The sequence below is a fragment of the Halomonas sp. SpR1 genome, from assembly GCF_031010175.1.
Lineage (GTDB): Bacteria > Pseudomonadota > Gammaproteobacteria > Pseudomonadales > Halomonadaceae > Vreelandella.
This window is the reverse complement of sequence record NZ_JAUAMB010000041.1, coordinates 1-41,854: the sequence shown is the minus strand read 5'-3', so window position 1 is coordinate 41,854 and position 41,854 is coordinate 1. Positions and strand designations below refer to the sequence as shown.

Genomic DNA, 41,854 nt, shown 5'->3' with positions numbered 1-41,854 from the left:
GTCGGCTAGCACTTCCCCTTGCCGGGCGTGCAGGGGACTTTCACCCCCAAGTCATCCTGAGGCACCACCCCCAGGAACAGCGCCTGTCAAGGCGCTGCGCGCCATGCCTGGCGCACGACACAAAAAACCCCGCGTTTGGCGGGGTTTTCTGGTCAATCAACGCTAAGCGGTGATTGCTAACATATTAGTAAAAAGAATTAACTTTCTACTTTGATGTTAGAAGCCTGAAGGCCTTTTTTACCCTGAGTGACGTCGAAGGAAACCTTCTGGCCGTCTTGCAGAGATTTGAAGCCTTCTGCCTGAATTTCAGAGAAATGCGCGAACAGATCGTCGCCATTGTCGTCAGGAGAAATAAAACCAAAACCTTTAGTGTCGTTAAACCACTTAACGGTACCAGTTGCCATAATCAAAATCCTCGATGTTGCTCATTAAACCGGGAAATACCCGAATTGCAGTGGGTATAACAAGAGACTTTCACCAGATTTAACGCTAGAGGCGCTTCTACACTGCTGACAACGTTCGACTTGCTAACCAACTGCTGACATTGTGCGCTTAACCCCCGCCCACGTCAACACCCCCTATAAAACGCTGATTAATAGCGCTTGTCGTTAAGTGCTGTCAGCAACTTCGCCATGCTCGAGTATCCAGCCGGCTGCCTTCTCCGCAATCATCAGCGTGGGTGAGTTGGTGTTACCACTGGTGATGGTCGGCATAACGCTCGCATCGGCCACTCTCAAGCCGCTAATGCCGCGCACCCGCAGCCGTGCATCGACCACCGCCATAGCGTCATCTTCGCGGCCCATTCGCGCAGTGCCCACGGGGTGGAAAATAGTCGTGCCAATATCCCCGGCCAGCCGGGCTAGCTCATCATCGGTTTGGTACTCGACGCCAGGCTTGACCTCTTCCGGCGAGTATTTGGCAAACGCTGGCTGCTCAGCGATGCGACGGGTCACCCGCAGTGAGTCTGCCGCCACCTTGCGATCCTCTGGGGTGCTCAGGTAGTTAGGCGAAATCGCCGGGGCCTGGCGTGGGTCGCGGCTTTTAAGCCGCACAGTGCCCCGGCTGGTAGGGTTCAAATTACACACGCTGGCGGTAATCGCTGGGTAGGGGTGTAACGGCTGTCCAAAGGCTTCCAGACTTAGCGGCTGCACGTGGTACTGAATATTGGGATGCGGCTGATCTTGGGTACTGCGGGTAAAAGCACCCAGCTGCGAAGGCGCCATACTCATCGGCCCCGAGCGTTTAAGCAGGTACTCAAGGCCAATCCCCGCTTTACCCCACAGCGTGCTAGCCATGGCGTTTAGCGTTTTGCCATTGGTGATGCGATATATCGAGCGAATCTGCAGGTGATCCTGCAGGTTCTCACCGACGCCTCGAAGCTCATGGACTACCTCGACGCCGTGTTCGCGCAGCAGCTCGGCTGGCCCTACACCAGAAAGCTGCAGAAGATGCGGCGTGCCGATGGCGCCCGCGCAGAGCACTACTTCCCTGCTCGCCGCAACACGAAGGGCGCTGCCCTCACGCTCTACCTCCACGCCTGTGCATTGCAGCGTGTCTGCGCGGTTTGCAAACAACAGGCGATTTACTTGAGTGGAGTGCCATAGCGTCAGGTTGTCGCGTTTGAGCGCGGGGCGCAAAAATGCCTTGGCGGTATTCCAGCGCCAGCCCGAGCGCTGATTAACCTCAAAGTAAGCCACGCCCTCATTAGCGCCGCGGTTAAAATCGTCGGTGCGGGGTATGCCCGCTTGCACGGCAGCTTCGGCAAAGTCATCCAGCACCTGCCACTTGAGGCGCTGCTTTTCGATTCGCCATTCACCGCCGTGACCATGAAAATCCCGGTGTTTGGCATCGGCATCGCCGCCCTCATCCAGGCGGTAATGGTCTTCATGTTTGATAAAGTCGGATAGGCAGCTCTCCCAGCGCCAGGCATCATCGCCGGTGACTTCCGCCCAGTGGTCGTAGTCCCGTGCCTGGCCGCGCATATAGATCATGCCATTAATGCTTGAGCAGCCGCCCAGGGTTTTGCCCCGCGGGTAGATCAAAGAACGACCGTTCAGCCCTTTGTCTGGCTCGGTGCGAAACAGCCAATCGGTACGCGGGTTATTGATGCAATAGAGATAGCCCACCGGGATATGGATCCAGTGGTAGTTATCGCGACCGCCCGCTTCGATCAATAGCACCTTGTTATTAGGGTTGGCGCTTAATCGATTAGCCAGCAGGCACCCGGCGGTGCCTGCTCCTATCACGATATAGTCGAAGTTCTTGGTATCGTCGACACTGTTATTAATTGGCGCTGGCATGCGTTGGCTCCCATAACGTGTAGGTGTTACTTCGCCGTAGGCATCACAAACTCAGCACCTGCGTCGATGGAGTCTGACCAGCGCTGCATGATGGATTTCTGCTTGGTGTAGAAGCGCACGCCCTCTTCGCCATAAGCGTGGGTGTCGCCAAACAGCGAGCGCTTCCAGCCACCAAAGCCATGCCACGCCATGGGTACCGGAATAGGCACATTGATGCCCACCATGCCGACCTGAATGCGGCGACCAAACTCCCGCGCCACCGTGCCGCTTTCGGTAAAGCAGCTAACGCCGTTGCCAAACTCGTGATCATTAATCAACTGGATCGCGGTAGCAATATCCGACACCCGCACGCAGACCAGTACCGGGCCAAAAATTTCTTCTTTGTAGATCGTCATATCAGGGGTGACGTTGTCGAACAGCGTGCCGCCCATCCAGAAGCCTTCAGCGCAGTCTTCCCCTGCCGATGCAGCATCAAAACCGCGGCCATCGACCACCAGTTCGGCGCCTTCCGTCACGCCTTTTTCGATATAGCCGGTAATCCGTTGATGAGCCTCACGGGTCACAATGGGACCCATTTCCGCATCCAGCTGCATACCATCTTTTACTTTCAGCGCCTTGGCACGTTCAGCCAGGGCAGGCACGACTTTATCCGCCACTTCGCCGACCAATACCGCCACGCTAATCGCCATGCAGCGCTCACCGGCAGAGCCGTAAGCGGCGCCAATCAAGGCATCGACAGCTTTATCCAAGTGCGCATCCGGCATCACCACCATATGGTTTTTAGCCCCACCGAGGGCTTGAATGCGCTTGCCATTGCGGGCACCGCGCTCGTAGATCAAGTTGGCAATCGGCGTAGACCCTACAAACGACAGCGCCTTAACGTGTGGGTGATCGATAAGGGCTTCCACCGAGTCTTTGTCACCCTGCACAACGTTAAACACGCCATCGGGCAGGCCCGCCTGCTTCAGCAGGTCGGCCATCAGCAGCGAAGCGCTGGGGTCGAGCGGGCTGGGTTTCAAAATAAACGTATTACCCGCGGCAATCGCCAGCGGGAACATCCACATCGGCACCATGGCCGGGAAATTAAACGGCGTTATACCAGCGACGACGCCTAACGGCTGGCGCGTCGTCCAGTTATCGATCCCGGTGCTCACTTGTTCGGTGTAATCGCCCTTTAACAACTGCGGAATACCGCAGGCAAATTCAACAATATCGATACCGCGGGCCACTTCACCCTGGGCATCGGTGAATACTTTGCCGTGCTCTTTGGTGATCGCTTCGGCTAGTTCATCTTTATGGGCGTTCAGCAATTCCAAAAACTTGAACATTACCCGGGCGCGGCGAATGGGCGGCGTATCTGCCCAGGCTGGGAAAGCCGCTTGGGCGGCCTCTACCGCGGTATTAACATCCACCGGGGAAGCCAATGATACGCGGCCAGTAACGCGGCCAGTGGCGGGGTTGAATACATCCTGGGTTTGAGACGAGTCACCAGCGGTAACCTGGCCATTAATAAAGTGCTGAATCGCTGTTGTTGTCATGGGAGTACCTGTTTTAAGAACGCATGTTGGGGGCTTGTGCAGAATGCTTACTTTCAGCCTAGCCTACTGGGCCCAGCGAACGGATCAATTGAGTTATTCAAAAGCCAGTTATAAGCTCTGTTAATATCAGCGTTCTATTTGAGGCCTATCATGCAGGACTACGCCACACTGCGCGCCTTCGTGGCCGTTGCACGAACGGGCAGCGTGTCACGCGCCGCTGAGCAGCTACACCTGACGCAACCCGCCATTAGCCTAAAGTTGAAGCAGCTACAGGCGAACTTGGGCCTCACGCTGTTCAGCCGCCGCCCCCAGGGGCTTGCCTTGACGACCGATGGCCACGCGCTGTTACCCGCCGCTGAAAAAGCCCTGGCCAGCGCCCAGGCGTTTGAGCAAACCGCCGGAACACTGCACAGCACGCTGCGCGGCAAGCTCTCAATCGGCACCATTGTCGACCCGGAATTCCTCCGTCTGGGGGCCTTTTTAAGCCGCCTAATGGCCCGTGCGCCGCAGTTGGAAACCGAGCTTCAGCATGGCATGAGCGGGAGCGTGCTTAACCGCGTGGAACAGGGTGATTTAGATGTCGGCTTTTACCTGGCGCCGCCCGGCGACGGCCCTGGCCTAGCCTCTGGCAAAGGGCATGCGGCGCTGGCCTGGCGTGAGCTAACGCATTTTCACTACCATGTGATTGCCCCTGCAGGCTGGGAAAACCGGCTTATGGATACCCGTTGGGAGCACCTGGCGACGCTGCCGTGGATTGTCACCCCCCAAAATTCCGCCCACCATCGGCTGTTAAAACAGGCGCTTGGGCCAAGCGGCGCAGTGCCCAATCGGGTGGCCCAGGTTGATCAAGAGGCCTGCATGCTTGACCTGGTTCGCGCAGGCGTTGGCCTAAGCCTGGCCCGGGACGCCCTGGCGATGACCGAGCGCCAGGAGAGTGGTCTAGCCGTAGCCGACAACATTCGCCTACCCTGCGCATTGAGCTTTATCTGGCGCCACGACAGCGCCAACGAGCCGCCGGTGAAAGCTGCGCTAAGCACACTGGATGAGGTATGGCCACACCGTCCCGGCTAGCTTGTAAGAGAACAACTGTAAGAGAATGGCTGTAGAGCCATGGCTGTAAGGAAATCGCGTCTCAAGCTACTAATCTACTCAATAACAAGCAATGACTCGCCACCACCACTGGAGTACCAACATGACCCGACTTCCGCTCTTGCGCCCTTTAACACTGTGGATCATGGCAGTTGTAGGCTTCGCCAGTGCACCACTTTACGCCCAATCGTCTCAAGACCAATCATCTCAAGACCAACCCTCTCAAGATCAGGCATCTCAAGAGCATGCCAATGCAGAGGCGACGTTTGCCGGTGGCTGCTTCTGGTGCATGGAACCCCCTTACGACAACCAACCCGGCGTCAGTGCCACCATTTCCGGCTATATCGGCGGCGAGCTTGAAAACCCCAGCTATGAAGATATCTCCCGAGGTGGCACGGGCCACGCTGAGGTGGTGCAAATCGAGTACGACTCTGAACAGATCAGCTACGCGCAGCTACTGGAAATCTTCTGGCGCAATATCGACCCCTTTGCCGTTGACCGCCAGTTCTGCGACGTGGGCGATCAGTACCGTTCGGCGATCTTCTATCACAATGACGAGCAGCGCGAACTGGCCGAAGCGTCCAAAGCAGAAATGGAGGCGCGTTTTGACCGGGACATTGCCACACAGATTGTTCCGGCCACAACCTTCTGGCCTGCCGAGGAGTACCACCAGGATTATTATCAAAAGAACCCCGTACGCTATAAATTTTACCGTTACAGCTGTGGTCGTGATGGTCGCCTGGAAGAAGTCTGGGGTGAAGAAGCCGGTGGGCCTACGTTTGAATAGCGGGTGAACAATATGCTCTAACGCCAGCGCCGCTGCTTTTTCACTAACGTCGACTGATCGATTCCCAGCACAGCGGCTGCCGCGCGTGTCGTGCCATGCTTGGCAAGCGCTTGTTGAATGAGTTGCTGCTCAAATCGTTTAACCTGCTGTCGAAGATCACCACTCACGGGCTCTAAACTAAGGGGCTGAGCGGGAAATATCTCACTCGGCAGCGTAGTGGTAGTGATCTCGTCCTCTACAGCCGTGACGGCTAAGCGCTCGGTTAAATTGATCAGCTCGCGGATATTACCAGGCCATGAGTAGTTCGAAAGTAATTCCAACGCCTCGGGGTTCCAGCGCCTTTTAACATCGTGCAACTGATTAAAGTGATCTAGGTAATAATTCAGTAATGGGATTACCTCATCGCGACGTTGCCGCAAAGGGGGTAACCATAGCGGCACCACGCTTATGCGATAAAAGAGATCCTCACGGAAGCACCCTTTCTTAACCTGTTCGTTTAAATCCTGATGGGTCGCGGTAATCAGGCGCACATTAGTCTTACGAAAAACTGTCCCGCCTACTGGCAAATAGCGGTTTTCTTCCACCACCTTGAGTAGCTTCACCTGCAACGCGAGAGGAAGGTCGCCGATTTCATCAAGAAAAAGCGTGCCACCATGGGCCACATCCAATAGCCCCTGCTTACCTCTTGGCGTAGCCCCGGTAAACGCCCCGGGGGCATAACCAAACAGTTCCGCTTCCAGCAACCCTTCCGGAAATGCCGCACAGTTAAGCTCCAAAAACGGCCCTTCCGCACGGTCACTCTGCTGATGGATATAGCGCGCTAACAGCGTTTTACCAGTCCCCGTTTCCCCTTGAATCAGGATCTTCGCGGTTGATTTCGCCACTCGCTTAGCAAGCGCAAAGCAGGGTTCCGTTTGCTGGCTGGTGATCACCCCAGGCGCACTCAGTGACGTTATCTCAGGTACTTTATACGCCTCGCGAATGCGCTGGATTTGCTCCAACTGCTCCTGGGCGTGTTTCGCCAGCAGCAGTTCGGTAATATCACGCACACTGGTAATCACGTAGGCAATCGAGCCATCAGCACTGAACATGGGCGTACCGGTCACAACGATCTTGCGACTGCCATGAATTGTCTGCACCAGCGTAATCGGGCGGCGTTCCCGGATAACTTCCAATGAGGCTGACTTAGAAATAAACCCCGCCTTCACCAAGTCAGCCATATGAAAGCCCACTACCTCCGCTCGAGAAATACCCGTGATACGTTCGTAAGCTTTATTGATCGTCACCGTAATACCATTGGCGTCGGTGATATAAACACCATCATGCAATGCATCCAGAAATGAACGTAATGGCTCTTGGTCAAAGCCAGACGCATCAACGCTCTCAGCCTCCGCCGAGGGTTTAATGCCTGTTACGCGATAACGCATACACTTACCCACCAGCTGGCCTAATGCCGCATTGCGCTGCGCCTCTTCAATATCAGTGCGGGTTAATACCCCTATCACCTGGCCCTGGGTATCAAATACCTCCACCGCATCCGTACCGTGCAAATCAAATAGTGGTAGCGCGGCTTCCAACGAAAGGCACTCTTCGATACGTTGCATAACAGCTCCCCTGATAGACCGCGCCTACCGCTTTCACGGTAGACGCTGGTTCTCAATCCAATAGCGTTTAAGCACTATAAAGGCAGAGTCTGTTATTTGCGCAAAGGCACCTCTGGTTCAGGATCAGTCTGTGGTAGCGATGCCTCATCCCAATCCTTCACGAAAGTTTTATCCACCTCGCCTGAGAAGAAGCGTTTGCCGTAAATTAACGCGCAGAGCAAGATACCTACCGCAAAAGCCCAGGTAGCCCCTTTAATGACGAGCATGGCAGCAATAATGCCCGCGATACCCAAGTCACGCTGGCTGCGTGCCTCCATAATGCCAATACGCACACTAACGTAACCCTGAATCAACAGCGTCAGCGCCAGCGCAATCCCCAGGATGGGCTCCACCAAGCTCACAATCGGTAACAGCAACAAACCGGTATTCGTCCCCCAGCGGAATGAACCCGAGCCGCCGAAGATAGAGTTCATCGCCGCTTTGCCCTGCTTGTAACGCTCCACCGTTACCACATGCATTGCAGCCCACAGCGGGCCACACATCACCACATCAGGGCCTAAAATACTCATCCCGAAATTACGCCCACCAAAAATCATGTGCGCCCGGTTGGGGCTATAGTCAATTTTTTCGTCTTGGCGCTTTTCGTCAGCTTCTTCCAGCAACGCCTTGCTTTGCAGCACATCGCCAAACAGCACAATGTAAGCGGCGATAACCGTAGGTAGCGCAGTCAAAAACATCGTCAGGGGCGGTAAGCCAACGCCGAACACCGTGTATTCGCTAAACATCAGCGCGAAATCAGGCTGGCTAAATCCCCACTCCACATCAGGCCACGGCGCTTCACCAAACAGTGGAGCCACAATGATTGCCAGTACAATAATGGGGAAAATACCCAACTTACCGATCGCGCCCCAAAGTCCGCCCTGCGCTTTCAACTGATTAAAGTGCCGAGAAAAAATCAGATAAAACGCAACGCCTACGGCAATCGCAATGGTAAACGGGTACTGCTCAAAACGGCCACCCTCATCAAACACCACGACAATGGCCGCTAGCCCAGCGCCCATAATAACCCCTGCTTTAATAGCAGACGGAATCAGCCGCACCACTTTACTCGCCATGCCCGTTACCCCAAGCCCAAGGGCAAGAATCCCCAGCAGCATCTGGAAGGCAATCAGCGCATGAACTCTGTCTACCCCCTCTGGAAAGGTTGAGACATAAGCCATCAACAAAGGAATAGCAGGGGTAATCCACCCAGGAATGACCGGGTCGCCCAGCAGGTGATGCATCAAATAGAGCAGACCATTTAAAATCACAATAGCCAGAGCCGCCTCAAATGGTATACCTAATAGCTGCATCATTAATGGAATGGCAGCAAGATCCACCGCACACATCAATAGCCCTTGCAGGTAATCAGGCAGTTCAAAACGGTAATGGTAAAATGGCAGGCGTAGCTTAAATGGCCCTAACGGGGTGTACGGGCTCTCTTCACCGTCGACGCGATGTTTCCAAGCGCTCATGGCATGGACTCCTGTTTTAAAGTTGTTAGTGTTTTTAATAGGTGTGCTTATATAAGCGATTGTCTTTATTAGACTTTAATAAGCAGCACGATAAATCGCTTCAATATCCGCCTGGGTTAACACACGCGGGTTATTGCGCAGCAGGCGTTCAACGTTAATCGCCTCGGCGGCCAGTTCAGGAATGGCAGATTCAGGTATATCAAACGAACGCAAGCCGGAAGGGATGGCCACATCGGCGCATAGTTTATGCATGCGCTTAATGACGGCATCTGCTACTGCATCATCAGAAAGTTCAACGACGGGTTCGTCAAAGGCCACCGCAATGCCGCGAAAGCGCTCCACGCACGCCAGCTTGTTCCACTCCATAACGAAGGGCAGCAAGAGCGCATTGGTCACCCCATGAGCCAATTGGTAACGCCCACCTAGCGGGTACGCCAACGCATGCACCGCCCCTACACCAGCATTACCAAATGCCAGCCCCGCCAGCAGACTACCGGTGGCCATATCCTCGCGGGCTTGCAAATGGTTTGGGTTGGCAAACGCCTTTGGCAGCGCATGCACAATCAGATTCATGGCCTTTACTGCCAATGCATCGGTGATGGGTGTAGCAAAGTTTGAAAGGTAGGCTTCCACCGCGTGCACCAGCGCATCTACCCCACTAGCCGCCGTGACAGAACGCGGGCAGCTCAACGTCAGCTCAGGCGCCACAATAGCGACATCAGGCAGTAAGCAATCACTTACGACACCTTTCTTCATTTGCTGGGCTTTATCCGACAAAATCGCAATATTAGTCACTTCAGAGCCTGTGCCCGCCGTGGTGGGCATGGCTATTAAAGGTATTTTGCGTTGGGCAACTTTATTCTCACCAAATAACTCTTCAAGCGGGCCCTCGTACTGCGCATATACCGCTACGCATTTAGCGATATCCATCGCACTGCCACCGCCTACGGCGATTACGCTATCGTGCTGGCCAGCAATAAAAGCCCGGGTGCAGAGTTCAACAATTTCCACTTCCGGCTCGGGCGTTACCTGATCAAACACCTCGTAGGGCACATTGAGCGCCATAAGCTGTTCAGTGACGATCTCCAGCGTGCCTGAAGCCACCACACCGCTGTCGGTAACAAGCAATGGGCACTTCATTCCCAGCGATTGAACGTATGGCTGCAACTGCTGTGCAGCCCCATGGCCGGTAATCAACTTACCGGCACTTTTAAAGCTGCTCACTTGATTAGGGTTACTTAACTGCATTTGCCGTTTCCTATCAGCGTTTTATTGGTTGTTTTACCAGCGCCGTCATCACTCAAGTGATAACACTGGACACCTCTTGCTTAGCAAACGTCATGCCAATCACCAAAAACCCATAAGCAACTGATTAAAAACAAGAAATAACTTGAACAAAAAAAAGGGAAGAGCAATGAAAGCAAAAATTCATCGAAATCAGCCGCCTTGATGACAATATGCATCAACATCAGTGGATATCAGCTCAACCATTTGGCTTGGCGCTGGACAACTCGCGTGTTCACGACTACTAACTGCCTGAGCGTTAAAGGCTCACATTAACTCCATGAACAAGACTTGGAACTGATCGCTCTTACTGCTGCCGGATAGGTAACAGCAATGTTATGCATGGTCGTTCTTTTTGTACTACAGTGACCATGCACTAGTAATAGACCGGTCGATTAGGCGCCCTGGAGATGGACGCTTTGACCTAACGTTGATCTATAGATAGGAGATCTTATGAGCAACAGTATCAAGACGATTAACCCCACCAATGGTGAAACCCTCGAAACCTACGCGTTGATGAGCAGCGCAGAAGCCAAGCAGGTAGTAGACGACTGCTACGAGGCGTTTCTCGATTGGCGCCTGGAGTCTCTGGAAAGCCGCGCCAAAACGGTCAAAGCCATTGGCCAAGCGCTGCAAAAGCATAAAGACGAGCTTGCCGACCTGATGGTCAAAGAGATGGGCAAACTGCCTTCTGAGGCCCGCCAGGAAGTGGACTTGTGTACCGGCATCTGTGACTACACCGCAGAACATGGCCCCAAAAAGCTAGCCGACGAAGAGCGCCAACCTGGCAACGGCGAGCGTGGCTTTGTGACCTACTCACCCATGGGTGTGATCTACGGCATTCAGCCCTGGAATTTCCCGGCGTATCAGGTGATCCGTTACTCCATCGCCAATATTATGGCGGGTAATGGCGTGCTGCTAAAACACGCTGAAAACGTGACCGGTAGCGGTCTGCTGCTGGAAAAAATCTACCGCGAAGCGGGTCTTCCGGAAAACGTCTTCCGTACGCTGGTGATCTCTCACGATGTTTCTGATGAGGTGATTGCTCATTCTGCGGTACGTGGCGTAACGCTCACAGGTAGCGATGGCGCAGGCCGTAAAGTCGGCGCTAAAGCCGCTGAGAACCTGAAAAAGACCGTGCTTGAGCTGGGTTCTAACGACGCTTATCTGGTACTCGATGACGCCGATATGGATGTGGCCATCGACACCTGCGTACAGGGGCGCGTCTACAACGGTGGGCAAACCTGCGTCGCGGCCAAGCGTTTTGTGGTCACTGACAAGAACTACGAGACGTTTAAAAAGCGCTATGTAGAACGCATGCAGTCGCTTAAAGCGGGTGACCCGACCCAAGAAGATAGCGACTTGGGCCCGATGGCTCGCGTTGATCTACGCGACGATCTTCATGAACAGGTTGAAGAGAGTGTGCGCAAAGGCGCTAAGATTCTCTGCGGTGGTGAAAAACCATCCGGTAAGGGCGCGTTTTACCCAGTCACCGTGCTGGATAACGTTACCCCCGGTCAGCCCGCCTATGACGATGAGCTGTTTGGCCCCGTCGCTGCGCTGATTCGTGCCAAGGATGACGAAGACGCCATGCGCATTGCCAACGACAGCCGTTACGGTCTGGGTGGCGGCATCATCTCTAAAGATGTGAAACGCGCCACCGAGCTTGCCAGTAAGTACTTTGACACCGGCATGGTGTTTATCAATGGCTTTGGCGTTGCTACGCCGGAAATGCCCTTTGGCGGCGTTAAAAACTCCGGCTACGGCCGCGAACATGGTGGCTTCGGCATGCACGAGTTCGTCAACGCCAAGTCGGTGATTGTCGTTCAAGAGTAATGCGTTAATCACTCACAACCGTAAGTAGTCGTCAAAATAGAGCGCCGCTAGCTTTACATTAGGTTAGCGGCGCTTTTTTCTTCCCACTCTTTTAAGTGCGATGAGTTTAAGCGCGATGAGACGCCCAGTGCCGCCAAAGTTTTAACACGAGCGCCATCACCAGCCAGGTCGCCAGCGCAGCAATCACATCGTCTAACACGATGCCAAAACCGCCATGAACATACTCTGCCAGATGAATCGGCGGCGGCTTCAATCCATCGAAAAATCGGTAAACACCAAACGCTAATGCCATTACCAGCGGATTGCGTGCTGCTTGCAGCCCGATAACCGCCAGCGGGAACGCCACATACTCATCGGCGACGATGCTGCCATGGTCTACAACCGCAAACTGTTGCGAGGCGAAGTGGCACACGGGAACAGCGAGCGCTATTAGAGCCGCTATGATAGCGCCCTGCTGCCCAAGCGGGCGTCCAAATAACCACCACGCCAGCGGTATGCCCAATAATGAACCAAACGTGCCTGGCGCAATGGGCGCAAGCCCTAAACCAAATCCAATCGCTACCCAGAAATTAACCGTTTCCAGCATTAACCAGCCTGCTGCGCTTGGCGCTCAAGTTCCGCGGTCATCTCTTTGGGTAAATTGAGGGCACTGCCCAATTGATCTAGCCAGGCGCGCTCCATGGGGTTCTGCTCGTCGGTCACGGCAACGCTGATCAGGTACATTTCGCGGGCCGCCTGGGGGGAGTCCGCTTCACGAGCCAGCGCCTGGGCGTCCAGCGGCGCTTTTAGCTGCTGCTCCACCCAGTTATGCATCTCCTGGTCAGCCCCTAAAGCGTCGATCTGTTCGGTAATCAGCGCCTGCTCCTGTTCATCAATATGGCCATCGGCCCGGGCGGCCATAATCATCGCCTGGAGTAGCTCAAGGCTTCTCCGCTCCTGATACTCGCCGCTAAGTACTTCTACCCGCTCGCCTTCCGATGCGTTTTGGGTAGCACTCTGTTGAGTATTGCCATTTTTTGCCGCCTGGGAGCTCTGCCACGCTTTCCACGCCAGCACGCCTACCCCAGCAATGGCACCATACTTCAGCGCTTTACCCCCCATGCTGCGGCCGCGCTTGGAGCCGACCAACATGCCCATGGCGCCGCCGCCAAGCAGGCTTTTCATATCAAAACCGCTGGAGGAGCCGCCACCTTGACTGCTGCCACCGCCCAACTGCTTTGAAAGCCCGCTCAGCATACCTTTAACATCGACCCCGCTGCTGCTACCGCCCTTCTGGCTACCGCCAGCTTGCTGCATCAACTGCTGTAAAATCTTGCTTGCGTTCATCCTTGTACTCCTAGGTAGATAATATCTTTAGGGCCCGTTTGCCAGACAACTTAGCTTATAAAACATTCTATATGAACGCAGCATGAACTAGCGCCACGCCAGTCCTTACAAAAGTGCGCCCTTTACCTCCACCGAGCTACCGTGGCGGCTGGCACGCACCTCTATACGGACTGGCATTTGCTCTTTGAGTTCGCTGACGTGGGAGATCACCCCGATCATGCGGCCGCCCATTTGCAACTCGCTGAGCATGGCGATGGCTTGATCCAAGGCATCTTGATCCAGACTACCAAAGCCCTCATCGATAAATAGCGTATCCAGTTGAATGCCGCCAGCATACGCCTGCACCACATCCGACAGCCCCAGGGCCAGCGAGAGCGCTGCCATAAACGACTCCCCGCCGGAGAGCGTCGCTACCGAGCGGTTTTTGCCTGTATAGGTATCGGCTACATCAAGCTCCAGGCCTGACGCTTTATTGCCTTTTGAGGGATCTTCCCGGCGCACCAACTGATAGCGTCCGCGGCTCATGCGCACCAAACGCTCGGAGGCTTGAATCAGCACATCATCCAGCAGTACGCCCAACACAAAGCGTTGCAGGCTAATACGGTGCCCAGTGCGGCCATTGGCCACTTCGCTGAGCGTGCCCCATAGCTGGTACTGGGCTTCCAGTTCGGCCTGGGCAGCATGGGCCGCAGCAAGTTTTTGGTGAATGCCTTTGAGCATGGTTAGCCTGCCGTCAAGCGTTCGCCACGCCTCTAGCTGGGTGTTCTCTTCCGCTTGGGCAGCCTCGGTTAGCCGGGTCAACGCAGCGAGATCTGGCGGCGTTTTACCCGCCAGTTGGGTTTGGTAATTCTGCAGCGCGCCCTCCAGTTCAGCCAGGCGCTGTTGATACGTTTCGACTTGACGCGTCAGCTCTTGCTGCTGGGGGTCGTCCAACTGCGACGCCTGAAACGCCGCGTCATCTTCGAAGGGGCTGGCCTGCAGCGCTGCTTGCCACTCGGTTTGCGCCTGCTCTTGCTCCTGTTGGTGACGCTCGACGCGTTCGCTAGCACCACGTAACTGCTCTTCCGCCCGCGCCAGTTGGGTTTGGCTGGTCGAAAGGGCCTGCTGAGCGCTCTCCCAGGCTTTTTCGAGCTGGACGATTTGCTGCTCCAGCTCAGCCAGGGTTTGGCGCATCGCCGCTGGGTCGCGGGCATCTACCGGTAGCGACTGAGTCAGTTGATCACGCTGACTCTCTAGGCGCAAAGCGTTCTCTTTAGCCCTTTCAACTTCGGGTTCCTGGGCTTTAAGCTGTTTATCCAGAGTGCCCCACTCCCGGCGCAGCGCATCCCGGGCAGCGGTCTGCTGGCTAATCTCACCCTCAACCTTTTCCTGGCGCTGCACTTGGTGGTGTAAGCCTTCACAGGCTTTTTGCAGCGTTATCAGCGGCTGGTTAGCCCACTCGCCCAACTGTTGGGTCAACCGCTGGGCTTGCTCTCTGTTGTAGTTAATCTGCTGGGTTAGCTGATGGTGGTGGCGTTCGGCGCTCTGGCGTGCCTGGCGTGCCTGCTCTTGGGCCGCTCTGGCTTCTTCAACCTGCGCCTGGGTGACCAACTCGGCGCTGTTAACCGCTGGGGCTGGATGCTCCAGGCTGCCGCACACCGGACAAGGCGCATCCTGCTCCAGAGTCAGCGCTAATAGCGCGGCCTGCCCTTGGTGCCAGCGCATCTCCTGCTCAGTGGCATGGCGCTCAGCGCGTTCGGTTTCGCTTTGCTGATGGTTGAGTGCCTCCTTTGCCTGCTGTTGTTGAGCGGTTAACTCCTGCCCCTGCCGGCTGAGCTCATCCAACTCTTGGCGTTGGGCCAACAGGTGGTTATGACGGCTTAGTTCAGCGGGGGCGCTGGCCAGTTGCTGAAACTCTGTCTGTAAACGCTCCAGATTAACGCTTGTGGCTTCACCCTGCTGGCGAATGCTGTCTAGCTGCTTTTCATCACGCTTGAGCGCCCCATCCATTTGTTGCCAGACGGCCTGCGCCGTTTGAAAATGCATCTGCAACTCACTGAGCTGCTGGCCCTTCTGGATAAATTCACCCACTTGGTGGTGCCGCTCGCGTAGCGCGGGGTGTTCTGCCTGACGTTGACGTGCGGTTTCCAACGCCTGCTGCGCCTGTTCGACGTTAGTGCGCTGGGTGGCTAACGCAGCTTGCGCCTGGCGCTGCTCGGCTTGGGCGGAGGTCAACGCCTGCTGCGCTTGGTCTAGGGCAGCCCTCTGGGGGCGCAGCGCCTGGGCGTGGGTGCTTTGCGCTAAACGCTCCTTACTGCTTTCTATTTCAGCGTGTTGCTCAAGATGGCGGGCTTTATCCGCCGCTAGCGACTCCCGGGCCTCAAATTGGCGCTGCAGCGCCTGGGCTTCGTCGCGCTGCCGTTCGGCGCTACGACGCTGCTGCTGGGCGGCCTCAAAGCGTTGCCGTGCCTGTTCAACCTGGGGTGTCAGCGCCTCTTGCTCTTGCGCTAATGCGGCTTCGCTTTCCAGCTCGCCACCGGCGAGAATGCCGCTAATATGCTGGCGATGGTCATTCACCGCCCGTTCGATTTGATTGGCCTGGGTACGCAAACGCTCTTCAATACGCTGAAAAATTTGCGTTTGGAACAACTGGGAGAGAATCACCTCACGCTCTTTGGAGCCTGCCAACAGCAGTTCGCGGAATTTGCCCTGGGGCAGCACCATGACCTGACGGAATTGGTTAGCATCCAGGCCGATCAGGGTTTGCAGCTCCGTAGTGGCATCGTTGACCTTGCGCGCGACCAGGCAGGTTTCCTGCTCACCCTCCGCGCTCAAGCGCCACAGCTGAGCTTCAGCGTTATGGGTGGTGGTGCCTTCGCCGCGCGCTTTGGGGCGCTCCTGCTGGGGCACGCGCCGAACCCGGTAATCGACTCCACGCAGGCGAAAATCCAGCGTTACTTCGGTCAGCAGCGTGGCATCAGCCTGGTCACAGCGCATCTGTACAGGGTCGCGCTCATTGCCGGTGGTCTGGCCGTAAAGCGCAAAACAGAGCGCATCAAGAATCGAGCTTTTGCCGGCGCCGGTGGGGCCATTAATGAGAAACAGTGGGCTTCTGCCCAACGCGGTGAAGTCGATGGTCTCACTACCCGCAAAGGGCCCAAATGCCTGCATGGTAAGGGTTAGCGGTGTCATCCCTGAGCCTCTTCATCACGGCTAAGCTCGCCTATCAGTCTGCTTATCGCCTCGGTTTGTTGGTCGGTCATGGGCTCGCCGCTGGTCTGGGCGAAGAAGTCGCTGAACATATCCAGGGTGCTGAATTTCAGCCGCTCACGATCAAGCTGCTGACTGCCGCGGGCGTCCAGCATACCGGGCTTTTCCAAATGCAGGACGTTGGGATACACCTCGCGCAGCTTGCCCATGGGGTCGAGTATCGCGTGGCGATCGGTAAGCCGCACCAGCAGGTAGTCATCCGCGTGCGGGTCTGTTCGCCCCTGGGCGATCAAGGCATCAATCTCGCCCTCCAGTACGCGCACTTCACGGTGGGGTATCAGCGGGATCTGTTCGATCCGGCTGACGCCGGACGCGTCGATATCCACCAGCGTGACGCCTTTGCGCTGGCTGGCTTCGGAAAAGCTGTATTTGAGCAGCGAGCCGCTGTAGCGGATATGCTCACCGCCGCGATATTGCGGGCCGTGGAGATGGCCAAGCGCCACGTAATCAAAGCCTTGCATCGGCTTCCAAGCGACGCTTTCGGCACCGCCCAGGGTCAGCGGGCGCTCGGAATCAGAAGCACTGCCACCATCCACAAAGCAGTGGCTCATCAACACACAGGGGCGTGTAGGGTGGCGCTGCTCGCTAATGCACTCAACCAGATAGCGGTGAGCGGCGTCAAAATCGCGCGTATTGACATCAAACTGGCTGCGCACATGTTCGGGGTCGGCGTAAGGAATGCCGAACACATCCACCTCAACGCCCTTAATCGTTAGCGTGACGGGGGTAGCGAAATCGGCGAGATCAGAAAGAATATGCAGCCCGGCCTGGCGCAGGTGGCGGGCACCGAAGCGTAACCGTTCGGCCCCGTCGTGGTTGCCTGAGATCATGATTACCGGCAGCTTGCGCTCCTCGCAGAGCGCGTGGAGCACGTCATCCAGCAGCGTTACCGCCGCCGCGGGTGGCACCGAGCGGTCGTAGATATCGCCCGCAATCAGCACCGCATCGACATTCTCCCGGTCGATGATCTCAATGAGTTGATCGAGCACATGGCGCTGATCATCCAGCAACGAAAGGTTGTGGAACAGCCGCCCCAGGTGCCAATCGGCGGTGTGAAGTAGACGCATAACAAGCTCAACTGCAAATAGTGTAGCGGCATCATAACAACCTAATAGGGCTGCGTTTAGCGCTTGCGTTGAGCTTGTATAAAATGGGGCTACGGTGTTTTAGGTAGCTGGCGTTTATGATCGGTGCGTTGATAGGTGCGGGTAATGGTCGTGTAAGCCTGCTCGCTGACTTCCTGACCGCTAAGAAACGCATCAATTTCAGCGTAGGTGACCCCTAGTGCCTCTTCATCAGCCAATTGGGGGTTAAGGGATTCTAGATCAGCAGTGGGTAGTTTCTCGACCAGGGAGGCGGGCGCCCCCAAGGCGGCGCCGATTTCTCTTACCTGAGCTTTGGTAAGACCGGTAAGTGGCGCCAAGTCGCAAGCACCGTCGCCATATTTGGTGAAAAAACCCATCAATGCTTCCGCCGCTTGATCAGTTCCCACTACTAAACCAGATTTAGCACCCGCAACTGCATATTGGGCGACCATGCGTTGTCGCGCCTTGATATTGCCCAATACAAAGTCCCGCTGGGCAGCATCTTTAAAACTCAACCCCCCTTCTTCCAGAGAAGTTAGCATCGCATCGCTAGCAGGCTTTACATTTACATCTAACACTTCATCAGGGTCGATAAAGGTGAGTGCCTGCTGGGCATCGTCTTCATCTTTCTGCTCTCCGTAAGGCAAGCGCATAGCGTAGAACCAAGCGTCAATACCTTTATCGCGGGCTTTTTCGGCGGCTAACTGGGCTAAGCGCCCCGCGACGGTAGAATCCACACCCCCACTGATACCCAATACTAGCCCGTGCTGGCCTGTCTCTATCATTTGGCTGCAAAGGAAATCGACCCGGGCATTGATTTCATCAAGCGGCGCTATAGATGCCTTCGCTTGTAACGCTGACTGAATAAGCTGTTGCTGATCTGCTTGGTTAGTCATTGCTCGTTCTGCCTCCATGCAATGTATAGGAAATCGTTGTTACGACTCATCAACACGCGGCGCGTTACCTGCTAGCACATCACCATGTTGCTGCGGAACCATTTCCAGCGCGTAGTGGGCGGCGGCGAGACGAACCTGATTCCGGTCACCTGAGAAACGCCGCGTCTCGGTGGTTAGGAATATCTTTTGGTTATGCCGAAAGGCCCAGGCAAAGCATACCGTACCGACGGGGATTCCATCGTGCGGCTCAGGCCCTGCAATCCCCGTATTGGCCAGCGCCACATTGGCATCATTATTATTTAATGCACCCAATGCCATTTCACGCGCTGTTGCTTCACTAGTTAACCCATGGTTATCGATGGTTTCAAAACTGACGGCTAAGTAGCGATTTTTGGCCTCGGGTGAGTAAACCGCTAATCCGCAGTCTATCGATTGACCGCTGCCTGGTACTCTGGCGAGTTCGGAAACAATCAACCCCGCAGTACAAGACTCCGCTGTGGCCATTTTAAGTTCATGATTTTTCAAATACTCGCTAACTTTTTCAAGCAGCTCCATTGCTCATCTCCTTATCACACCATGAACCCCAACCTTCTTGGCGCCATTTCGGCACCATCACTTAGGCACTATCATTTAGGCAATATAGTTAAGAGCTTTGTTTTGTCTAACCTCTATGGTGAATATTAATATTGTTTATGCTCACAGGGTGACTTAACCGCTGCTAATAAAAGCCCCGCACGATGGCGGGGCAATTAATCACTAAATAGCGTTACTAACGACGGAAGGCGTCAGGGTAATTGGTGAGATCAACCCCCCACATTACCGGCAGTAGGAAGTACACCGCTGCCACAATCAGCAACATGGCAATAATGTTGATCCAGAAACCGGTGCGCACCATTTCAATGATTTTGATCTTGCCGGTGGCAAAAATAATCGCGTTGGGTGGGGTGCCTACCGGCAGCATAAAGGCGCAGTTGGCCGCCATGGCAGCGGGCACCATGAGCACAAAGGGGTGAACATCCAGCGCCAGCGCTAGCGACGCCAGCACCGGTAGGATCATGGTGGCTGTGGCGGTATTCGAGGTGATTTCGGTCAAGAACAGCACCATGCCGGTCGCCAGCAGAATGACCAGTAGGAAGTTGACGCCTTCCAGCACGCTCATCTGCCCGCCGATCCACTCCGCCAGACCGGATGAGCCAAAGCCTGCAGCAATCGCTAAACCACCACCGAACAGTAGCAAAATACCCCAAGGTACATCTTTGGCGATATCCCAACCCAGCAGACAGCCACCTTTATTCTTGGAAGGGATCAAGAACAGCAGCAGCGCCGCGACAATAGCGATCATGGTGTCGTTAATGCCGGGGATATTAATGATCTGCCCCTGCCACAAAAACGACCGGGTAATCCACATAAAGGCAGCGAATAAAAACACCGCCAGCACCGCTTTCTCTTCGAAACTGGTATTGCCCAAGGCCGCTTTTTCTTTGTTGATAAGCTCTCGACCACCCGGCAAATGGCTAAATTCAATACGGAAAAACACCCGCGTCAGCAGTAGCCACGTGGTAAATAGCAAAACCACCACAACAGGAAAGGCGAACATCAGCCAGCCAGCGAAAGAAATCTCGATGCCAAACAGCTCGTTCACAATCGCGGCAAGAATAATATTCGGCGGAGTACCAATCAGCGTACCTAAACCACCAATGGTACCGCCGTAGCCGATACCAAAAATCAGCGCTTTGCTGAACTTATCGATTTCGGCACTGTGGTCACCATCAGTTTTCGCCAGCTCCTGGCTTACCTGATACACGATAGCGGTACCAATAGGCAGCATCATCATCACCGACGCGGTGTTGGAGACCCACATCGACAAAAAGCCGGTCGCGGCCATAAAGCCGAATACGATGCTGTTAATACTGGTACCCAGCACGGCGATAATCGACAGCGCGATACGCTTATGTAAATCCCACTTCTCCATCGCCAGGGCAATCATAAAACCGCCCAAAAACAGGAAAATAATCGGGTTGCCATAAGCGGCCGTCACCGTACTGCCCTCCAGTGCGCCGGTAATCGGCAACAGTACGATAGGCAACAGAGAGGTGGCGGGAATAGGAATGGCTTCGGTGATCCACCACACCGCTACCCATAAGGTAGTGGCCAGCACCATGCGACCTTCAAAGCTTAAGTCTTCAGGATGAAAAAAAAGCGCAACCAAGGCGAACAGCAGCGGGCCAAGCACTAAGCCAACCTTCTGAGGCGTGGTGTAGGCGGGCGGCTTGGGTTGAGGGGAAGGGTTACGCTTGGCACTGGCGGCCGCGGCATTGGCGGCCCCACCTGTTGGCAGCGCGCACATCAATAGGTTTTTGGCTTGGTAGTGGGAGTGCCATAGCTGATCCCATACCGTCATCAGGGCAGTTTTATGCATACAATTTTCGCCACTTACGGTCAGAGTGAAAAGAACAAATCGAGGGTAGGCATCCAAACAAATAGCCACCCGAGGGCAACGCGGAACCTCCTTTGGCGCCCTTTATTGACTGCAATAGGCAATTAGTCCAGTTATTTACCCATAATTACAACCAAAGTCTAACAACTTTAGTTTAATCATTAGCAGGGTGGAATATTAATGTAAGCGTATTAACTACATAAATTAGCATTACTATTAACTAAAGCTTCCAATAATCAAGGCTAGCCCAAAGGTGCCACAACCGTGTTGCCGCTGGTGATTTTTTACCTGCTTTCAGAATACTTTCCAATCTTGGCTATACTTTTTGCTACTACCTGCCTTATCACTACAGTAACGCGACTGCGAGGAGGCTACCGAACACTTCACAGGCGCGAAGCAGGCTAGATTGCCGGCGGTTTTACCGCTTTATAATCTTTATCAAAGTAGCTTGTGTGTCCTGCCCAGCGCAGTGAATAAGTGCTATGTGTGCTAGCGAACGGACGCCCCCCTTTGCACGGCCATTGTTCTGGTAAGGAAGCATCGGTTGTGCGCGAAAGTGCACTCTCATCAGGATGGAATCTGTGAAACATCTTCTCCGTTTTGTGCGTCCGCACCCTACGTTTGCAGCGCCGTGGAACGCTACTGCCCCAGTCAGAGAAGAGCTCTTTAGCGCAGAGCGGCTTGAACAGCACGCAGGCAGCTTGGCGCTTAAACAAGCAGTGACCAGCACGCCACCCAACGTAGTACCGTTAACACGACGGCTCAACGATAACGCTAACACCCTGCTGGCTGTTTACCGCGCCAGTGCCACAGCGCTGGCGAGTGGTCGCGAAATTGTGCCTGCCGCCGCCTGGCTGCTCGACAATTACCACCTGATTGAAGCTCAAATTCGTGAGATCCGCAGCGATCTTCCCCCCGGTTATTATCGCCAGTTACCGAAGTTAGCCAACGGGCCTTTTGCGGGATACCCACGGGTATTCGGCATTGCCTGGGCCTTTGTGGCGCATACCGACAGCCACATCGACCTGGAAAATTTGCAGAACTTTATCACCGCTTATCAGCGCACTCAGCCACTGACTATTGGCGAACTCTGGGCGGTAGCAATCACGTTGCGTATTGTGCTGATTGAGAACTTGCGCCGACTTGCCGACCAAATTAGCAGCGAACAAACAGCGAGAGACGAAGCCGATGCTTTGGCGGCAAAGTGGCTTACGTCCACCGACCAGCAAACCTCACCGGCACGCCATGCTTTTCACCTTGAAACCAGTACCCTTAATTTTTACACAGGACCGCTAGCAGAACCTTTCACCGCACAATTAGCCAAGCGACTGCGTGGCTTAGACCCGCGTAGCAGCCCCCTGGCAGGCTGGCTTGATGAGCAGCTAAGCCACCAGGGTGAAACCATCGACGAGATGGTTCAACACGCTCAGCAGCGCCAAGGTGCCGCCAACGTCACCGTACGCAATATCATTACCAGCATGCGCTTTGTTTCTAGCATCGACTGGGCCGAGCTGTTTGAGAGCGTTAGCTTGGTGGATAAGCGGCTACGCCAGCAGAGCCATTTTGATCAGCTCGACTTCCCCACCCGCAATCAGTATCGCAGTGCGGTAGAACAGCTCGCCCGAGGCTCTCAATACAGCGAGCTCGAGGTAGTCGACGTGGCGCTCTCATTTGCTCACCAGGCAGTGGCCAGTAATGGCGACCCAATCGAAGCGGCCCGCCTGGGAGACCCTGGCTATTTTTTGGTTGGATCAGGTCGACTATCCCTGGAGCACCAGATACGGTTTACTCCCTCCCCTCGTCAGTGGCTGCGCCGGACACTCATTCACCATGGCATTCGTAGCTATATCGTGATGATGGCTGCCGTAACGCTGACACTAATGGTGCTGTCGGGTGGGCTACTGCTTTCATTACCCATTACGATAGGAGACGTGCCGTTACTTTGGCTCATGCTCTTGGGAGCGTTCGGCTTTCTGCCCATTATGGAAGTAGCAACGCTGATCGTTAACCGCCTGATTATCTACTCTATCGACGCTCAGCCCCTGCCGGGCCTGGATCTGTCCAAAGGTGTGCCAACCCAGCTACGAACACTCATAGTGGTACCTACGCTGCTGACCAGCGAAGAAGACCTGCGCGAACAGATTGAGCGTCTTGAAGTGCACCATTTATCTAGCGGTGACGGGGCGCTCAGCTATGCGCTACTACTTGATGGGGTCGATGCCTCACAGGCGGAACTGCCCGCTGAAGCCGCGCTTTTATCGGCCGCCTATGCAGCGGTTGAGCAATTAAATGCGCGTTATTGTCCACACGCTCTAGGCAGCTCACAAGCCCCAGGCGGCCCACACACTCTGGGCACTTCACATGCCCCTGGTGGTTTACGAACAACCGGCAGCGACAAACGCTTTTTTCTGCTGCACCGGCGGCGGGTGTTTAACGCAAGTGAAAATATCTGGATGGGGTGGGAGCGTAAGCGTGGCAAGCTGCATGAGCTAAATCGCTTGCTACGTGGCGCAGCGGATACCACCTTTATCGACCCGCCGCCACTGCCCAGAGATGTACGCTACGTCATCACTTTGGACGCTGACACCCGCCTGCCCCGAGGCGCCGCAAGCCGACTGATCGGTAAAATGGCACATCCGCTAAACCAGCCACGTATGGATCTAAAGCTACGCCGGGTCGTGGAGGGGTACGCGATATTGCAGCCTCGCGTCACGCCATCGCTGCCCACGGGGGGCGAGGGCTCCATCTATCAGCGGTTATTTTCTGCACCCGGGGGTATCGATCCTTACGCCGCCGCCATCTCAGATCTCTATCAGGATCTGGTCGGCGAAGGCTCGTTCGCCGGTAAAGGTATTTACGACGTTGACGCTTTTGAAACATCGCTGGTTGGCCGGGTGCCCGATAATAGCCTGCTCAGTCACGATTTGTTTGAAGGGGTGTTTGCCCGTGCGGGGCTTGCCTCCGATATCGAAGTGATTGAAGACTTCCCGGCTCGTTATGACGTGGCCGCCAAGCGCCAACACCGCTGGACACGCGGCGACTGGCAACTGCTCCCCTGGCTAATCGCCTCGGCACTGCCGCTCACCGGGCGACTGAAAATGCTTGGCAACCTGCGCCGCTCAGTGTTACCACCATTCGTCCTGGCAAGCCTTGCCATCAGTTGGCAATTACCGCTTAGCATGGCCGTCGTCAGTACGCTGCTATTACTGGCGGTTGTCGGCGCACCGATACTGCTCTCTTTGACCGCCTCATTTGTTCCCTTCCGGGCGTGGGCAAAGCTGCGCCACCACTACCACCTTTGGTTTGACGAACTAAAACTGGGTAGCGTGCAAATTCTGCTATTGATCATTTTTTTGCCTGACCAGGCGTGGCACATGCTGGACGCCATTGCCAAAACCTTAGTTCGTGTGCTGATCACCCACCGACGTCTGCTTGAATGGACATCTGCCGCGCAGTCGATGAAAAGCCCACCGCTGACGGTGCTGGGATTCTACCAACGCATGGCGCCCGGCACCGTACTGGGGATAGCGGTGGCTATCAGTGCACTCTGGACAGCCAGCCACACATGGCCAATCACACTCCCCATGGCGCTACTCTGGTTGGCTGCTCCGGCAGTGGCATCTTGGCTGAGCAGCAGCACAAGCGTTGTAGTTCAACCCAGCATTTCGGCAGAAGAAGCCCTTGAACTACGAGCAATTGCACGGCGAACCTGGCGCTATTTCGAAACCTTTGTGACCACCACAGATAACCGCTTACCGCCGGATAACTTTCAAGAGGATCCCCAGCCCGCCCTCGCTCAGCGCACCTCGCCAACCAATATGGGGCTCTATCTACTCTCCACCCTGGCTGCGCGGGACTTCGGCTGGATTGGCACCCATGAGACGCTTGAGCGATTAGAAGCAACGCTAGCCGTAATGCAGGGACTCCCCCGCTACAGGGGTCACTTTTACAACTGGTACGCCACCCACGACCTGCGCCCGCTTAACCCCCGCTATGTATCAACGGTGGATAGCGGCAATCTCGCCGGGCATCTCATCGTTATCGCCAATGCCTGCGAAAGCTGGCAGGCGACAGGCTATCTAGCGGATCCACGTGTGGGTATTGCCGACACGCTCCACCTTGCCCGACAGGCACTCAAACAGGTTCCAACGTTGCAGGAAAAATTAGCGGTTCAATTGAGTGTGCAGTTCGAAGCCATTGACGCCCAGCTGAATGGCGAAGTGATGTCATTGGAATGCTTGGCAAATATCGCCGCACTGATGGATAGCACGTTAAATTTGGCGCGAACGCCCCTTAGTTCGCATAGCGACGCGTATAGCGAAGATCTGCAGTTTTGGCTGGAAGCCTTACAGGCCTCAGCCGCTCAACACAGCCATGACCGGGATACCTCGCCCAGCCTGACCGAGGGGGCAATCGCCTCGCGCCTTCAACAGCTTGCGGATTCAGCGCGCCGCTTGGCACTGGGCATGGATTTCGCGTTCCTGTTCAATCGCGAGCGCCAACTGTTGTCGATTGGTTATTCACTCGACGACAACTGCCTGGATACCAGCTGCTACGACCTGCTGGCTTCCGAGGCACGGCTGGCCAGCCTGTTTGCCATTGCCAAAGACGATATTCCCACCCGCCACTGGTTCAGGTTAGGACGTGCCGCCACGCCCGTTACCTTTGGCTCAGCGCTGATCTCCTGGTCAGGGTCGATGTTTGAATACCTGATGCCATCGCTGGTGATGCGCGCTCCGGGCGGCAGCCTGCTTGAGCAAACCAGCCGGCTGGTGGTGAAGCGTCAAGAGACCTACGCCGCCCAGCTCTCCGCGCCCTGGGGTATTTCTGAATCCGCCTATAACGCCCGGGATATGGAGTTTACCTATCAATATTCTAATTTTGGGGTGCCGGGTTTGGGTCTCAAACGGGGGTTGTCTGCCGACCTGGTTATTGCGCCCTATGCCACCGGGTTAGCCGCCATGGTTGACCCTAGCGCCGCCTGTCGCAACTTCAAACGCTTAACGGAGATGGGAGCGCTGGGCCGCTACGGCTTCTACGAAGCGCTCGATTTCACCCGTTCGCGGCTTCCCGCCGGGGAAAGCGTGGTGATTGTGCGCAGCTTTATGGCCCACCACCAGGGCATGACCATCGCCGCTATTGCCAATACCTTGAATTATGGCCAGATGCGCGCCCGTTTTCACCGCGAACCGATGATCCAAGCCAGCGAACTGCTGCTTCAAGAGCGCGTTCCACGTAACGTGGCGATTGCCCACCCCCGTGCGGAAGAGGTGAAATCCACCGCCAGTCAGACAATAAACGAGGCACAAACCATTCGCCGCGCGTCAACAACGGCCAGTGGCCCGCCTGTTACTCACTTACTCTCCAACGGCTGCTACTCGGTGATGCTCACGGCCACCGGCGGTGGCTACAGCAGATGGCGTAACGTTGCCATTAGTCGCTGGCAGCCGGACGCCACCCGCGACCACTTAGGCAGCTTTATTTTTCTACGCGACAGCAAACATCCCGGGGTGTGGACCGCCACAGGACAAACGGCGGCACACCCAGCCGAGGTAAACGATGAGCATAGCTACGCGATATTTGCCGAGGATTATGCCCGCTACAGCCATCGTCACGACGATATCACCAGTCATATGGAGGTGCTGGTTTCCGGCGAGGACGACAGCGAAGTTCGCCACCTCTCGCTCACTAATAACAGCCGCCACGCCCGCGACATCACGCTTACCTCCTATTCAGAATTAGTCTTGACCAGCCCGAATGCCGACAATGCCCACCCCGCCTTTGCAAAAATGTTTGTGGTGACCGAGTATCTGGAAGCCTTCAACGCATTGATCGCCACAAGACGGCGGCGCTCGCCCGATGAAGCGCAGGTGTGGGCGGCTCATTTTGCAGTAGTTGAAGGCGATATAATTGGCGAGCTAGAGTTCGAGACTGACCGAGCCGAGTTCTTAGGCCGCGGCCGAAGCATGCTCCACGCCTCAGCGCTGGCAGAGGGACAGCACCTTTCGGGCAGTGTCGGTAGCGTACTGGATCCTATTTTTGCGCTGCGCTACTGCCTGCGCGTGGCCCCCGGCAATGCCGCCCGAATCGCTTACTGGACTGTCGTCGCCCCCTCCCGTGAAGCGCTGATGGATCTGATTGACAAACATCACGACCGCAGTGCTTTTGAGCGCGCTAAAACCCTCGCCTGGACTCAGGCACAGGTTCAGCTTCGCCATTTGGGCATTCAGCCTGAAGAAGCTGCTGACTTTCAGCGCTTGGCCGCGCCGATCCTTTACCCTGATGCCCGCTTTAGAGCGCCTGCCGAGGCCATTGAGCGCGGTGCCGGGCCACAGTCGCGGCTCTGGCAACACGGCATTTCCGGCGATCTGCCAATTATTCTGATGCGCATCGATAGCATTGATGACATTGGCCAGGTACGCCAACTGCTGCGCGCCCACGAATATTGGCGTATGAAGCGGCTAGGCGTGGATGTGGTGATCATCAATGAGCGCTCCTCCTCTTATATTCAGGATCTTCAGCAAGCCATTGAAACCGCAGTGCTTAGCAGCCAAGCCCAGCCTCGTTTTAAAAAGGATTTCGCTCAGGGGTCTGTGACAACACTACGCGCCGACCTGATGAGCTTGGAAGTGCGTACACAGCTTCAGTCGATAGCCTGCGTCGCGTTAATGGCCCATCGCGGCAGCATAGAGAACCAGTTAGCCCTGACGCTGCCCGTACTCCGTGCACCAACGCCACTCCACTCCTTAATCAAACGCCCCCTACCCAAGCACATCCCCCTCAATGTCAGTGAAACGCCGCTCCCAGCACTTGAGTTTTTTAATGGGCTGGGCGGCTTTGCCCGGGATGGCCGTGAGTATGTAACGGTACTTGAGGCAGGGAGTTCCACGCCCGCACCGTGGATAAATGTGATCGCCAACGCAGGCTTCGGCTTTCAGGTATCAGCAGAAGGCGCAGGCTATATATGGGCGGATAACAGCCGTGAAAACCAGCTGACAGCCTGGTCAAACGACCCTGTTATGGATCCGAGTGGCGATGTGATCTATGTTCGCGATGAAGAGTCGATGGCGCTCTTCACCGCCACGGCCCGCCCTTTACGCGATCATGGCCGCTACATAGCGCGGCACGGCTTCGGCTATAGCCAGTTCGAGCATCAAGCGGATGGAATTACCCTTGCGCTGCTGCACTTTGTGCCGTTAGAGGCCCCGCTTAGGATTTCACGGCTACGCCTTGCCAATCACTCCGGGCGGCCCCGCAAGCTCTCCGTGACGGCTTATGCCGAGTGGGTGCTGGGTACTTCGCGCAGCGGATCGGCGCCTTTTCTTATCTCACACCCTGATGCCGATAGCGGCGCGCTGCTGGTCGAGAACCCCTGGAATATGAATTTCCCAGGCCGTGTAGCGTTTCTGGATATCGGAGCCCCGCCAGCCTCCTGGACGGCTGATCGCTGCGAGTTTATCGGCCCCGGCGGCAGTTTGGCAGCGCCCGCGGGGCTGCGCAGCCACGCCTTGCTTTCCGGCGCCCACGGTGCGGGTTTGGATCCTTGCACCGCGCTTAACCGCAGCGTGACCTTAGCGGCCGGTGAAAGCGTCGATATCGTCGTATTAATGGGTCAGAGCAGTTCCACTGCCGAGGCAAAAACACTGATTGCGCGTTACCGCGAGGCGGATATTGACGCCGAACTCGCCATAGTGACTGCCCACTGGCAAACGCAGCTTAACGCGGTACAAGTGACCACCCCTGACCGCGCTATGGACATCATGCTCAACGGCTGGCTGATGTACCAAACCATTGCCTGCCGGATCACCGCGCGCTCAGGTTTTTACCAAGCCAGCGGCGCCTATGGCTTCCGCGACCAGTTGCAGGACGGTATGGCGTTAACCTTCACCAGCCCCGAAACCACTCGCGAGCATTTACTGCGCGCCGCCTCCCGCCAGTTTATTGAAGGCGATGTTCAGCACTGGTGGCTGCCCCACTCCGGCCAAGGGGTGCGTACACGCATTTCCGATGATCGGGCGTGGCTGGCCTATGCCTGTGCTCGTTATATCGCCACCACCCACGATACCGCCGTGCTGGATGAATCCGTAAGCTTTCTGGAAGGCGCTGAATTAGCCCCTGGCGAGCACGACAGTTTTTTCCAACCGATGATGGCAGCAGAAACCTCCTCGTTGTTTGAGCACTGCGCCCGCGGCTTGGATCAAAGCCTATCGCTTACCGGCGAACATGGGTTGCCGCTGATCGGTGGCGGTGATTGGAACGACGGTATGAACCGCGTTGGCGAAGCGGGTAAAGGCGAAAGCGTGTGGCTAGGCTGGCTGCTACTGCATACGCTGGAGCTGTTTCTACCTTTTGCCCAATCGCGTGAACATTCAGAGCCTTTAGCTTTTAAAGAGCCTTCAGCTTTTAAAGAGCCTTCAGCTTATAAAAAGCCGTCAGCATCACGCGCCGAGCGTTGGCGCGCCCACGCAACGGCTTTGCGTATTGCGCTGGAAAGCAACGCCTGGGACGGCCAGTGGTACCGCCGAGCGACGTTCGATGACGGTAGCTGGTTAGGCAGCAAAGACAGCGATGCGTGCCAAATTGATTCGATTGCCCAGACCTGGGCGGTGCTTTCTGGCGCGGCAGAGCCCCACCGGGCGGTGCTCGCCATGCACTCCCTTGAGCGCGAGTTGATCAAGCACGATGAGCAACTGGCGCTACTGTTCTGGCCGCCCTTCGATCAGCCCCAGCGCGACCCTGGCTATATCAGTGGCTACCCGCCGGGGATGCGCGAAAACGGAGGACAATATAGCCATGCGGCTATGTGGGCCATCCTGGCCTTTGCCAAATTAGGCGAAGGCGATAAGGCACAGCAACTTTTCTCGTTACTCAACCCCATCAACCATGCACGCACCCCAGAAAGCGCGGCCCGTTATCACGTTGAGCCCTATGTGGTAGCCGCCGATGTTTACTCAGTTGCGCCTCACACTGGCCGCGGCGGCTGGACATGGTATACGGGCTCAGCGGGCTGGATGTACCGCGCCGGTATTGAGGGTATTCTGGGTATTCGTCGGGAAGGTGGCTGGCAGGTAATCGCCCCCTGCCTTCCCCACGACTGGCCAGGGTTTAGCGCAACGCTGACCATTGCCGCCACGCACTACGCGGTTAAGGTCATCACCACCGATGAGGTGTTTAACGCACAACTTGATGGCCGTCACCTCGCACTCCAGCAAGGAGAGGTACGTGTCCCATTGGATGGCCAACACCACCAGCTTGAGGTGTTTATTCATCGATCACATAACCCATGTTAACTAACTGTTTGTCAGCCATTTTTCACATTTGCTTCTGGCTCACGGCTATATTAGTCTCAACTTGGCACGCTAAGAGTGCCATTAACATTCAGACGGTTATCTCAGATTAACCGTCGTCCCATTAGCAATCACACGGAGCCGTGATATGCATAGCGAAACATCAAGCGACCTTTCCCAGGCAGGCCTTCGCATCGCCATTCAAGACATCAAGGATGAACTGTTCGATACCCCCGAGTGCGATTACGCCATCGCCCAACTACTTATCCGCTGGGGCCAAGCTGAAAAAGCCGAGCAATTGCTGGATGATATGCTGATGAGGTGGGGCTCTTCCCCTGAAGTGCTGGCTTTAACGCAGCGGGGCTATAAGGAGATCATTGGGGGTAGTGAGCTACTCGCAGACAACGATGAGCTCATCCGCAAACCAAAACAAACCGCTCCAGCCGCTCTCGGCGTCACGGCGGCCTAAACGGTTGACTCTGCACGGCTAACTCGCCTGTGCAAAAAAGCCCCCTCTATCAATGCCCCTACCTGATTATGCGGTTGGGGCATTTTTATTGAGTCAATTTGGCGTGCCTTTACTAACCATCAAAATAGCCATCTCATCGACTAAGCGAATATCAGCGTAACGGAGGAAGGCATCAGCTGATAGAATACCGCCCCTTTCAGGCGCGTTAGCGGCCCACCGCCCTAATGCCACCCCATTTTTTACTACCTGAGAGTTGCGCAATGATCGCCACCGCCCACGCAGTATTCCGGCCACTTTTACGGCTGGGCCTTATCCCTCAGATTTTAATCGGTATCGTTGCCGGGGTAGCGCTCGCCCTATTTGCTCCGGGCCTTGCCAGCGATGTGGCCTTGCTTGGCCAGCTGTTTATCGCCGCTTTGCAGGCGGTAGCCCCCATTTTGGTATTTGTGCTGGTAGCCGCAGCGATTTCTGCTCACCAAAAAGGCCAGCCAACTCACATTCGCCCCGTACTGGTGCTATATGTGGTGGGCACGCTGATCGCGGCGTTAATTGCCGTGGCGGCCAGCTTTCTGTTTCCCACCGAACTCTCATTGAATGCAGGCCAGGTGGACGGCAACCCGCCCGGGGATATTTTTAGCGTTATGCGCGATCTGCTATTAAACGCGGTGGCCAACCCGGTTAGCGCACTGATGGAAGCCAACTTTATCGCTATTCTGGCCTGGGCCATCGGCCTGGGTTTGGCGCTGCGCCAAGCCAGCGACACCACCCGCCAAGCGCTAAGCGACTTATCCGCGGCGGTCACCCGCATTGTGACGCTGGTAATTCGTTTGGCGCCGCTGGGTATCTTGGGTTTGGTGGCAGGCACGCTGGCAGAATCGGGCGTTGCCGCGCTACTCAACTACGCCCAGCTACTGGGGGTGATTGTGGGCTGTATGCTGTTTGTGGCGCTAGTGAGTAATCCACTGCTGGTCTACTTGACCACCCGACAAAACCCTTACCCGCTAGTGTTTACGTGCCTGCGGGGCAGCGCGATTACCGCCTTTTTCACCCGCAGCTCGGCAGCGAACATTCCGGTCAACCTTGAGCTTTGTCGCCGCCTGAAGCTTGACCCTGACACCTACTCGATTTCCATTCCGCTGGGCGCGACGATCAATATGTGCGGTGCGGCCATCACCATTACAGTCATTACCCTGGCCACCACGCACACACTGGGTATTAGCGTTGATTTTCCCACGGCGCTGCTTTTGTGCGTGGTATCAGCGCTGGCGGCCTGCGGTGTTTCCGGCGTGGCGGGCGGCTCGCTAATGCTGATTCCCATGGCCGCTAACCTATTTGGCATTCCCACGGAAGTGGCCATGCAAGCGGTAGCGATTGGTTTTGTGATCAGCGTGGTGCAGGACTCCACCGAAACCGCGCTTAACTCCTCTACCGATGTGCTGTTCACCGCGGCAGCTTGTCAGGCGCAAGAAGGCAAACGCGCTTAACCGTTCACCTTTTAGCCGCTCACCTTTTAACCATTCACCTTGAGGAGTGGCTTCTTATAACAGCCACTCCTCCTATATCAGCCCTTCCCCTGGGCGCTCGCGCATTAATTATTGGATGATGTAACAAGCCTCGCCAAACGCTCCCGTTCATCCTCTTCATAAAAACTCGGGTCATCGAATAGGTCTCGCTGGGCATCATCGAAGATCATTTCCAACACCTCTGCACTACTTTGTACCATCGGCTCAAAGTGCGCGGTATGAGTGACCAACGCCCTGACGCGACGGCGGCGGTAGAGGGCGTAAATACCCAACAGGGTAAACACGCAGGCGATATAGAGCGGCAGGCCATGACCGCCCACTAAGCTCATCAGCGACCCCGCCGCGATCGGCGCCACGGCACAGCCCGCACCGTGCATGACCAGCATATCCGCCGAGCCGGAGACAATTTCATCCGGGTGAAGTTGATCGATCAACTGCGCTACCGCCAGCGGGTAGAGCGAAAACGCCAAACCACCCCAGATAAAATAGAGCCCCAGCAGCACCTCGTGGCTGGGCGCAAAGGGCATAGCCGCGGCAATTATCGCCGCAAACAGCACCACCCAGATCATGACTTTAGGCCGGTCGTGTTTATCGGAGAAACGCCCGATGGGAATCTGCAGCAGCGCCCCGCCGATAATCGCCACGCTCATTACCAAGCCAACACCGCCAATATCAAACCCTAACTGCGTGGCGTATATCGGTGTCATCGACCAGAACGCCCCCATGGCAAGCCCGGATAATGCGGCGGAAGCTACCGCTAGCGGCGCAAAGCCCAGCAGTGCGCGTAGGCTGCTTTTGGGTCGGTCGGAAATTTTGGGCTGAACGCGACGGGTCATGGTAATGGGTAACAGTGCCCAACTGATCAAAATAGAGATCACCACAAACAGCAAAAAACCCTCAGGCGAAGAGAGCCTTAGCAGCTGTTGAGCCAGTGCTAACGCGCCCAAGTTGACCACCATATAGAAAGCGAAAATCCGCCCCCGCTCGTGTCCTGCCGCCTGGCTGTTCAGCCAACTCTCAATCACGGTAATCAAGGTAATAAACGCAAGCCCGTAAACCACCCGCAACGGCAGCCATACCCACGGGTTGATAAACACAAGATGCAGTAGCGCCACCGATGAACAAATAGACGCGCAGAAGCCAAAGGTACGGATGTGCCCCATACGCCGAATTAAGCGCCCGCTCACCCAGGTGCCGCAGATGAAGCCGACAAAATAGCCGGACATAATGATCCCCAACACTGCGCTTGAAAAACCTTCCGCCGTACCTCGCAAGGTGAGCAGCGTGTTGAGCAAGCCGTTGCCTAGCAACAGAAGCGCCACACTGCGCAGGATCGATTTAACCGGATTGAGCATGGCCAATGAATACATTGCGCTTCCTCGTAGCAGACTCGCTATAGGTCATGCATAAAGGATGCCACTGAAAGTCTTCGCTACGAAGGTGTTGGCCGATGAGATCGTTGACAAGCTATCGTTCTTTATATAGAACGTTCTATATAAAGAACAGCTCAACGGATAGCGGGCAGCCTTATGGATAAACTCTCACTCAACACGTTGGGCCAACACCTTCAAGCACTGCGCCTTGAGCGGGGCTGGTCGCTTTCGCAATTAGCCAGTGAGGCGGGGATCGCCAAGTCCAACCTATGTCGCTTGGAGCAAGGCAACGGCAATCCCACCATCGATACTATTTGGCGGCTTGCGGTGCAGCTCAATGTCCCTTTCGGCACCCTGGTAGCGCCTATCAGCGTGCCGCTGGGGGAAGACGGTGTGCAAGTGCGTTTGATTGATCAAGGCAAAGACTCGCCCCAGGTGGACGCCTACTGGATGCGCTGCGCGCCGCATACGTTGCGTCATGCTGAAGCCCATACGCCGGGCACCCGCGAATCGCTTACGCTGATTAGCGGCTGGCTGGAAGCGGGGCCAGAGGGCGCCACTACGCAGCTCACCCCCGGCGATACCGTGACCTTCCCCGCCGACCAGCCACACCTTTACCGCACCCAGGCCGCGGAGGCCACGTTGATAATGTCCATCACCTACGGTGCAGAAGGCCAAACTTCATGAATCAAGCTGCCAGGCACTCTCCACTGCGTAGCGCACTACAGGGCGTGCGCGAAGCCATTCCGCTCCTCGGTGGCTACATTCCGGTGGCGCTGTCGTTTGGCTTGGTCGCCACCCAGGCAGGCTTCAGCACGCTGGAGGCCACGGCTATTTCAGCGCTGATCTACGCCGGGGCATCGCAGTTTTTGTTTGTGGGTATGATCGCCACCGGCGCACCGCTGTGGTTGGTGGTGGCGATGACGCTGCTGATTAACGTCCGCCATGTGGTGTACGGCCCCAACCTGGCGGCGTTCTTGCCACGCAGCCGCCACTGGCCTTGGCTAATGCATGGCCTCACCGATCAGGTATTTGCTCTGGCTTTAACCCGGCTACCCCAACTGCCCGAGGCTAAGCGCTTTAGTTGGTTTGTGGGTGCATCGCTGCTGGCCTGGGGCGCCTGGATCATCGGTACCGCGGTAGGCGCCACCGCAGGCGAAGCGTTTACCGCCCGCTGGCCGCTGCTGGGTGAGATTATGCCCTTCGCCCTGCCCGCGCTGTTTCTGACTATGGTGGCACCACGCTTTACCGATAAGCGCTGGGCCGTGGCCATGGGCTGCACCATTCTGGCGGCACTCGGTTTAACGCTGGTCGGCTGGAGCAATGTGGCGATTCCTCTCGCGGCTGCTTGCGGTGCACTGTGCTTCTATATGCTGAAATTCCAAAACAAGAGGTGTGAGCAATGAGCAGCGCACTCTGGCTAGCGGTAGCGGTTTCGGCCCTTGGCACGCTGCTGATGCGGGTAGTGCCATTTTTATGGATGCAGCGACGACTCAATAGCACTACCGGCCTTAATAACATGCCCCAGTGGCTGGGTATTCTTGGCCCGCTGATGATTGCCGCCGTGCTGGGGGTGTCCATTGTGCCGGTTAACCCCAGCGCTGTTTCCTGGATCGCCACCGTCATCGGGCTTGCCGTTACGATACTGGTGTGGTCGCGGGTACGCTCATTGGGCTGGCCGGTCGCTGCCGGCGTTGCAGTGTTTGGGTTGGTGGAGGTCACGGCCCTCATTTGGTAATGCTTTGCATTAGCTTTTACGCCATGCCATTATCCTGACTTTTCACTCCTGGGCAGTCGTAAAGTGACCTTAATGTTAATAGCACACACCCATGGCAAGAAGGTTTTAATGCGGGTGTTGCTGATAACGCTGACAGCGCTAACGCCCGCCATGTTGACCGCCAAACCGCTACACAGCCCCCCTGTCTCGCCGCGCATTGTGACACTTTACCAAGGGGCGACCGACAGCGCCGTGGCCCTTGGTTTGACGCCGATTGGCGTAGTCGATGCATGGCTGGAAAAGCCCACCTACCGCTACCTGCGTGATCCGCTTGATGGCGTTGAGCACGTGGGGCTGGAAACCCAACCCAACCTGGAAAAGATTGCCTGGCTGAAGCCTGACCTGGTGATTGCCAGCGATTTTCGCCACGCGCGCATAGCGCCGCTATTAAGTGCTATTGCTCCCACGGTATCAGCGCCTACGGTATTTAACTTCAAGACCACCCTCACGATGGTGGCGAATGCCACTGATCACGAAGCCAAGGCCGGTGAGCTACTCCAGCGCTGGGACGACCGGGTGGCCGATTTCCGCCAGCAGATCGCCGTCAAATTGGGCGCTGAGTGGCCGCAAAAAGTCGCTGTAGTGCGTTTTAAAAGCGATCACGTACGTATCTATACCAGCGGCTTTGCAGGCTCGATTCTTGATGAGCTGGGCTTTGCGCAACCGGATACCCTGCAGAGCCAGAGCTGGGGAATGAAGCTCTCCAGTACTGAAAACATTCCGGTGCTGGATGCCGACGCCCTGTTTATTCTGCTAGAGCCGGATGACCCCGCGATTGCTGATAATTACCGGCACTGGGCCTCCCACCCTCTGTGGCAACAGCTGTCAGCAGTTCAAAGCGGGCGAGTGTTTGAGGTTGATCCGGTGAGTTGGATGATGGGCGGTGGCATATTAGCGGCCAACGCCATGCTGGATGATCTCTATAGCCACTATGGATTAGCTTGCCATGCTCCCTTGCCAAACCGCAGCGAGGAACTCTCATGCTGAACAGCGCCGCCGCGAAAAGTATTGGCCTGCTGTTGGGGGCGCTGATGGCACTGGGCGCCTTTTTTTCCAGCGTGATGTTAGGCACAACAGAGATCGCCCTATCGTCTCTGTTCGGCTCGCTCGCCGATTATGACCCGGCCAACATCGCCCATATTATTCTGCTAACCGAGCGCTTACCGCGCGCGGTGGTTGCCGCCCTGGTGGGCGCCAGCCTGGCGATTGCCGGGGCACTGATGCAGACCATGACGCGTAACCCACTGGCGTCGCCGGGTATTTTGGGTATTAACGCTGGCGCGATGTTTTTTGTTGTGGTCGCGGTGTCACTTTTGCCACTGCATACCCCCGCCCACTACGTATGGGCCGCGCTATTAGGGGCACTTGTCGCTGCCGTACTGGTGGTGGTGCTTAGCCGCGGTCGCCACGGTGAGCTCTCCCCACTGCGGGTTGTGCTGGCAGGAGTGGCGGTAACGGCGATGTTTGTGTCGTTCAGCCAAGGGCTGCTGGTGATTGATCAGCAAAGTTTTGAAAGCGTGCTCTACTGGCTGGCGGGGTCGGTGTCGGGGCGCGATCTTTCATTGGTAGCGCCCTTGCTACCGCTCTTCGGTGGGGCGCTTTTACTTAGCGCACTGCTCGTCCGCCACGCCAATGCGCTGTTACTGGGCGATGATATGGTCACCGGGCTGGGTATGCAGGCCACCACTATCAAGCTGCTGCTTGGCTTGATTGTGATTGTGCTGGCGGGTAGCTCCGTGGCACTGGCGGGCATGATTGGGTTTGTCGGTTTGATTGTGCCTCATATGGCGCGGGGGCTGTTTGGCATTGACCATCGCTGGCTGCTGCCGGCCTGCGCCTTGCTGGGTGCCTGTTTGCTGCTGCTGGCCGATCTCGCCTCGCGGTTTTTAATGCCACCCCAAGAGATACCTGTCGGCGTGATGACGGCGCTGATCGGCACGCCCTTCTTTATCTACCTGGCGCGACGCAAGATGGCAGGCCAATGAGACAAGCAGCAACGTTAAGCCTCGATAGCAAGGCACAGAGCGACAGTAACCACTTACTGCGCAGCCTCATAATGCTAACCCTTTTATTGATCGCCAGCGCCGGGCTGTCGCTCTGTTTAGGCAGCTTCCCCACCTCATTCACTCAGGTGCTACACGCCCTCGCCGCGCCACAAAGCAGCGATATCACTTTTATCATTTGGGAGTTAAGGCTGCCCAGAATTCTACTGGCCATACTGGTCGGTGCCGCCCTGGCAATAGCGGGGGCAATTCTACAAAGCATTGTACGCAACCCGCTGGCCTCCCCGGACGTGATCGGCATTACCAGCGGCGCAGCGCTGGCTGCAGTGCTGTTCCTGGCACTATTGAGCACGACCTTGAGCATCAACTGGCTGCCCGTGGCGGCCATGCTGGGGGCGCTGGTCTCCGCCCTGTTGGTGGTCAGCCTCGCCTGGAAAGGCGGCATCAGCCCATCGCGGATGGTACTGGTGGGCATTGGCCTTGCAGCGGCCATGGGCGCAGGGACTACGCTGTTAATCGTAATCAGCGATGACTCCGCCGCCATGACCGCCTATGTCTGGCTCACCGGCAGTCTTTACGCGGCGCAATGGGACGATGTGCAAGGAATGTTGCCTTGGTTGTTGGTGACGGTGCCCCTCTGCCTAGCTTTCACCCGCCATGCCGATGCCATGGCGCTGGGCGACGCCGTTGCCGAAGGGCTGGGGGTGGCGATTCTACGCAGTCGATTAGTATTGCTTGCCTGCAGCGTGGCGCTGGCCGGTGCCGCGGTGGCGTTTGCGGGGGGGTTAAGCTTTGTGGGGTTAATTGCCCCCCACCTGGCAGCCAGGCTGGTGGGGCGCAATATGGCATGCTTGGTGCCCGCATCAGCGCTGGTCGGCGCCTTGATTGTACTTTACGCCGACCTGCTGGGCCGAGTGGTCTTTTTACCCAAAGACCTTCCTGCGGGCATTTTCGTTGCCGGGATAGGCGCGCCCTTTTTTGTCTATTTGTTGCATAGATCGCGAGCTCGCTTTTAGAACCTGTTGACGAAAAAAAGCGGCACCCTCGGGGCGCCGCCAAACAGTATCGAGCATAGAAAATAAAAAAACAGAAAACGGCTGCTTAGAAATCCAGCTGGTACCCCAGCGTGAAGGTGCGGCCACGCCCGGTGAAGTAGTACTCGTCGCTAATCCTCGCGGCTTGGGAGTAGTACGTGATGTAGTCTTCATCGGTTAGGTTTTCGATACCCACCGACACCCTGCCGGTGGGCAGGCGATAGGCTAACGAAGCATCCACTAAGCCGTAGCCGTCAAAATCAAGTTCAGGGTTATCGACGCTGCGATCGAAGTAGTAGCTACCCTGCAAGCGCGTGGAAACACGCTCGTTCCAGGTGGCGCTCCAGCCCAGTTTGAGCGTATCCGGGGCGATATTGATACCGGTGAGTTTGGTATCCACGCTACCGTCGCCATCCTGATCCGACTTGCCCTCGGTGTGGGCGTAAGAGAGCGACAGATCATGCTTGTCGGCCACCTGCATGTCGCCGGTAATCTCAACGCCCTGGATCTCGGTTTTCTCTCGGCTGCCTACCCAGGTGCCATTCTGCTCGGTAAGGCGCTGGCCATAATCCGAGTTGGATTCGTAATAGCTGATCTCTAACCCATAGCCATCCCAGTCAAAACGCGCGCCGATCTCGTGGTTTTCGGTCAAAATCGGCTGAAGCTGCAGTAAGCTATCCACATCCTGGCCCGCCGTGCCAATACCGCGCAGCACCCGGCCCACGTCGGGCATGCCGAAGCCTTCCGAGTAGTTGGCATACAGCTGGGCCCAGTCGGTGGCTTGATAGGTTAAGCCGACGTTATACAGCGTCTCATCGAAGCTGGGCTTGCCGCCGTCCACGCTGACGTTGTCTTGAGTGACATTACTGCGATCAATCGTTTGGAAGCTACCCACCTCAAGCTCAGCGTGCTCGTGACGCACCCCCGCATGCAGCGTCAGCGGATCCGCTAGCTTAAACTGGCCTTGCAGGAACGGCGCCAAATTCCGGAAGCGACTTTCCGGCACATAGGTACGCCCGGTATGCACGAGCATTTGGCTTGTCTCATCTTCCAGTACATCCAAACCCACCGTCACCCCCAAGCGGTCATCCAGCATACCGTCACGGTTCAAGGTGAATTTAGCACCCGTTTTGTCAGACTCATTGCGCGTCTGGTCGAATTGGGTATCGCCCGCACTATCCAGGTAAGGGAAAAAAGGCGTAGTCGCGAAGCGCGCGCGGAAACGCTGGTGATAGACCTGGGCATCTAACTCATTGCCAAACCAATCAGCGTGGGAGTAGGAAAGCCGCGCCGAGGTCACTTCGTTAAACCCAGGTTCGCCGTCACGACTGCCTCTACGCGCAGTGGTCGGCACCCCTGCCGCACGATCTCCCGCTACCGGCACGTAGTCGTTGCCCTCTTCCAGGTCGAAGTGGTTAAGCGAGAACTCAACATTCTGGTTATCGTCGATCCAGTAGCCCAGTTTGCCGAATAGATCGTAGCTTTCCGAGTTTTGCAGCTCACCTGGGTAGGCAATACCGACCACCTCGTCGTTGCCGTCATAAAAGACGCCGCGCTCCTGACGAGTGGCTGCGGCAACGAAATCCCAGTCGCCTTGCTGCCCGCTAATACGGTAGTCCAGCTTGTGGCCCAGCCCACCCGATTGGAAATCATCATCTGTGGTCAGGCTAATGCCCGCGTGTTGGCTAATGCCCCCGCCTTCGGCACGCCGCGTCACCAGGTTGATCAAGCCGCCGGTCGCACCTAAACCGTGCTCGGCGCTGGCCCCGTGGATGACTTCAATACGCTCCACCATGGAAAGGTCAATGGTATAGCTATCCCGGGAGCTGTCCCGCAGCGGGTTGGACTGCGGCACACCATCAATCAGAAAAAGCGCGTCGCGGCCGCGGAATGTTTCGCCCGCATTGGAGAGCTTTTGGCGACTGGGTGAGTAAGAGGGAATCAGATTGCTGAGCACCTGGCCCGGGTCATCGGTAATCGCTAGCTGTTGCTCGATCTGTTCGCGGCTGATGATCGTTACCCGCTGTGGCGTTTGCCCCGCTTCGCTGTGGCTGCGGGTGGCGGTCACCACCATGGTCGAGTCGACATCACTGGTGCCGCTTTGTGACTCAGCAGTGGTTGACTCCTGCGCGTGAGCTTGACTGATCGCCACCAAACCGGCGAGTGTCACTGTGGGCCACAATACTGGGCGAGTCTTAATGCGCATTTTTTACCTTTTGAGTGAACGATTCCCAGAAAACGAAATACATATCTAAATGATAATGATTGTATTATCCACATAAAGACATAAAGGTCTACTCCGCGAGGAAAAACAGGTTGGAGCTGCGAGCAACTACCAGTGGCAAATATTGAAAATGAGAATATTTTGGCTTACGGTTCTGCCTGCGTTAACAACCTCAATGAGCACATCCATGACACACCCTTCTCACCAGCCTCCTCGTTTGACAGGCGAAGCCTTGCAGGCAGGCTATGACACACGACGCGTGCTGGATGGTGTGGATATCGCCATTGAGGAAGGCAAGCTCACGGTGCTGTTGGGCCCCAACGGCAGTGGCAAGTCGACGCTGCTGAAAACCCTTGCTCGCACGCTCACGCCTAGTGGCGGGCATGTGTATTTGGACGGTAAGGATATCCATCGCAGCAAGACGCGAGAGGTCGCCAAGCGCCTGGGGATTCTGCCCCAAGGCCCGGTGGCACCGGAGGGACTAAGCGTAACGCAGTTGGTGGGCATGGGCCGCTTTCCGCACCAAGGGTTATGGCAGAAGAATGCTCAGCAAGACGCCGAGGCCATTCGTGAAGCCATGGCTTATACCCACGTAACGGAGTTTGCCGAGCGTAATGTCGATGCGCTTTCCGGCGGCCAGCGACAGCGCTGCTGGATTGCCATGGTGCTGGCCCAGCAAACTGATCTGATTCTGCTTGATGAGCCCACGACTTTTTTGGATTTAAAGGTACAGGTGGATTTACTGGAGCTACTTTCGCGCCTGGCCCATGAAAAAGGCCGCACCCTGCTGCTGGTGCTCCACGACCTGAACCTGGCCGCCGCCTACGCTGATCAGTTAGTGATGATGTGCGATGGCCGCATCGTCACCAGCGGCGTGCCTAGCGAAGTCTTTACTGCGCCCAATCTCAAGCGCGTGTTCGATCTGGATGCCCATGTCATCCACGACCCCGAAAGCGGCAGCCCGATTTGTGTACCGCGTAAGCGATATCAAACCTTCACGGAATTGAATGCGGTTGGCAGCTCTCTCATTATAGATAGCAATGCATGATGCCTTAGTTAGACATATGTTCCGATCCTTAGGCTTCCCCCAGAAATCGAGTAGGAGGGGGAGTTACCTCCCCCGTCCTCTCACACCACCGTACGTACGGTTCCGTATACGGCGGTTCATGTAGAACGTTTGAGCCATCTTACCGCGTCCAGTATCGAGATCAGCCCCTGG

Annotated in this window: 28 protein-coding genes; 13 read left to right on the top strand and 15 right to left on the bottom strand. The window is 56.2% G+C overall.

From position 1 onward, the window contains the following. Positions 1-197 precede the first annotated feature (197 nt). From QT231_RS20950 to QT231_RS20940, 3 genes are all read right to left on the bottom strand, one after another. Positions 198-404 carry a cold-shock protein gene (locus tag QT231_RS20950; protein WP_146873326.1) on the bottom strand — a complete coding sequence of 69 codons (207 nt, stop codon included), beginning with the start codon at positions 402-404 and terminating at the stop codon, positions 198-200. Positions 405-608: 204 nt separating this feature from the next. Further along, positions 609-2,300 (bottom strand): GMC family oxidoreductase N-terminal domain-containing protein, encoded by a 1,692-nt coding sequence (locus tag QT231_RS20945; RefSeq protein ID WP_308338747.1) that lies wholly within the window; start codon positions 2,298-2,300, stop codon positions 609-611. Between the two features lie 26 nt (positions 2,301-2,326). Beyond that, positions 2,327-3,838 carry a CoA-acylating methylmalonate-semialdehyde dehydrogenase gene (locus QT231_RS20940; RefSeq protein ID WP_308338746.1) on the bottom strand — a complete coding sequence of 504 codons (1,512 nt, stop codon included), beginning with the start codon at positions 3,836-3,838 and terminating at the stop codon, positions 2,327-2,329. Positions 3,839-3,988: 150 nt separating this feature from the next. Between QT231_RS20940 and QT231_RS20935 the strand changes: the two genes are divergently transcribed. Together QT231_RS20935 and msrA are read left to right on the top strand one after the other, a co-directional pair. Next, entirely contained in the window at positions 3,989-4,909 is a 921-nt protein-coding gene (locus QT231_RS20935; protein WP_308338745.1) for a LysR family transcriptional regulator, read from the top strand. Between the two features lie 121 nt (positions 4,910-5,030). After that, a complete protein-coding gene (gene msrA / locus QT231_RS20930; protein ID WP_308338744.1) occupies positions 5,031-5,714 on the top strand; it encodes a peptide-methionine (S)-S-oxide reductase MsrA in 684 nt (227 codons plus the stop codon). A 17-nt stretch (positions 5,715-5,731) separates the two neighbouring features. Here the strand turns inward: msrA and QT231_RS20925 are convergent, their stop codons facing one another. The 3 genes from QT231_RS20925 to QT231_RS20915 form a co-directional block, all read right to left on the bottom strand. Continuing rightward, positions 5,732-7,318: a sigma 54-interacting transcriptional regulator gene (locus QT231_RS20925; protein ID WP_308338743.1), complete on the bottom strand. Its 1,587-nt coding sequence runs from the start codon at positions 7,316-7,318 to the stop codon at positions 5,732-5,734. A gap of 92 nt (positions 7,319-7,410) precedes the next feature. After that, positions 7,411-8,832, bottom strand: a complete 1,422-nt coding sequence (locus tag QT231_RS20920; RefSeq protein ID WP_308338742.1) for a hypothetical protein — start codon at positions 8,830-8,832, stop codon at positions 7,411-7,413. 75 nt (positions 8,833-8,907) lie between these two features. Then, positions 8,908-10,080: an iron-containing alcohol dehydrogenase gene (locus QT231_RS20915; RefSeq protein ID WP_308338741.1), complete on the bottom strand. Its 1,173-nt coding sequence runs from the start codon at positions 10,078-10,080 to the stop codon at positions 8,908-8,910. A gap of 489 nt (positions 10,081-10,569) precedes the next feature. On the opposite strand from QT231_RS20915, the gene QT231_RS20910 reads away from it, so the two are divergent. Next, positions 10,570-11,952, top strand: coding sequence for an NAD-dependent succinate-semialdehyde dehydrogenase (locus tag QT231_RS20910; RefSeq protein ID WP_308338740.1), 1,383 nt, complete (start codon positions 10,570-10,572; stop codon positions 11,950-11,952). Between the two features lie 106 nt (positions 11,953-12,058). Here QT231_RS20910 and QT231_RS20905 read toward each other — a convergent pair whose 3' ends face one another. The 7 genes from QT231_RS20905 to QT231_RS20875 all read right to left on the bottom strand — a co-directional run bounded on the left by QT231_RS20905 (position 12,059) and on the right by QT231_RS20875 (position 20,927). Next, positions 12,059-12,538 (bottom strand): phosphatidylglycerophosphatase A, encoded by a 480-nt coding sequence (locus tag QT231_RS20905; protein ID WP_308338739.1) that lies wholly within the window; start codon positions 12,536-12,538, stop codon positions 12,059-12,061. Continuing rightward, complete coding sequence (locus QT231_RS20900; RefSeq protein WP_308338738.1) at positions 12,538-13,278, bottom strand: tellurite resistance TerB family protein; 741 nt, start codon at positions 13,276-13,278, stop codon at positions 12,538-12,540. The genes QT231_RS20905 and QT231_RS20900 overlap by 1 nt, the downstream gene beginning before the upstream one ends. A gap of 105 nt (positions 13,279-13,383) precedes the next feature. Beyond that, positions 13,384-16,449 (bottom strand): SMC family ATPase, encoded by a 3,066-nt coding sequence (locus QT231_RS20895; RefSeq protein ID WP_308338737.1) that lies wholly within the window; start codon positions 16,447-16,449, stop codon positions 13,384-13,386. Next, on the bottom strand, positions 16,446-17,594 hold the full coding sequence (locus tag QT231_RS20890) for an exonuclease SbcCD subunit D (protein WP_308338736.1): 1,149 nt from the start codon (positions 17,592-17,594) through the stop codon (positions 16,446-16,448). The genes QT231_RS20895 and QT231_RS20890 overlap by 4 nt, the downstream gene beginning before the upstream one ends. Before the next feature lie 89 nt (positions 17,595-17,683). Continuing rightward, complete coding sequence (gene nadE, locus QT231_RS20885) at positions 17,684-18,508, bottom strand: ammonia-dependent NAD(+) synthetase (protein ID WP_308338735.1); 825 nt, start codon at positions 18,506-18,508, stop codon at positions 17,684-17,686. A 39-nt stretch (positions 18,509-18,547) separates the two neighbouring features. After that, positions 18,548-19,063, bottom strand: a complete 516-nt coding sequence (locus QT231_RS20880) for a CinA family protein (protein WP_308338734.1) — start codon at positions 19,061-19,063, stop codon at positions 18,548-18,550. A 214-nt stretch (positions 19,064-19,277) separates the two neighbouring features. Beyond that, positions 19,278-20,927 (bottom strand): DASS family sodium-coupled anion symporter, encoded by a 1,650-nt coding sequence (locus QT231_RS20875; protein WP_308338733.1) that lies wholly within the window; start codon positions 20,925-20,927, stop codon positions 19,278-19,280. 590 nt (positions 20,928-21,517) lie between these two features. Here QT231_RS20875 and QT231_RS20870 point away from each other — a divergent pair. From QT231_RS20870 to sstT, 3 genes are all read left to right on the top strand, one after another. After that, complete coding sequence (locus QT231_RS20870; protein ID WP_308338732.1) at positions 21,518-30,235, top strand: GH36-type glycosyl hydrolase domain-containing protein; 8,718 nt, start codon at positions 21,518-21,520, stop codon at positions 30,233-30,235. Positions 30,236-30,380: 145 nt separating this feature from the next. Beyond that, positions 30,381-30,701: a hypothetical protein gene (locus QT231_RS20865; RefSeq protein WP_308338731.1), complete on the top strand. Its 321-nt coding sequence runs from the start codon at positions 30,381-30,383 to the stop codon at positions 30,699-30,701. 260 nt (positions 30,702-30,961) lie between these two features. Then, positions 30,962-32,185, top strand: a complete 1,224-nt coding sequence (gene sstT, locus QT231_RS20860; RefSeq protein ID WP_308338730.1) for a serine/threonine transporter SstT — start codon at positions 30,962-30,964, stop codon at positions 32,183-32,185. Between the two features lie 104 nt (positions 32,186-32,289). On the opposite strand, the gene QT231_RS20855 is transcribed toward sstT, so the two are convergent. After that, positions 32,290-33,594 (bottom strand): MFS transporter, encoded by a 1,305-nt coding sequence (locus QT231_RS20855; RefSeq protein ID WP_308338729.1) that lies wholly within the window; start codon positions 33,592-33,594, stop codon positions 32,290-32,292. Between the two features lie 159 nt (positions 33,595-33,753). On the opposite strand from QT231_RS20855, the gene QT231_RS20850 reads away from it, so the two are divergent. The 6 genes from QT231_RS20850 to QT231_RS20825 all read left to right on the top strand — a co-directional run bounded on the left by QT231_RS20850 (position 33,754) and on the right by QT231_RS20825 (position 38,393). Further along, positions 33,754-34,284, top strand: coding sequence for an XRE family transcriptional regulator (locus tag QT231_RS20850; protein WP_308338728.1), 531 nt, complete (start codon positions 33,754-33,756; stop codon positions 34,282-34,284). Continuing rightward, entirely contained in the window at positions 34,281-35,003 is a 723-nt protein-coding gene (locus tag QT231_RS20845; RefSeq protein ID WP_308338727.1) for an AzlC family ABC transporter permease, read from the top strand. The genes QT231_RS20850 and QT231_RS20845 overlap by 4 nt, the downstream gene beginning before the upstream one ends. After that, positions 35,000-35,335: an AzlD domain-containing protein gene (locus tag QT231_RS20840; protein ID WP_308338726.1), complete on the top strand. Its 336-nt coding sequence runs from the start codon at positions 35,000-35,002 to the stop codon at positions 35,333-35,335. Before QT231_RS20845 ends, QT231_RS20840 begins: the two co-directional genes overlap by 4 nt. 72 nt (positions 35,336-35,407) lie before the next feature. Then, on the top strand, positions 35,408-36,361 hold the full coding sequence (locus tag QT231_RS20835) for an iron-siderophore ABC transporter substrate-binding protein (RefSeq protein ID WP_308338725.1): 954 nt from the start codon (positions 35,408-35,410) through the stop codon (positions 36,359-36,361). Beyond that, the gene (locus tag QT231_RS20830; RefSeq protein WP_308338724.1) at positions 36,355-37,359 is read left to right on the top strand and encodes an iron ABC transporter permease; all 1,005 of its coding nucleotides are present in this window, start codon (positions 36,355-36,357) and stop codon (positions 37,357-37,359) included. The genes QT231_RS20835 and QT231_RS20830 overlap by 7 nt, the downstream gene beginning before the upstream one ends. After that, positions 37,356-38,393 carry an iron ABC transporter permease gene (locus QT231_RS20825; protein ID WP_308338723.1) on the top strand — a complete coding sequence of 346 codons (1,038 nt, stop codon included), beginning with the start codon at positions 37,356-37,358 and terminating at the stop codon, positions 38,391-38,393. Before QT231_RS20830 ends, QT231_RS20825 begins: the two co-directional genes overlap by 4 nt. Positions 38,394-38,478: 85 nt before the next feature. Here QT231_RS20825 and QT231_RS20820 read toward each other — a convergent pair whose 3' ends face one another. Continuing rightward, entirely contained in the window at positions 38,479-40,617 is a 2,139-nt protein-coding gene (locus tag QT231_RS20820; RefSeq protein WP_308338722.1) for a TonB-dependent receptor, read from the bottom strand. A gap of 205 nt (positions 40,618-40,822) precedes the next feature. Between QT231_RS20820 and QT231_RS20815 the strand changes: the two genes are divergently transcribed. Then, positions 40,823-41,683, top strand: a complete 861-nt coding sequence (locus QT231_RS20815) for an ABC transporter ATP-binding protein (RefSeq protein ID WP_308338721.1) — start codon at positions 40,823-40,825, stop codon at positions 41,681-41,683. Positions 41,684-41,854 lie beyond the last annotated feature (171 nt).

What these genes read in the sequence shown, in the direction of transcription:
- QT231_RS20950 (WP_146873326.1), bottom strand. Translation starts at nt 404, where the DNA reads ATGGCAACTGGTACCGTTAAGTGGTTTAACGACACTAAAGGTTTTGGT.
- QT231_RS20945 (WP_308338747.1), bottom strand. Translation starts at nt 2,300, where the DNA reads ATGCCAGCGCCAATTAATAACAGTGTCGACGATACCAAGAACTTCGAC.
- QT231_RS20940 (WP_308338746.1), bottom strand. Translation starts at nt 3,838, where the DNA reads ATGACAACAACAGCGATTCAGCACTTTATTAATGGCCAGGTTACCGCT.
- QT231_RS20935 (WP_308338745.1), top strand. Translation starts at nt 3,989, where the DNA reads ATGCAGGACTACGCCACACTGCGCGCCTTCGTGGCCGTTGCACGAACG.
- msrA (WP_308338744.1), top strand. Translation starts at nt 5,031, where the DNA reads ATGACCCGACTTCCGCTCTTGCGCCCTTTAACACTGTGGATCATGGCA.
- QT231_RS20925 (WP_308338743.1), bottom strand. Translation starts at nt 7,318, where the DNA reads ATGCAACGTATCGAAGAGTGCCTTTCGTTGGAAGCCGCGCTACCACTA.
- QT231_RS20920 (WP_308338742.1), bottom strand. Translation starts at nt 8,832, where the DNA reads ATGAGCGCTTGGAAACATCGCGTCGACGGTGAAGAGAGCCCGTACACC.
- QT231_RS20915 (WP_308338741.1), bottom strand. Translation starts at nt 10,080, where the DNA reads ATGCAGTTAAGTAACCCTAATCAAGTGAGCAGCTTTAAAAGTGCCGGT.
- QT231_RS20910 (WP_308338740.1), top strand. Translation starts at nt 10,570, where the DNA reads ATGAGCAACAGTATCAAGACGATTAACCCCACCAATGGTGAAACCCTC.
- QT231_RS20905 (WP_308338739.1), bottom strand. Translation starts at nt 12,538, where the DNA reads ATGCTGGAAACGGTTAATTTCTGGGTAGCGATTGGATTTGGTTTAGGG.
- QT231_RS20900 (WP_308338738.1), bottom strand. Translation starts at nt 13,278, where the DNA reads ATGAACGCAAGCAAGATTTTACAGCAGTTGATGCAGCAAGCTGGCGGT.
- QT231_RS20895 (WP_308338737.1), bottom strand. Translation starts at nt 16,449, where the DNA reads ATGACACCGCTAACCCTTACCATGCAGGCATTTGGGCCCTTTGCGGGT.
- QT231_RS20890 (WP_308338736.1), bottom strand. Translation starts at nt 17,594, where the DNA reads ATGCGTCTACTTCACACCGCCGATTGGCACCTGGGGCGGCTGTTCCAC.
- nadE (WP_308338735.1), bottom strand. Translation starts at nt 18,508, where the DNA reads ATGACTAACCAAGCAGATCAGCAACAGCTTATTCAGTCAGCGTTACAA.
- QT231_RS20880 (WP_308338734.1), bottom strand. Translation starts at nt 19,063, where the DNA reads ATGGAGCTGCTTGAAAAAGTTAGCGAGTATTTGAAAAATCATGAACTT.
- QT231_RS20875 (WP_308338733.1), bottom strand. Translation starts at nt 20,927, where the DNA reads ATGCATAAAACTGCCCTGATGACGGTATGGGATCAGCTATGGCACTCC.
- QT231_RS20870 (WP_308338732.1), top strand. Translation starts at nt 21,518, where the DNA reads ATGGAATCTGTGAAACATCTTCTCCGTTTTGTGCGTCCGCACCCTACG.
- QT231_RS20865 (WP_308338731.1), top strand. Translation starts at nt 30,381, where the DNA reads ATGCATAGCGAAACATCAAGCGACCTTTCCCAGGCAGGCCTTCGCATC.
- sstT (WP_308338730.1), top strand. Translation starts at nt 30,962, where the DNA reads ATGATCGCCACCGCCCACGCAGTATTCCGGCCACTTTTACGGCTGGGC.
- QT231_RS20855 (WP_308338729.1), bottom strand. Translation starts at nt 33,594, where the DNA reads ATGTATTCATTGGCCATGCTCAATCCGGTTAAATCGATCCTGCGCAGT.
- QT231_RS20850 (WP_308338728.1), top strand. Translation starts at nt 33,754, where the DNA reads ATGGATAAACTCTCACTCAACACGTTGGGCCAACACCTTCAAGCACTG.
- QT231_RS20845 (WP_308338727.1), top strand. Translation starts at nt 34,281, where the DNA reads ATGAATCAAGCTGCCAGGCACTCTCCACTGCGTAGCGCACTACAGGGC.
- QT231_RS20840 (WP_308338726.1), top strand. Translation starts at nt 35,000, where the DNA reads ATGAGCAGCGCACTCTGGCTAGCGGTAGCGGTTTCGGCCCTTGGCACG.
- QT231_RS20835 (WP_308338725.1), top strand. Translation starts at nt 35,408, where the DNA reads ATGTTAATAGCACACACCCATGGCAAGAAGGTTTTAATGCGGGTGTTG.
- QT231_RS20830 (WP_308338724.1), top strand. Translation starts at nt 36,355, where the DNA reads ATGCTGAACAGCGCCGCCGCGAAAAGTATTGGCCTGCTGTTGGGGGCG.
- QT231_RS20825 (WP_308338723.1), top strand. Translation starts at nt 37,356, where the DNA reads ATGAGACAAGCAGCAACGTTAAGCCTCGATAGCAAGGCACAGAGCGAC.
- QT231_RS20820 (WP_308338722.1), bottom strand. Translation starts at nt 40,617, where the DNA reads ATGCGCATTAAGACTCGCCCAGTATTGTGGCCCACAGTGACACTCGCC.
- QT231_RS20815 (WP_308338721.1), top strand. Translation starts at nt 40,823, where the DNA reads ATGACACACCCTTCTCACCAGCCTCCTCGTTTGACAGGCGAAGCCTTG.